We start from the raw sequence: 57502 nt of genomic DNA on the forward strand, positions 1-57502 counted from the left end.
AGTTCGCTCCTCGTGGTGACCGTTGGCGGCCGGCGGATCCGGCCCGCAGCGTGGTGCTGCCTCTGACGGGTGATGGACGGTCGTGCTGACACGACCGATGGCCCTTCACGTCACCACCGGGGGCGAGCCGAAGGGCCACGGTCGGCTCGTAGCGGCGGGTGGACTCGAACCACCGACACAGCGATTATGAGTCGCTTGCTCTACCTCTGAGCTACGCCGCCGTGACGAAGCGTCCGACGGTGCCCGTGGCCGGGAGCCACGTGCACGCGGTCCATACGGGTCCGGGTGGACCCGGAGCCCTGGCGCGGAATCGAACCGCGGACCCCATCCTTACCATGGATGTGCTCTGCCGACTGAGCTACCAGGGCGGGCTTGCGGGGGCGCAGCGTAGCCAGCACCATCCGGCGCGTCGAACCCGACGTGCACGGTCGTGCGTCGAGATGGTGCTGGCTGAAGCTGTACCTGGGTGGAGGGAGCAGGATTCGAACCTGCGAAGGCATAGCCGCTCGGTTTACAGCCGAGATCCTTTGGCCGCTCGGACATCCCTCCGGGTGGCCCGTTGGCGTCACGGGCAGGGACGGAGGGTAGGTTCTGGCGGGTCGGCAGGCAAACCGGACGTGCGTCGATTCAGGGCTCTGCGAGGCGGTACGCCGCCACCTTGGCGCCCAGGCTCAAGGTCGTCCGCGCCGCGACGCCAGCGGTCGGGATGAGCCACCGACCACCGTCGTCGGCGAGCACGTACAGGAGGTCCGAGGCGGCGGCGTCGAAGGGCTTGACGGTGTGGAAGCTCCGGTTGCCGCCGCGGGTGGCCAGCGACACCACGAAGATGCCGTACGGGGACCGGTACGTCGTGGTCTTCACCTGCACGCGGTGCAGGCGCCGGCCGTCGTCGACGACGAGGTCGTAGGGCTGGCTGTCGATCAGCGGGACGCTGACCGCCCACCCCCGACGACCGAAGTACGCGATCGCGTCGGTGACGCCGAGCAGCCCCTGCTCGCGCGGGTTGGCGCGCCAGATCGTGTCCGGCGAGCGGCGGCCGGCCTTGGCCAGGTGCGCCGCCCGGTGTCCCGTCGCCACCTCGCCCGCCGCCACCGCGGCGCCACCACCCGCCGCCACGACGGGCTCGGCCGAGCGCCCATCGGCGAGCGGAAGGGATGGTTGGTCGGGCATGGCGCGCCTCCGGTCGGTCGGCAGTGTGGAGGTGGCCGGCGAGTAGGCTCGCGGCCTGTCCACAGCCACGCCCGGCGACGCGAGGAGACCGCCATGGCCGAGTCCAGCTTCGACATCGAGGCCGGCGTCGACCGACAGGAGGTCGACAACGCCATCAACCAGGCCGCCCGAGAGGTGGCGACCCGCTTCGACTTCAAGGACACCGACACCGTCGTGGAGTGGGCCGGCGAGGAGGGCATCCGGGTCGAGTCCGTCTCCGAGGACCGGACCCGCGCGGCCCTCGAGGTGCTGCGCGACAAGATCGTGAAGCGCAAGGTGTCGCTGAAGGCGTTGGACGTCGCCGACCCGCGCGACGTCGCCGGTGGCCGCAGCCGCATCGACGTCGCGCTCATCAACACGCTGCCCGCCGACCTGGCCAAGACGATCGTCAAGGACATCAAGGCGACCAAGCTGAAGGTCACCCCCACCAACATGGGCGATCACATCCGGGTGGCCGGCAAGAAGCGCGACGACCTGCAGGAGATCCAGGCGATGGTCCGCTCCAAGGACTACGACGCGCCCCTGCGGTTCACCAACTACAAGTAGCCGTCCCGGTCTCGCGCGGCGTGCGACCCGGTACCCCGCTGACGCCGGGCGAACGACGCCTGGCCGTCGCGGCCGTCGTCGCGCTCGCCTGGTACGTGACGTCATGGGCCGTCGGCGGCGTGCTCGAGGACGACTACGACCCGGCCGACCAGGCCATCAGCGAACTGTTCGACCTCGCCGCGTCCACGGCCCCACGGCTCTTGATCAGCTCCGGGTTGCTGGTGAGCGCCCTCGGGCTGATCGGCTTCGGCTGGCTGCTCCACCGGCGCCTGCCAGGCAGCTCGCCACTGGGGCCGGCCGCCGTGGTCGGCTCGGGCATCGCGACCGGCCTGATCCTCGCGTTCCCCTGCACCGCGGGCTGCCCGGGGCTGGGAACGACGTGGACCGACACGGGCCATGGCGTGCTCGCCACGGTCGGCTACGGACTGCTCGTCCTCGCGCCCCTGCTGATCGGGTGGCGCATCCGCCCGGCGCTGCCCGTGCTGGCGAGTTGGTGCTGGGCCCTCGGTGGCGCCGCGCTGGCGGTGTTCCTCGTGAACCAGGCCGGCCTGCTGGGATGGGGCACGGGGATTGCCCAGCGGGTGTTCAACACCACCGCCGACGTCTGGTACGTGGTCGCCGCCGTGTGGCTGCTCCGTGGCCAGCACCTGTCCGCCCACGCCGAGGCGGCCGGGCTCGGCCGTGGCCGCGATCGACCCCCACGACGCCAACGACCCGGAGCCGACCCGTGACCGACTGCATCTTCTGCGCCATCGTCGCCGGCCACGCACCCGCCCGCGTGGTGCACGAGACGCCGCGGACCGTGGCGTTCCTCGACATCAACCCCGCCACGCGCGGGCACACGCTGGTGATCCCGCGCGACCATGCCCGCGACCTGCACGACGTCCACGTCATCCCGCGGTATCCCGACGACGGGCTCGTGCTGCCGTGGGTGCCGACCCCTGGTGACCAGCGGGTCCTGGACGCCGCCGCGGCGGACCTGCGCGGCGCCCTCCGCAGCGCCTGAGCACGCCCTACGTCGCGCGGCCGGGGCGGTCGCTCGGGCGGGGCACGCCGAGGCGCGCTCGGGCCGGTCGCTCGGGGCACGCCGGTGGCGCGGCTGCCACGGCCTCCTACGGTGGCTCCATGCGACGCGAGGTGGAGCACGTACCGCAAGCTGCCGGAGAGCGAGGGCCGTGTGCTGGGCTACGCCGTCGAAGGCCGGCTCGAGCGCGACGACGTCGAGCGGATGCAGGCCGAGATGCGCGTCGCGATGGAACAGCACGGCGACCTGCGACTGTTGGTGCGCATCGACGGCATGGACGACCTGACACCCGAGGCCGTCTGGCAGGACCTCGAGATGACCCCCGACTACCTCCGTCGGGTCGAGCGTCTGGCCGTGGTCGGCGACGAGCGTTGGCACCGCTGGGCGACCACCGCGGCACGCCCGTTCGCCGACGCGGCCCACTTCCCGCCCGAGGAGCAGAACGACGCCTGGGCGTGGGTGCGCGGCGAGGACGCCGACGGCGCCTGACCGCCCGCGGGCGGCTCCTCCGGCGCATCGACGGGTCGCCCGCCTCGCGCCGACGGTGGCGCTCGCCGGGAGCCATACCCTGACCCCACGTGCACGGACGCCGTCCGTGCACGACCGCGCTCCCCCGCCTCCTGCCTGTCGAGGACCCGCCCGTGCCCGAGGGCCACACCATCCACCGGCTCGCCCGGGACCACACCGGCTGGCTGGCCGGTACCGCTGTCGCCGTGTCGTCGCCCCAGGGCCGCTTCGCGCAGGGCGCCGCGCTGCTCGACGGCTCCCGGTTCGTGGGCGCCGAGGCCTACGGCAAGCACCTGTTCCACCACTACGAGGGCGAACGGGTGGTGCACGTCCACCTCGGCCTGTACGGCAAGTTCCACCGGCACGCCGTCCCACCACCGGAGCCACGGCCGACCGTGCGCTACCGCGTCGTGGGCGACGAGGTGTCCCTCGACCTCATCGGCGCCACGCAGTGCCACCTCGTCACGCCCGACGAGGTGGAGGCGATCACGGGACGGCTCGGTCCGGACCCGCTGCGCGACGACGCCGACCCCGACCGGGCCTGGACGGCGCTGCAGCGCCGCCGCATCGGCATCGGGCAGGCCCTGATGGACCAGGCCGTCCTGGCCGGGATCGGCAACGTCTACCGGGCCGAGATCCTCTATGTCCACGGCCTGCACCCGGAGACCCCGGCCAACCGGATCACCCGCGCGCAGTGGGACAGCATGTGGCGGACGCTGCGCGCGTGGTTGCGCAGTGGGGTCGAGGAGCAGCGCATCATCACGGTGGACCCGAAGGAGGTCGGCGTGTCCCGGGCGAAGCTCACCAGTGAGCAGGCCACGTACGTCTACAAGTCGGACCGCTGCCCGCGATGCGACACCGAGGTACGCCGCTGGGACATCGCCGGGCGCTGGGCATATGCCTGCGAGTCGTGCCAGCCTCGTCCACGGCGGCGCGGCGGGTCGACAGCGATACGCCGGACCGCCGCCAGCGACCGGGCCGCGTCGTGAGCGCCGGCGCCCAGCCCGCGCCGGCGGCCCGCGAGGACCGGGCGGTCCTTCGCCGCCTGTTGCTCACCCTGGCGGTGCTGCGGTTCGCGATCCCGATCGCGATGCTGCCGCTCATCCCGGTCATGCTCGGCGAGCGCTTCCTGCTGCTGCTCGCGCTGCGGCCCGGCAAGGAGCTGCTGCTGCTCGGCGGCGGGCGTGCCCGGATCAGCGGCGACCCCGCGATCCTCGAGTTGTGGCTGGCCGCCTTCCCGTTCCTGGTCGCGGCCGTCTGGGTCTTCTTCGCGCTCGGTCGCCTCTACCGCGAGGCGCTGCGCACGGGCGACGGGCCGGCATGGCTGCACCGGGCGGTGCCGGCCGACCGGCTGGCGCTTGCGGACCGGATCCTCGCCAAGCGCGGCCCGGCGATCGCGGTGCTCGGCCGGATCGCGACGATTCCGCCCACCGTGCTGGCGGCGGCCGCCGGGGCGTCGGACGTGCCGGCCCGCCGGTACCTCGCTGCGGACTTCGTGGGTGCGGTGGCCGGGTTCGGCACGGCGGTGGGCGCCGGCTACGTGCTGGGACGGGCCTACGAGGACGGCGGCCCGTGGCTGACCGGTGCCGGCGTGGCGTTCGTGGTGGTCCTCGTGCTGCTGCTCACCCGCTGGATCCAGCGGGAGGCCGAGGCGATGCCGGCGGAGCCGGACACCGGTGCGGCCTCGCCGCAGGGCGACGGCGCGCCCGACGCCTGACGCGACCCGGGCGCCGCGGCCGGGTGTCGGCGCCGGGTCAGCGCCAGCCGTCGGCGAAGGACTGGCCGGGTCCGAGCTGGCCCATCTGGCGCGCCTGCTCCTCCAACGCCGCGATCCGCTCCGGGATCGGCGGGTGCGTGGAGAACAGCTTCATGGCGGCGCGGCCACCGAACGGCGCGGCGATGAACAGGTGCTGCATCGCCGGGTTGGTCTCGGCCTTCGTGCCCCCGGCCCGCAGCAGCCGCGGGTCGTTGGCGCCTCGCTCGAGCTTCGCCAGCGCCCGGGCGAGGGCGAGCGGCTTGCCCGTGAGTTCGGCCCCGGTGTGGTCGGCCAGCGACTCGCGCGAGCGGGTGATCGACGCCTGGATGATCATCGCCACGACCGGTGCGATGATGGAGGCGGCGATGGCCGCGATCGGGTTCATGCCGTTCCGGTCGTTGCCGCCCATGATCGGCAGCCACCGCAGCATCAGGGCGAGGTAGGAGATCGCCGTGCCGATCATGGCGGCGACCGAACCGATCAGGATGTCCCGGTTGTAGACGTGCTGCAGCTCGTGGCCGATGACGCCCTCGAGCTCCTCACGGTCGAGCGCCTGGTACAGCCCCTGGTTGATGCACACCGCCGCGTTCTGCGGATTGCGACCGGTGGCGAAGGCATTCAGCTGCGGCGACGGCGACAGGTACAGCCGCGGCATCGGCTGGTTGGCCTTCTGCGCGAGCCCCCGCACGGTGGCGTACACGTCCGGGAACTGCGCCTCGTCCATGGGCTGCGCCCGCGCCATCTTGATGGCGAGCTTGTCCGAGTAGAAGTAGCTGAAGAAGTTCATGGCGATCGCCACGATCAGCATCAACGTCAGGAAGCCGCCGTTACCCGGGTCGACGAGTGCGCCGATCAGCAGCAGCAGGCCCGACATGGCGGCCAACAGGACGAACGTCTTCGCGCTCTTGAACATCTCACCCGTTCTCGGTACGGAGGGTCCGAGGGCGAGGGTACGAGCGGGGCTCGTCCGGAGCCAGATGTCCGGACAGCGGCCTTACCCGAAACTTACGTCGCCTCGGCTCACATCACGTGAACACCGAGGGGTTCGGGTCCGGCCGGCCGGACGGACGCCGTGGGCGTTGGCGGCTCGAGGCCGCGGACGCCGGCGGCCGGGCCCCGGTGCCCCCCGTGGCCTGCGACGGGCGCGGGAGGAGCCGCGCGGGTCAGCCCGTGGCCAGCAGGCTGGTCAGCGACGAGTAGTCGGTGACCAGGCCCGGCAGCACCCCGAGCACGACGGTGCCGACCATCAGCACCAGCACCACCAGCGAGAGCTGGAAGCCGGGCTGGAGCGCGGGCAGCCCCTCGCGGGCCGGGTCCATCCACATGCCCTTGACGATGCGCAGGTAATAGAAGAACGCGATGACCGAGTTGATCGCGAGGAACACCATCAGCACGATGCCGAACACGGTGACCTCGACGAGCGCCGCCTCGATGATGGCGAACTTCGCCCACAGGCCCACCGTCGGCGGCGCGCCACCGAGGCTCAGCAGGAACACGGTCATCGCCATCGCCATGAGCGGGCTCTTCTGCGCCAGACCGGCGTAGTCGGCCAGGGAGCGCAGGCCGGTGCGACGGTTGACGGCGATGGCGACCCCGAACGCACCGATGTTCATGACGGCGTAGGCAACGAGGTAGAACACGATGGCCGACACCGCGGCGTCGTTGACCTCGGGGGCCCCGGAACGGGCGAGCCCGAACGGGATCAGCATGTAGCCGGCCTGCGCGACCGACGAGTAGGCCAGCAGACGGATGAGGTCGCGCTGCTGCAGGGCGACGAGGTTGCCGATCGTCATCGTCAGGATGGCGAGCACCCCGAGCACCGGCGCCCACACGTCGGCGACCGGCTCGAAGGCGATGAACGCCACGGCCATCAGACCCGCGAACCCGGCGGCCTTGGACGCGACCGCCAGCATGGCCGCGACCGGCATCGGCGAGCCCGCGTAGGTGTCGGGCGCCCAGAAGTGGAACGGCACCGCGGAGATCTTGAACGCGAATCCGACGATCACCAGCATGACCGACGCCAGCAGCAGCGGCGTGAGCTCGGCGTCGCCGCCCATCGCGGCCGCGATGTCGGGCAGGTAGGTGGACCCGGCGAAGCCGTAGACCATCGACATGCCGAAGAGCATGAGCGCGACCGACAGCACGCCGATGAGGAAGAACTTCAGTGCCGCCTCGGAGGAGTACAGGTCGCGCTTGCGCAGCCCGGCCATCACGAACGCCGGAACGGACACGGTCTCCAGCGCGATGAACAGCAGCAGCAGGTCGCGCGAGGACGGCATCAGCAGCATGCCGATGAACGACGTGAGCAGCAGGAAGTAGTACTCGCCCTGGAAGTAGCGGCCCTCGGCGAAGAACCGCCAGCTGATGCCGAGGATGGCGAGCAGGCTGCCGAGGAACAGCAGCTTGAAGACCACGGCGAACTCGTTGACGACGAACATGCCGCCGAAGGTCTCGCGCTGCTCGCCCCACAGCGCGATCGTGAAGCCGATCGCGACCAGCGTGCCGAGCCCCGCGACGGGGTTGACCAGCTGCTTGGCCTCACCACGCAGGGCGAGGTCGGCTGCCAGCACGATCAGCGCCGTGACCGTCAGCGCGATCTCCGGTGCGATCGCGAAGAAGTCGATGGCCATGGTCAGGTTTCCCGTCTCGAAGGTCGTCGTGGCCGGGGGGCCGGCCGCCGGTCGATGCGTCGCGTCAGCCCAGCACCCAGCCCATCAGGTTGCTGACGGCCGCGTCCTGCACGCCGAACACCAGGCGCGGGTACACGCCCAGGGCGAGGATGAGGATCAGCAGCGGGAGCCAGGACACCCACTCCACGCGCATGACGTCCTGCAGCGGCTCGTCGGCCCAGCGGGCCATCGGCCGGCCGAGGTTCACGCGCTGCAGCAGCCACAGGAAGTAGCCGGCGGTGAGCACGGTCCCGATCGCCGCGAAGATGACCAGCACGAGGTAGAGGCCCTGGTAGGTGTCGGCGAGGCCGCCGCCCGGGCTGATCGCGGCCCACATCGCGGTGAACTCGCCCCAGAACCCGGCCAGGCCCGGCAGGCCCAGCGACGCCACCGCGACGTAGGTGAAGAGCACGCCGTAGCGCGGGATCTTGGTGAACATCCCGCCGCCGATCTCGGCGATCTCGCGAGTGTGGTAGCGCTCGTGCAGCGAGCCGGCGAGGAAGAACAGCATGCCGGTGACGATGCCGTGGGCGATGTTGCCGAACAGCGCCGCCTGGATGCCGGACTCGTTCATGGCGGCGATGCCGAGCATGACGAAGCCCATGTGGCCGACGGACGAGAACGCGATCAGGCGCTTCACGTCGGTCTGGGCCAGGCAGCACAGCGACCCGTAGATGATGCCGATGACGGCGAGCACCCCGATGATGGGGGCGAAGCGCATCGCCCCGTCGGGCAGGATCGGCAGGGCGATCCGGATGAAGCCGTAGGTGCCCATCTTCAGCAGGACGCCGGCCAGCAGGACCGAGCCGACCGTCGGCGCCTCCGTGTGCGCGTCGGGCAGCCAGGTGTGGAACGGCCACATCGGGACCTTGATGGCGAAGCCGAGGAAGATCCCGAGGAACGCCCAGGTCTGGAACGTCAGGCCACCGACCCCGCCGGCCGCCGACAGCGCCTGGATGTCCCAGGTGGTCGCGCCGTTCTGGAAGTAGATCGCCAGGAAGGCGACCAGCATGAAGATCGACCCGAACAGCGTGTAGAGGAAGAACTTGACGCTGGCGTAGTCACGGCGCGCGCCACCCCACATCCCGATCATGAAGAACATCGGGACCAGGACCAGTTCCCAGAAGATGAAGAACAGGATCAGGTCGAAGGCGACGAAGGTGCCGGCCATGCCCGTCTGCAACAGCAGCATCAGGGCGAGGAAGGCCTTCGGCTTGCCGGGCGCGGGCAGGATCTTCGTGGTGTAGATCGCGCACAGCAGCGGCAGCAGGTAGGTCAGGAAGAACAGCGGCAGGCTGATGCCGTCCAGCGCGATGTGGAAGTTGGCGTTGATCGCCGAGATCCACGACACGTCGGTCTGGAACTGCAGCTCCCCGGTCGAGCCGAAGTCGAACGCGGCCGTCATCGCGACGACCACCGCGAACGCGACGCCGGTGATGCCCACCGCCGCCCAGCGGATCTCGCGGTCCAGCCGGGCGGGCATCAGCGCCAGCAGTCCCGCCCCGACGAGGGGCAGGAACAGGGCGACGATCAGTGCCCAACCTGCGGTCTGCGGGTCCATCGTGTCGTTCCCTCCTGCTCGCCCTGTGAGGGCGAGAGCGGCCCCGTCTGGTTCGCGGCGCCGTCACCGATTCTTTGCGTTGTCGTGGCCGCGTGCGGCCGAGGAGTTGCTACCTGGCCGCCGCGAACGCGAGCACCAGCACGATCGTTCCGGCGACGATGGCGCCGGCGTAACGCTGCACGTCACCGGACTGCAGGCGCTTCAGACGGTCGCTCCACCAGGCGGCGCTGAACGCCGCCCCGTTGACGCCACCGTCGATCACCTTCTGATCGAGCACCTGGTAGGTCGACTCGGCCGCCCGCTTGGTGAGCGTCCCGGCGCCGGCCACCCAGCCGTCGATGCGGTTGTTGCTGAAGTCCGTCGCCCACGTGGCGAGCTTGTCGCGCACCGGCACCACGACGTAGCGGTAGCCGAACGTGTCGAAGCCGTACTTGGCGACGAGCACCTTCGACAGCGCCCCCATCTTGAAGGTCGGGTCCTCGGCGGGCAGCCCGCGGCCGTAGAGGCGGTACGCGAGCGCGACCGCCGCGAGGAACGCCACGAGGGCCAGCGCGAGCACGTCGAAGTGCCAGCTCGGCGGGCCGTGGAGGATCTCCGGGTGCGCGCCCTCCTCGGCAGCCGCGAGCACGGACGGGCCTGCCGCCAGCACGCCACCGCCCTGCAGCCCGGCCGCCTCGGCGCCGTGGTCCTCCTCGCCCTCGCCGTAGCCGCCGCCCTCGACGAACGGGTAGGTGGCCTCCTCGAGGATCGGCGTGGCCGTCCACGTCTCGAAGTTGTTCTCGGCCGTCCACAGCGGCGAGCCGATCAGGCCCACGGTCAGCGACAGCACCGCGAGGATCACCAGCGGCACCACCATCTGCAGGCCCGACTCGTGCGGCTCGTGGTGGCCGCCGTGGCCGTGGCCGTGGCCGCCACCGTGGCCGTCGTCGTGGCCGACCGCGTGCGAGCCGCCGGCGACACCGTGGGCACCCGCGTTGGCGGCGGCGTCGTGCGAGCCGCCCCCGCCCGCGGCCGGGGCGTGGCCGCCGGCCGCCACGTGGACGGTCTCCTGCTCGTGCGCCTGTACCTCGGCGGCGTCCTCGGCGACACCGTGGCCGACGAGCTCCGGGTCGACGCCGGCGGCCTGGGCGGCCTGGTGCTTCACGTCCGGGTCGCCGTGGGTGTCGTGGCCGCCGCGGAAGTCACCCGTGAAGATGAGGAAGCAGGCGCGGGCCATGTAGAAGGTCGTGACGAACGCCGCCGCCAGGCCCACCCAGAACACCAGGTCACCGGTGACGAACCCGTTGCCCGACCAGATCTGGCCGGACACGAGGATCTCGTCCTTGGAGAAGAACCCGGCGGTCATGGGGAAGCCGGCCAGCGCGAGCGAGCCGACGATGAACGTCCAGTACGTGTGCGGCATGTACTTCCGCATGCCGCCCATGTCGGACATGTTGTTGCTGTGCACGGCGTGGATCAGCGACCCGGAGCCGAGGAACAGCAGCGCCTTGAAGAACCCGTGCGTGAACAGGTGGAAGATGCCGGCCGTGTACCCGCCGACGCCCAGCGCGGCGATCATGTAGCCCAGCTGCGAGACGGTGGAGTAGGCCAGCACCTTCTTGATGTCGTCCTGGACAAGCGCGACGAGGCCACCGAAGAACAGCGTGATGATGCCGACGACGGCGACGATGGTCATCACGACCGCCGACTGGGCGAGCACCGGGTAGAGGCGGGCCAGCAGGAACACCCCGGCCGTCACCATCGTCGCGGCGTGGATCAGGGCGGACACGGGCGTGGGGCCGGCCATGGCGTCCGGGAGCCACACGTGCAGCGGCATCTGGCCGGACTTGGAGATGCAGGCGAGGAAGATCATCAGCATCCCCAGCACGACCGTGCCGGTGGCGAGCTCGCCGGCCGCCGCGGCCTCGTTGAGCTGCAGGATGTTGAAGACCTGCCCGTTCTCCGCGAGCGCGAACATCGGCACGGACAGCACGATCACGCCCACGATCAGGCCGACGTCACCGAACTTCGTGACGAGGAAGGCCTTGTTCGCGGCGTCCTGGTTGGACTTCTCCTCCCAGTAGAAGCCGATCAGCAGGAACGAGCACAGTCCGACGAGCTCCCAACCGATCAGGGCCTGCAGCGTGTTGTTCGCGATCACCAGCACGAGCATGGAGAACGTGAACAGGCTGAGCATCGCGAAGAAGTAGGTGAACCGCGGCTCGTGGGCCATGTACTCCCGCGAGTAGACGTGCACCAGCAGCGAGACGGTCGTGACCAGCACGAACATCATCGCGGTGAGGCCATCGACGAGCATCCCGAGCTCGAGCACGAAACCGCCGCCGAGTGGCGACCACCGGAAGGCGTGCTCGACCGGTTCGATGGTGCCGCTGGTGAAGGTGTGCCAGCCGATCAGCAGCGAGAGCACCAGCGCGATGCCGACGGCGGCGATGCCGAACTCGCTGCCGCGCAGTGGCATCAGCTTGCCGAAGGCGGCCGTGAGCACGGCCGACACCAGCGGCAGGACGACCACCAGCCACGCGTAGTCCAGGAGTGCTTCCACGAGCTTCGCCCCCTACCAGCGCATCAGGTCGACGTCGTCGACGTTGACCGACGCACGGTTGCGGAACATGTTGAAGATGATGGCCAGACCGACGCCGACCTCGGCGGCGGCCACGGCGATGATGAACAGCGCGAACAGCTGGCCGCTGACGAACTCCTCGGCGGGCCAGAGCAGGTTCTGGAAGGCCACGAGGTTGATGTTCACGGCGTTGAGCATCAGCTCGACGCTCATCAGCACCAGGACGGCGTTGCGCCGGGCGATGATTCCGTAGACGCCGACACAGAACAGCAGCGTGGCGAGCAGCAGCGGGCCGATCGGACTCATCGCGACTCGCCTCCGGTCGGGCCACCGGCGCCCGCGTCGCCGGCGCCGAGCTCGGCCGGGGCGGTCCGGGCCCGGTCGTGCTCGGTCGAGGGCGCCTCGCCGAACTCGATGCGGGCCTGGTCGATGGTCTCGCCGGAGTCGCCGGCCTCGCGGCGTGCCAGCAGGATCGCGCCGATCAGTGCCGCCAGCAGCAGCATGGACAGCGCCTCGAACGGCAGCACCCAGCGCGCGAAGATCACGATCCCGATCGCCTCGGTCGCCACCCGCTGCGGCACCACCGCGTCCGCCCCGCCGTAGGCCTGCACGATCAGGACCGCCAACGTGACGAACAGGCCACCGGCGACGGCCAGCCCCAGGCCACGGTTCTGGCTGTCCAGGGCCTCGCGGCCGATCGGGGCGCGCGTGAGCATCAGCCCGAACAGGAACAGCACCGTCACGGCGCCGACGTACACGATCAGCTGCACCAGCGCCAGGAAGTCGGCGTGCAGGACCAGGAAGACCCCGGCGATACCGGCCAGGGTCACGGCCAGGTGCAGCGCGGCGTGGACGAGGTTCTTGGAGGTGACGGTGAGGATCGCCGCGCCGGCGGTCACCAGCCCCACCAGGAGGAAGACCGCGTCATACCCGGTCACGCATCACCTCCGGCATCGAGCTGCTCCTGCTTCTTCTTCTTGACCCAGGCGGCCTTGGCCTTCGCACGGGCGATCCGGTCGGACTTACCCTCGGCGATCAGCCGGTCGTAGGTCTCCTGGTCGATCTCGCCGGCGCCCTCGACGTGGATGTCGCCGAGCTTCTTCTGCGGTTCCGCGGCCGAGGCGGCCTCGGCCTCGGCGGGCTGCGGCGCGTCGGCCGCCGGCCCTGCCGCGCCGGCCGGTTCGGGGGTCGCGTCGGTGGTGTCCGCCGCCGGGGTCGCGACCTCGGAGGCGTCGCCGCCGGACGCGGCCTCGGCACGAAGCCGGGCCTTCTCCTTCTTCACCCACGCCGCCTTGGCCTTGGCCCGCGCCATGCGCTCGGGCTTGCCCTCGGCGATGAGCTGGTCGTAGGTCTCCTGGTCGATCTGGCCGGCCTCGACGTGCACCTCGGCGGGGGCCGGGGCGGGGGCGGCCGCCTCGGCAGGGGCGTCCGCGGGCGCGGCGGCGGCCTCCGAGGCGGCCTGCTCGCGCAGCTTGGCCTTCTGCTTCTTGACGTAGGCGGCCTTGGCCTTCGACCGGGCGATGCGCTCGGACTTGCCCTCGGCGATCAGCTGGTCGTAGGTCTCCTGGTCGATCTCGCCGGCCTCGACCTTGGGCTCGTCGGCCTTGGCCGCGGCAGCCGGGGCGGCGGCCGCCGCCTTGGCCTCGTCGGCCTGCTTCGCGGCCTGCTCGGCGGCCTGGGCGGCCTGCTCGAGCTCGCGCTCGGCCTTGGCGATGGCGTCCGAGACCTCGGCGGGGATCTCCGCACCGGCGTCCAGCGGGGGCGGTGGCGGCACCGTGTCCATCCACTCGCGCAGCTTGCCCTTCTCGTGGAGCAGCCCGCCCATCTGGTACTCGGCGTACTCGAACTCCGGCGACCAGAACAGCGCGTCGAACGGGCACACCTCGACGCAGATGCCGCAGTACATGCACAGCGCGAAGTCGATGGCGAAGCGGTCGAGCACGTTGCGGGTGCGCGCGCGGCCGCCCTCCTTGGCCGGCGGCACCGTCTCCTTGTGGGAGTCGATGTAGATGCACCAGTCGGGGCACTCACGGCTGCACAGCATGCAGACCGTGCAGTTCTCCTCCATCAGCGCGATCACCCCACGGGTGCGCGGCGGCAGGTCCGGCCGGACGTGCGGGTACAGCTGCGTGGACGGCGTCTTGAACAGGTGCTTGAGCGTGACGCCCAGCCCCTTCAGCAGCCCGACGCCCGGCATCGAGGTCGTTGCCATCAGAACACCACCTTGGCGACGGTGACCACCGCGAGGTTGACCAGCGACAGCGGCACCAGCACCAGCCAGGACATGCGCTGCAGCTGGTCCTCGCGCAGACGCGGGTAGGCGACGCGCAGCCAGACCATCACGAACGTCAGCAGCAGGATCTTGCCCAGCGTCACCCCGAGGCCGATCAGGGTGCCGAGCGCCCCACAGTCGAACAGTCCACCCGCGCCCTCGCAGCCGGGGAGCGGCACGCCCGGCAGGATCTGCCAGCCGCCGAGGTAGAGCACCACCATCAGCGCAGACATGGACACCATGCCGGCGTACTCGGTGAGCAGGTACATCGCGAACTTCATGCCCGTGTACTCGGTCATGTAGCCGAACACGAGCTCGGAGTCGGCGATCGGCATGTCGAACGGCGGGCGCGACAGCTCGGCCAGCGCGGCGACGAAGAAGATCCCGAAGCCGAGGATCTGCGGGAAGACGAACCAGAGGTTGACGTTGGTCCCGGCGATCGTGAACGTGGCCTGCGACTCCACGATGCTGACCAGCGAGAGGCTGCCGGCCTGGACCGCGACCGCGATCGCCGCGAGGATCAGCGGCAGCTCGTAGGCGATCAGCTGGGCGGCGGCACGTAGGCCACCGATCAGCGAGAACTTGTTGGCGCTCGCCCAGCCGCCCATCATCACGCCGAGGACGGAGATCGACGTGATGGCCAGGGCGTAGAAGAGGCCGAGCTCGAGGTCCTGCGCCCACAGGCCCGGCGCCAGCGGCAGCACGAAGAAGATCAGCATGGCCGGCACGAGGGCCATGCCCGGCGCGATCGCGAACACCCACCGGTCGGCGGCGCGCGGGATCACGTCCTCCTTCTGGAGGAACTTGATGCCGTCGGCGACCAACTGCAACGACCCGGCCGGACCGGCGAACATCGGCCCGCGGCGGTGCTGCAGGCGGGCCATCGCCTTGTGTTCCATGTAGCCCACGACCAGCGGGACCACGAAGAACAGGCCGAGCACCAGCGCGACCTTCAGCGCCACCGACAGCAGGAAGGTGTCGGTGTCGAGCAGGCCGGCGGTCTGCGCGAGCAGCCCGGCAGACACGGTGGTGAGGGTTTCGCTCATCGGTCGACATCTCCCGCGACCGCGCGCTCGCTCGCTCGGAGACCGGTCGTGGTGGCGTTGGTGTGGGCGATCCGCTCGCTCATCGGTCGGCTTCTCCCGCGACCGCGCTCTCGCTCGCTCGGAGACCGGTCGTGGTGGCGTTGGTGTGGGCGGTCCGCTCGCTCATCGGTCGACGTCCCCGACGACGAAGAAGACGGAGCCGAGCACGCTGATGGCGTCGGGCACCAGCGTCCCCTCCAGCAGGTAGGGCAGCACCTGCACGTTGGAGAACGACGCGGTGCGCATCTTCAACCGCCACGGCGTGCGACCACCGTCGGACTCGAGCCAGTAGCCGAGCGAGCCCAGCGGGTTCTCCACCCGCACGTAGGTCGCGCCCTCGGGGGCCTTGACCATCTTGGGCAGCTTCACGTTCACCGGCCCGGCCGGGATCATGTCGTGGCACTGCTCGATGATGTGGCAGGAGGCCTTCATCCGCGCCAGCAGGCAGTAGAAGCGGTCGAAGCTGTCGCCGTTCTCCCCGACCGGGACCGGTACCTCGACCTGGTCGTACTTGAGGTAGGGCTCGGAGACGCGCACGTCCTCGGGGATGCCGGTCGCCTGCAGGGTCGGGCCGGACACCCCGTACGACAGCGCCACGTCGGTCGACAGCGGCCCGACACCCTTGGTGCGGGCCTGGAAGATCTCGTTGCCGAGCAGCAGGTCGTCGAAGTCCTGCAGCCGCTTCTTCACGTCGGCGACCAGCTCGACCGACTGGTGCAGGAAGCCCTTGGGCAGGTCGATCTTCACCCCGCCCGGCTGGTTGTAGGTGTAGTGCAGCCGGCCGCCCGACGCGGCCTCCAGCAGGTACTGGATCCGCTCGCGCTCGCGGGTGGCGTAGAACATCGGCGTGATCGCGCCGAGCTCGAGCCCGTACGAACCGATGAACAGCAGGTGGTTGAGGATCCGGTTCCACTCCGCGCAGATCATCCGGATCCACTGGGCCCGTTCCGGGACCTCCATCTCCAGCATCCGCTCGACCGTGAGGGCGAGCCCGATCTCGTTGGTCATGCCCGACAGCCAGTCGTGGCGGTTGACCAGGGCGAGGTTCTGGCGGAAGTCACGGTGCTCGGCCAGCTTCTCGAAGCCGCGGTGCATGTAGCCGATCACCGGGTAGGCGGTCTTGACCCGCTCACCGTCCATCTCCAGCACCACGCGCAGCACGCCGTGCGTGGCCGGGTGCGCGGGGCCGACCGACAGCGTCATGTCCGCCGTCGTGAACGCCCCGTCGCCGACGATCTCGAGATTGAGGCTCTCCCCCGGGGCCGACGCCGGATGGATGGTCTCGCGGGCACTCAGGTCGCTGACGCTCATGCGCGCTCCTCCCCGTCCGCCTCGTCGTCACCCGACGCATCGTCGCCCTCGCGCTGGTCGAAGTCGGCGCTCTGCCCCGGCGTGCCCTGGTAGGGGGCGTCCTCGTCGGCGCCCTCGGTGTCGTGCTCGCCGGGCACGGTCTGGTCGGGCGCCACGGGCGTGACCGGGCTGCGGGCCTGGGTGTCCGGGGCCTCGGACGTCTCGCCGGCGTCGGCCGGGTCTCCCTCGCGGCCGGCCGGCTCACCGGGGACGGCCTCGTCGCCCGGCGCGGACGGCTCGTCGGTGCCCCGTGCGCCGGGGACCGGCCCGTCGGTGCCCTCGGCATCCGAGTCGTTGCCCCAGGAGGCGTCGCCCTCGGGCCGCGCCTCGGAGGTCGCGGCCTCGGGGAACTCGTCCTCGCCCGGCGCGACCGCCCCACCGGCGGCCTCGGCCACCTCGGCGTCGGCCTCCCCGGCGTCCGCGGCGGCGGCACGCTCGGCGGCCTTGCGGGCACGGGCCTCGGCGGCCGCCTTGCGCTTGGACTCGGCGCGCACGCGGGCCTCGGACTTGACGTCCTCGTGCTGCTCCTGGGCGTGCTCGGCATCCCCCGCCATCACCGCGCCGCTGTCGGGCGCGAGCTCGGCGTCGGTGCCGAGCGCCTCCTCGATCTCCTCGCCCTCGCGGGTGGCGGGGTCGGCGACGGGCTGCGGGTTGGCGAGCTTGGCCTGCTCGGCCATCGCCTTGTCGAGCTCGTACGGGCCGGGGGCGTCACCGAGCTGCGGCTCGCGCTCGATGACGTTGCCCTCCTCGTCGAGCTCGGCCGGCTCCTTGACCCCGGGCCACGGCTTGACGACCCGCGAGGCGAGCGGGAAGTCCTTGCGCAGCGGCCAGCCCTCGAAGGTCTCGATCGTGAAGATCCGCGGCTCGAGGCTCGGGTGGTCCGGGAACTCGATCCCGAACATGTCCCAGCACTCGCGCTCGTGCCAGTTGGCGCCGCGGTAGACGTCCGTCAAGGACGGGCAGGTCGGTGCCTCGCGCCCGCCCGGGCAGCGGGTACGCAGCGCGACGCGGTTGCCCGTGGACGTCGAGTACAGGATCGCGATGACGTCGAAGCCCTCGTCGCGGGCGTCGACGCCGAACAGGCAATCGAAGAAGTCGTAGGCCAGGACCCGCTCGTCGCGGCAGATCCGTGCGACGTCGGCGAAGTGCTCGTTGGCGACGTGCAGCGTGAACGTGCCGTACTCCACGGTCGTGCCCACGACCGCGGCGTCACCGGCCTTGGCCCGGACGAGCTCGGCCGTCTCCTCTGGCGTGAGCGCCTGATCCCTGCGCGCGAGAACTTCCGACACGGTGTTCCTAGCCCTCCGCGGTCTGGAGCTCGGGCGCGATGTCCGGGCCGTCGTGGCGCACCACGATCGGGTCCCGACGACGCTGGGCCATGCGGTCCTTCAGGCTCTCGCCCTGGATGCGGTTCTGCAGCGCCACGATGCCGTCGAGCAGCGCCTCCGGGCGCGGCGGGCAACCGGGGACGTACACGTCGACCGGCAGGATCTGGTCAACGCCCTTGGTCACCGAGTAGCTGTCCCAGTACGGGCCGCCGCAGTTCGAGCAGCTCCCGAACGAGATGACGTACTTCGGCTCGGGCATCTCCTCGTAGAGACGTCGCAGCGCCGGGGCCATCTTGTCCGTCAGCGTGCCGGAGACCACGAGCAGGTCGGCCTGACGGGGCGCGTGCGCGAACGGGATCACACCGAGACGGATGAAGTCGTGCCGTGACCCGGAGGCCGCGATGAACTCGATGGCGCAGCAGGCGAGGCCGAAGTTGAAGCACCACAGCGAGTACTTGCGGCCCCAGTTGAAGACGTACTTGACGGGCTTCGGAAGCTCGACCTGGTCGACTACTCCCACTTGAGCACCCCCTTCTTCCAGGCGTACATCAGGCCCTCGAGGAGCGTGGCGATGAACAGGAACATCGCGACGAGGGCGTACAACGCCGAGGGGGTCGTGGTCCCGTCGAGGTCACCGATGACCACGGCCCACGGGAACAGGAAGATCGCCTCGACGTCGAAGATGACGAACAGAAACGCGAACACGTAGTAGCGGATGTTCATCTGGGACCACCCGGTCCCGACCGCCTCGACTCCACACTCGTAGGTGGTGAGCTTGAGCGGGCTGGGCACGGCGGGGCGCATCAGCCGGTTGCCCAGCATGATGATCGCGTACAGGACGCACCCGACGATCACGAGGATCGCGAAGGCCCCGTACTGCTCGGTGAAGCTCACCCCGGTCCTCCTCTGAGGGTATCCCCGGCGTACCGGCCGACGTTCCGCCACATGATGGTTCGGTTCCGCTTCCTCGTCACACCCCAGGCCCTGTCGTGCAGGCCCGTCGCGCGAAGGCAGCGACTCCCTGGCGCGCGCGTACTGCCCCTGGCGACCCGGATCGTGCGTGGGCCGCTCGGGGTGGAACGCGCGCCGGCGACCCGTGAGACGGGTCGCGGCCGGGATGCTAGCAACCGCCCGGACACCGACCCAACGGGCGGGTGGCGGCGCACGCTGTCCGCGACGACGGCGGGACGCCTGCCCCACGACGTCACCAGGAGCGCCCGAACCAGACCGCCTCGCCGGTGGTCTCCAGGGGCATGAACCCGAGCCGGCGGTAGAAGGCCTGGGCGCCGAGATTGGACGCCGCGACACCGAGGTGGACACCAGGCGCGCCGGCCGCGGCCACCTCGGCGCAGAAGCGTTCGACCAGGGCGCGGCCGAGCCCCTGCCCCTGCGCTTCGGGCAGCAGGTCGACGTGCAGGTGGGCCGGGTACGCGTCCGTCCACGGGGTGCGCATCACCTCGGGGTGGTGGAGTTGGTGGACCAGCACCTCGTAGCGGCTGCCGGGGCGTGCGACCGGCGCCGGGTGCCGCGCCGCGGCCGTCGGCAGCCACCGCTCGCGCCACTCGGCGACGAAGGCGTCGGTGTCCGCCGTGCCCAGCACGTAGCCGACGGCGCGCCCGCGCCCGCGGTCGTCCGCGACGAAGGCGAAGTGCGGCGCGAGGCGCAGGTACGGCTCGGCGTACACGTCCGGCAGGATGCCGTCGTCGGCCAGCGTGCCCGTGGCGTCCTCGCCGTCGGCACCCGTCCGGATGCAGACGTCGCGGACGTCGGCGAGGTCGTCGAGGCTCGCCGCGCGCACGCGCACGGTCACGGCAGCCGCCAGTCCACCGGGGCGGCGCCCTGCGCGGCCAGCGAGGCGTTGACCCGGCTGAAGGGCCGCGAGCCGAAGAAGCCGCTGCGGGCAGACAGCGGGCTCGGATGCGCCGACTCCACCCGCGGGACCGCGCCGAGGCGCGGCGCCAGCGACCGGGCGTCGCGTCCCCACAGCACCGCGACCAGCGGGCCACCGCGGGCAACCAGTGCGTCGATCACCGCGTCGGTGACCTCCTCCCAACCCTTGCCGCGATGCGACGCCGGCGCGCCGGGCGCCACCGTCAGGCAGCGGTTCAGCAGTAACACGCCCTGCTCCACCCAGGGCGTCAGGTCGCCGTTGCCCGGCTCCGGGTGGCCGAGGTCCTCCCGGTACTCGCGGAAGATGTTGCGCAGCGAGGCCGGCAGCGGCGTGACGTCGGCCGCGACGGAGAAGCACAGCCCGATCGGGTGGCCCGGCGTCGGGTACGGGTCCTGGCCGACCAGCAGCACCTTCACCGCGTCGAACGGCTGCTGGAACGCGGCGAAGACCTGCTCGCCGCGCGGCAGGAAGCGGCGGCCCGCCGCCTGCTCGGCGCGCAGGAAGTCGCCCATGGCCCGGATGCGGTCGTGGACGGGGGCGAGCGCCTCGGCCCAGCCGGGACCGAACACTCGGGACAGCGGCGGTGCGGTCGTCGTCATCGCGGCGCCGGACCCTAGCGCCGGCCCGCCGGCCCCGCGACGGCGCCCCGGTCGCGCGGGGGCGCAAGGGTCGCGGTTGACCGCCGCCCCGCACCCGGCCGGCGCGACCGTTGCCGGCAGACGCGACCGGACGGCGGCTACAGCCAGCCGGCAGAGCCGGGACGGAGGTTCTGGTAGACGTGCTTGGTCTCCGTGTACTCCTCGAAGCCGGCGACGCCGAGCTCGCGGCCGAAGCCGGACTGCTTGTAACCGCCCCACTCGGCCTGTGGGAAGTACGGGTGGAAGTCGTTGATCCACACCGTGCCGCACCGCAGGGCGTTGGCGACGCGCTGGGCACGGGAGACATCGTCGGTCCAGACGGCAGCCGCCAGCCCGTAGATGGTGTCGTTGGCCAGTGCGACCGCCTGCTCCTCGTCGCGGAAGCGCTCGACGGTCAGCACCGGCCCGAAGACCTCCTCCTGCACGATGCGCATCTTGCTCGTGCAGTCGGTGAAGACCGTGGGCAGGTAGTAGAACCCGTCGGCGAGTGCGGGGTCGTCGGGCCGGGACCCGCCGGCGGCGAGGTTGGCGCCCTCCTCGAGCCCGATGGCGACGTAGGACTCCACCTTGTCGCGGTGCTCGGCGGAGATCAGCGGCCCGGAGCGCACGCCGTCGACGAAGCCGTCACCGAGCGTGATCTCCGGCAGCCGGTCGACGATGCGCTGCACCAGCGCGTCGTGGACCTCGTCCTGGACCAGCAGCCGCGCGCCCGCCGAGCAGACCTGCCCGGCGTGCAGGAACACGGCGGTCAGCGCGTGGTCGGCGGCGACGTCGAGGTCCACGTCGGCGAAGACGATGTTCGGGTTCTTCCCGCCGAGCTCCAGCGCGATCTTCTTCACCGTGGCGGCGGCCTCGGCCATGATCCGCCGTCCCGTGGCCACGCCACCGGTGAACGACACGAGGTCGACGGCCGGGTGGCTGGTCAGCGGCTGGCCGACGGCGGCACCGGCACCCAGGACGAGGTTGACGACGCCGGGCGGCAGGTCGAGGTGCTCGTCGATCAGCTCCACGAGGTAGAGGGTCGTGAGCGGCGTCTGCTCGCTCGGCTTGACCACCACGGTGTTGCCGGCGGCCAGCGCGGGCGCGAGCTTCCACGACGCCTGCAGCAGCGGATAGTTCCATGGCGAGATCTGGGTGCAGACCCCGACCGGCTCGCGCTGCACCCGGCTGACGACGTCCGGGGAGGGTGCGTCCACCACGCGGCCGCCGTGCGCGTCGGCAACGCCGGCGTAGTAGTGGAACACCGAGGCGATGTCGTGCATGTCGGTGACGCTGTCGGCCAGCGGCTTGCCGGTGTCCAGCGTCTCGCGGCGGGCGAACTCGTCGAGGTGCTCCACGACCAGGTCGCCGATCGCGCGCACGACCTCGCCGCGCGCCTTGGCGGTCGTGGTCCGCCACGGGCCGGTGTCGAACGCGCGGCGGGCGGCCAGGACGGCCGTGGTCGCGTCGTCGGCGTCGCCCTCGGCCACGGTCGCGATCACGCGCTGGTCGTGCGGGCTGATGACGTCGCGGGTGCCGCCGGCGCCGGCATCGGTCCAGGCGCCGTCGAGATACAGCTTGGTCGTCACGTCGTTCGCTCCTGTGGGGAGGGTCAGCCGCGGGCCTCGGCGATGGCGCGGCGCTCCGGCGACTCCGGTTCGAGCGCCCGCATGGCGACCGGCGGGCTGATGCCGGCCGTCAGCTTGGACACCACCAGGATGGTCGCGAAGCCGGACACCATCGCAAAGGTCCGGAAGGGCCAGAGGACCACACCGTCCTCGATCCAGGGGTAGGGGAGCCACACCGGCAGGCCGAGCGTGGGGTCGCCGCCGCCCAAGCGCAACACCGCGGCGACGACGAAGCCGGCGATCGCACCGGCACGGTTGGCGAAGGGGACGAACAGCGCACAGACCAGCAGCGGGAACACCAGCACGTACACGAAGTCGGAGCCGAGGAACCACAGCGCGTACACACTCTGCACGTTCAGGGCGATCAGCGTGCCGGTCACGCCGAGGATGACGATCATCCGCTTGATGACCTTCTGCACCTGGGCGTCGCTGGCCTGCGGCCGGAAGAGGCGGCGATAGACGTTCCAGCCGCTCATGGTCGATGCGGACAGGATCGAGGAGTCCACCGAGGACATCACGGCCGCCGCGATCGCCCCGAGACCGATGGCGCCGACGATGCCAGGGACGAGGTAGCGCAGCACGTAGGGCAGGGCCAGGGCGGGCGTCTCCAGGTCCGAGGCGCCCGCGGCGGCGAAGTCGGCCTGGTTGGCGACGATGCCGAGCAGGGCGGCCGGCACGGCGATGAAGATGGCGAGCAGGCCGGCACCGATCGACAGCCACCGCGCCGTCTTCGGGTCCTTCGCCGACAGCACACGCTGGAAGTAGACCTGCCAGGCGATGCCGCCGAACACCAGCAGCAGGCCGAAGTCGATCCAGTTCCAGAAGTACGGTCCCCAGTCCGGGTGGTCCCAGGCGCCCGCGGGCGGGAACAGTCCGGCGTAGGTACCCATCGCGTCGCGGTAGCCGTCCATCATCGTGTCGTAGCCGCCGACGGCGCCGAGGCCGAAGGGCAGCACCAGTGCCAGCCCGATCGCGATGATGCCGATCTGGGCCACGTCGGTGTAGGCCACGGACCACATCCCCCCGACGACCGTGTAGGCGATCGCGATCGCCGCCGACAGCAGGATCGCGGGCACGAAGTCGATGCCCAGCAGGGTGCCGAAGGTGGTGCCCAACGCCGTCAGGATCGCGCCGGTCCAGAACAGCTCCGCCGCCAGGGCCGGCAGGAACGACGCGCCGGCGAGGTTCTTGCCGAACCGCACGTCGATGGGGTCGACCATCGTGAAGAACTCGAGCCGGCGCATCTTCGGGGCGAACCAGATCCCGCCGATGATGAGGCTGAGCGCGTAGCCCCACGGCGCCTGCACCCACGCGAGCCCGTCCGAGTAGGCGTACTCCGCGGTGCCGTTGACGTAGCCACCGTCGACCCAGGTCGCCGTCATGGTGAAGACGGCGATCGTCAACGGCAGCCCGCGGCCGGCGACCATCGTGTCGGCCAGCGACTCGGTCTGCCGTGACGCCACGAACGCGCCGAGGTAGTAGAAGACGCCGTAGAAGACGAACATCGACACGACGCCGCCCCATTGCACGTCGGCGTCGGTCACGGCGATGTAGACGGCGCCGACCGCGACGATCACGGCGAACGTGCCGAGCTTCGCCATCGGGTTGTCGCGCACGACGGGCGGTGCGGACTCGTCGGCTCCTGGCTTGGTCGTGCTCATGCGATCCTCGCGCGGACGGGCCGCGGGCACGGCCAGGGCACGACTGGGCACCCGACCACGCGCGGCGGCGGTGGTTCGATGCGCCGAACCCCCGAACACCGGCGCGCCGCGGAGGCAAGCGGCCACCGTCCCGGCACGGTCCGAGGACCCCTGTCCGAACGGCAACCGGGTCGGCGACTGTACGCCTGACCGACCAGGGCGCGGCGGCGGACGCGCCCGGTGTGCCCGCCCCGCCGGCGGTGTCAGCCCACCCGGTCGAGCGAGTACTCGGCCAGGCGGGTGAGCGCGGTCACGACCGGCCGTTCGCCGAACATCCTGAGCTCGTCGACCGCCGCGGTCACGTAGCGCGCGGCGTGCTCGCGCGAGCGGGCGAGGCTGTCGCCGGCCCGCAGCAGCTCCAGCGCACGCTCGACGTCGGCGTCGTCCAGCTCACCGTCGAGCAGCGCGGCCAGCTCGCCGTCGGGGTCCTGCGCCAACGCGTGCAGCACCGGCAGGGTGCGCACGCCCTCCTTGAGGTCCGTGCCCGGCGTCTTGCCCGACTCCTCGCTCTCGGAGGCGACGTCGAGGATGTCGTCGGACAGCTGGAAGGCCATACCGACGTTCCAGCCGTAGCGGGCCGCCGCCTCGACCTGCGCCTCGGATGCACCCGACAGCAGCGCCCCGTACCGGCAGGAGGTCTCGATCAGCGACGCCGTCTTGCCGGAGATCACCTCGAGGTAGTGCTCGAGGGTCGGCTCGAGCTGGGGCACGTCGGGCATCGCCCCGAGCGACCCCTGGACCTCGCGGATCTGGCCCTCGCACAGGCGTGCCAAGGTGCGGGCCATGATGCGGGTCACGTCGACGCCGAGGTCGGCCGACAGGTCCGAGGCGCGCGCGAACAGGTAGTCGCCCGTGAGGATCGCGACGGTGTTGTCCCAGCGCGAGTTGGCCGACGGCGTCCCGCGCCGGGCAGGCGCCTCGTCGATGACGTCGTCGTGGTACAGCGTCGCGAGGTGCACCAGCTCGACGATCACGCCGGCGTCGACCAGCGAGCGCAGCGTGCCGTTGGCGCTCGGGCGTGTGACCGGCGTGTTGGGGCCGAGGTAGCCGGTCAGCGCGACCATCAGCGGACGGAACCGCTTGCCGCCGGCGCTGATGAGGTAGCGGGCGACCTCGTCCACGAACGCGTTGTTGGACGACACCTGGTCGTGCAGGCGCTGCTCGACACCGTCGAGGACCTGCGCGACCGGCAGTCCGTGGGCCTCGAGCTCGTCGAGGACCGGGGCAGGGATCGACAGCCGCGCGGCGCGCGGCGGCTGTCCGGAGCGGGCCTCGGTCGTCACCGCACCACGGCCGCGGCGTTCTCGGCCAGCTGCAGCAGCAGCTGGGGCTGGATGCCGAGGAACAGCACGAGCGTCGCGGCGACCGACACGCCGGCCGACAGCCCGGTGGTCACGATCGGCAGCCCGCGGCCCTCCTCGACGTCCTCGAGGAACATCATGCCGGCCAGGCGCAGGTAGAAGAACGCCGCGATCACGCTGCTGATCACGCCGACCACGACCAGCCAGGCGTGCCCGGAGGCCACGCCGGCCTCGAAGACGACCAGCTTGCCGACGAAGCCGGCGGTGGCGGGCACGCCGGCCAGCGACAGCAGGCACAGGGTGAAGATGCCGGCCAGCATCGGGGAGCTCTTGCCGAGCCCGCGCAGGTCGACCAGCGTCACCTCGCCGCGACGGACGCGCTCGATGGCCAGCACGCAGCCGAAGGCACCCAGCGTCGCGACCGCGTAGGTCAGCAGGTACCACAGCGTGGCCGACAGCCCGGCGTCGGAGTTGGCGACCACGCCGATGGTGGCGTAGCCGGCGTGCGTGATGGACGAGTAGGCCAGCATGCGCTTGACGTCGCGCTGGACGATGGCGACCCAGGCGCCGTAGAGCATGGACAGCGCGGCCAGCACCGACAGCACCGGCACCCACAGCTGCTCGAGCGCCGGGAAGGCGACGAGGTACAGCCGCAGGAGCGCCGCGAAGCCGGCGGCCTTCACCGCGGCGGCCATGAACGCGGTCACGTTGGTCGGGGCGCCCTGGTAGACGTCGGGCGTCCAGAGGTGGAACGGCGCGAGCGCGACCTTGAAGCCGACCCCGACGGTGACCAGCGCGAGGCCGAGGACGCCGACCACCGACGGCGTGGTGACCAGGCCGAGGCCGGCACCGATCTCCGCCAGGTTCACCGATCCGGTCGCGACGTAGAGCAGCGCCATGCCGTAGAGCAGGATCGCCGAGGCGACCGAGCCCAGGATGAAGTACTTCAGCGACGACTCCTGCGAGCGCCGGTCGCGCCGCGCCAGGCCGGTCAGCACGTACAGGGCCATCGACAGGACCTCGAGGCTGACGAACAGCGTGATGAGGTCGTTGGCGGTGCCGAGGAAGGCCATGCCGGCGACGCACAGCAGCATCAGCGGCTCGACCTCGGCGCGGCCGATCTGGCGGTCGCGCAGGTAGCCGTAGCCGATCGGGATCACCAGCAGCGCGGACAGATAGACCGTGATGCGGGTGAAGAAGCCGATGCCGTCGTTGGCCAGCGCCCCCTGCAGGGCCTCCTGGGGTGCGATCAGGCCGCCCTGCGGCGCGAGGACCTCGGCGTACTGCCAGAAGGTGAGCACCAGGGCGCCCAGCAGCGCCAGCGCCGAGCCCCAGGCCTGCGTCAGCGACGGGCGGAGCGGGAAGGCGAGCACGAGCGCGGGCAGGGCGGCGCCGAGCGCGATGGTCACGGCACCGGGCAGGACGAAGCCCTGCGTGACCAGCCACACGCCAGCGGCGGCGGTGGGGACGGCGGCGAGGACGGCGACCAGCAGGCGTTGCGAACCGGCGACGGCCAGCAGCAGGAGGACCAGCGCGGCGCAGCTGACGGCCAGCTCCGGCGCGAAGCTGGACCAGGCGACCTGCGGCCCGTCGATGGCGGCTTGGGCGAGGAACACGGGCACGCTCCTACGGCTGGGTGTCGACCTCGGACCCGGGGTCCGAGGTGTCGGCGGCGGCGGGCTCGACGGCCGGTGCGTCGGCGACGCCGACCTCGGTCAGCACCCGGTCGACCGACGGCTCGACGAGGTCGAACAGCGGCCGCGGGAACAGCCCGATGGCGACGATCAGCACGACGATCGGGGCGAGCACGCCGATCTCGCGCGGCTTCAGGTCGGTCGTGTGCTCGTTGTCGGCGCCCTCGAGCGGGCCGTGGAACATCCGCTGGTAGGCCCACAGCAGGTACAGGGCCGCGAGCACCGCACCGAAGGCGGCCAGCACGGCGGCCCAGCGCGACGCCTGGAAGGTGCCGAGCAGGATCGGGAACTCGCCGACGAAGCCGTTGAGCCCCGGCAGTGCCAGCGACGACATCGACACCAGCAGCCAGAAGCCGGCCATGACCGGCACCCGCTTGGCCAGGCCACCGAACGCGGCGATCTGACGGGTGTGGCGGCGCTCGTAGAGGAAGCCGATCAGCAGGAACAGCGCGCCGGTCGACAGCCCGTGGTTGACCATCTGCACCACCGAGGCGGTGGTCGCCGTCGCGTTCAACGCGAACGTGCCCAGCACGACGAAGCCCATGTGGGCGACCGACGAGTAGGCGATCAGCCGCTTGATGTCCTTCTGCATCAGTGCGACGACCGAGCCGTACAGGATCCCGACGACGGCGAGGACGAGCAGGGCCGGCGCCCAGGTCATCGTCGCCTCGGGGAACAGCGGCAGCGAGTAGCGGATCAGCCCGAACGTGCCCATCTTCAGCAGCACGCCGGCCAGGAAGACCGAACCGCCGGTCGGCGCCTCGGTGTGTGCGTCCGGCAGCCACGTGTGGACCGGGAACACCGGCACCTTGATGGCGAAGGCGAGCAGGAACGCGGCGAACAGCCAGTTCTGCTCGGTGGTGGACAGCTCGATCGCGCGGATCGCCTCGTAGTCGAACGACCCCGTCTGCGAGAACAGGTACAGGATCGCCACCAGCATGAGCAGCCCGCCCAGCGTGGTGTAGAGGAAGAACTTCACCGCGGCGTACCGGCGCTTGGCACCGCCCCAGATGCCGATGATGAAGTACATCGGGATGAGCGTGAACTCGAAGAAGACCGCGAACAGCAGCAGGTCGGTGGCGGCGAACACGCCGAGCACCGCGGTCTCCAACGCCAGGAACGCGACGACGTAGCCCTTGAGGTTCTCCTTCACGCTGTCGAACGACGCGATCAGGATCAAGGGCACCAGGAACGTGGTCAGCAGGATGAGCGCGAGGCTGACCCCGTCGACGGCCAGTGCGAAGTCCGCCCCCAGCGCCGGGATCCAGCTCATGCGCTCCTCGAGCTGCAGCGCCGGGTTGGCCAGGTCGAAGTCGACGAGGATCAGCAGCGACGCGACGAACGTCGCCGTCGAGGCCACGAGACCGACGATCCGCACCACGCGCGGGTCGTCCGCGACGAAGGCGAGGACCAGCGCGCCCAGCAGTGGCAGCGCGACGGTCAGGGTGATCGGACCGATTTCCATCGCCTACCTCACCGAGTACACGAGGAACCCGACCAGGACCAGCGTCCCCAGCACGAAGCTGGCGACGTAGCCGCGGACGAGTCCCGTCTGGGCGCGGCGCGTGACCCGCCCGAGGGCGAGCGACGCGGTGCCGGAGCCGTTGACGACACCGTCGACGATGCGCGTGTCCACCCACACCATGGCGTCGGCGAGCCGGCCACCGATGCGCACGAACACGAGCGAGTAGATCTCGTCGACGTAGAACTTGCGCTCGAGCACCTCGGCGGCCAGGCCGCGGATCGGCTCGAGCATGCGGCCGCGGGACAGGTCACCGCGGACGTAGACCAGGAAGGCGAGCCCGATGCCGATCGCGCCGGCGACGACCGCCGCGCCGATCAGACCCAGCTCCGGGATCGGGCCGGCCGCCTCGTAGCCCAGCCCACCGGTGTCCCCGACGACCGGGGAGAGGAAGCGGTACAGCGGACCGACGTGGACGGGGTTCAGCAGCGAGCCCGCGACGGTCAGCACGGCCAGCACGATCAGCGGCATCGTCATCGACGCCGGCGACTCGTGCGGGTGGACGTCGTGGCCGAAGCGGGGCTTGCCGAGGAAGATCAGGAAGAACCACCGCGACATGTAGAACGCGGTCAGCACGGCGCCGAGCAGGCCCAGCAGCCAGATCCCGAAGTAGCCGTGCATGTAGGCCTCGGTCAGGATCTGGTCCTTGGAGAAGAAGCCCGACAGCGGCGGGACGCCCGCGATCGCCGCCGTGGCCACCGCGGAGGTCACGAAGGTGATGGGCATCGCCTTGCGCAGCCCGCCCATGCCCCAGACGTCGGTGCGGTTGGCCATGGCGTGCATGACCGAGCCGGCGGCGAGGAACAGCAGCCCCTTGAAGAAGGCGTGTGTGACGAGGTGGAAGATGCCCTCGGCGAACGCGCCGACGCCGACCCCGACGAACATGTAGCCCAGCTGCGAGACGGTCGAGTAGGCCAGGATCTTCTTGATGTCGTCCTGCCGCAGGGCGATGAGCGCACCGAGCAGGACGGTCGCCACGCCGATGTAGGCGATGACCTCCATGCCGGTCAGCGACTGCACCAGCACCGGCGACAGCCGCACCGTCAGGTAGACGCCGGCGGTGACCATGGTGGCCGCGTGGATCAGCGCCGACACCGGGGTCGGGCCAGCCATCGCGTCCGGGAGCCACACGTACAGCGGGATCTGCGCCGACTTCGCGGCCGCACCACCCAGGAACAGCAGCACCAGTGCCAGGGCCGTGCCGCTGGCCAGCGTCTCCGCGTTGTCGATGATGCCGAGGAAGTCGAGCGTGCCGAACACCGAGAAGGCGAGGAACATCCCGATCATGAACGAGACGTCGCCGACGCGGTTGGTGATGAACGCCTTCTTGGCGGCGGACGCGTACTCGGCCTTCTCGAACCAGAACCCGATCAGCAGGTAGCTGGACAGACCGACCAGCTCCCAACCGACGAACAGCGTCACCAGATTGGCGCCCAGCACCAGCACCAGCATGGAGAACAGGAACAGGTTGAGGTAGGCGAAGAACCGCTCGAACCGCGCGTCGCCGTGCATGTAGCCCAGCGAGTAGATGTGGATGAGCAGGCCGACCCCGGTCACCACCAGCAGCATCACCACGGTGAGCTGGTCGATGAAGAGGTCGTAGCCGACCTCGAAGGCTCCGGCCTGGATGAACGTGCCCAGCGGGCGGACGTAGGTCGCCGGATCGGCGAACACCTGCGCCGCCACGCCGACCGAGAGCAGGAAGCTGACGGCCGCGGCACCGATGGCCACGAAGGCGGCGCTCTCGCGCAGGACGCGGGTCAGCGCCAGCACGGCGACGAAACCGAGCAGCGGCACGACCGGGATCAGCCACGACAGCCCGATCAGGCCGGTCGTGGCCTCGACGACGTCGTTGGCGACGGCGCTGTGTTCCTCGGCTGCGAGCAGCAGCGTCACGTTCGACACGTCAGTACCTCAACAGCTGGGGGACGTCGACGTCGACCGTGCCGCGGCGGAAGAAGAGGTTCACGATCAGCGCGAGACCGACCACCACCTCCGCGGCGGCGACGACGATGACGAAGAAGACGAACACCTGCCCGTCCGGGCCACCCCACATGCGGGCGGCCGCGGCCAGGGTCAGGTTGACGGCGTTGAGCATGAGCTCGATGCACATGAACAGCACGATGGCGTTGCGCCGCACGAGCACGCCCACGAGTCCGACGCAGAACAGCAGCGCCGACAGGGCGAAGTAGTAGCCGATCTCCACGACTCAGCCCTCCCGGTCGTCGCGCAGGCGTGGGGTGCCCGACGCTTCCTGCTCGCCGTGGACGTCCTGCTCGCGCTGCAGCTCGCCAGCGTGCACGTCGACACCTTCCTCGCCGGTGTCGATCTGGTCGCCCGCGGCCAGCACGTCGGCGTCGGAGACGGGGCCCGGACGCTGTGCGTCCGCGGCCACCTCGATGTCGTCGGGTGCGAGGTCGCGGCGGCGGGCCATCAGCACGGCGCCGATCGTCGCGACCGTCAGCAGCAGGGCCGACAGCTCGAACGGCAGCGTGTAGCGGGTGAACATCTGGCGGCCGAGGAAGGCCACGCCGGCCTCGTCGCCCTCGTCCTTCGCCCCGGCCAGGCCGACGCACGGCACCCCGTCGCCGGTGGCACCGACCCCGGCGGCCGCGGTCCCGCCCTCGGGCGGGCAGATCGACGCGTCACCGGTGTAGGGACCGACGAAGCCGAACAGCAGCGCGCCGGCGAGCAGCGCCCCACCGGCCACGGCCAGCACCCGGGACCGCAGGTCCGTGGCCAGCAGCAGGTCGTCGCGGTCGACACCCAGCAGCATGATCACGAACAGGAACAGCACCATGATGGCGCCGGCGTAGACCAGGACCTGGATGATCGACAGGAACGGCGACTCCAGGCTCAGGTAGAGCCCCGCGACCGCCAGCAGGTTGACGACCAGCATCAGGGCGCCATGGACGATGTTGCGCATCGTCACGACGCCGATGGCCGCCCCCAGCGCGATCACCGCGAAGATCCAGAACAGCACGACCTCGGCCGTACTGCCTCCAGCGGCCGCGCCGTCGGCGGCCTGGGCGAGCAGGGACATCTAACGCTCCCCCCATCGGTCGGTGTTGCCCGTGGCGGGCGAGGTGGCACCGCCGCGGCGCGACGGCTTGGTGGTGTTGGCGCCGCTGACGATCGCCGAGTCGACCGGTTCCTCGTCGGTGTCCGGCAACGATCCGGACGGGATGACCTGCCCGGCCCGCGCGGACGGCGCGTTGGATGCCGGCTGGAAGCGGCCCCCGTGGAGGTTTGGCGGCGTGACGGCCAGGCCACCGTAGTAGTTGAAGCCGCGCCGGCGCACCTCACGGTCCGTCTGCGGGGTGGGTTCGGCCCCCGGCGGGACCGGGACGAGCAGCTCGTCCTTGGTCCAGATCAGGCCGCGCCGCGTGTCGGCGGAGAACTCGTAGTCGTGCGTCATGGTCAGCGCCCGGGTCGGGCAGGCCTCGATGCACAACCCGCAGAGGATGCAGCGGTTGTAGTTGATCTGGTAGTCGTCGGCGAAGCGCTCACCCGGCGAGTAACGGGCCTCGAGGGTGTTGTCCGCGCCCTGGACGTAGATGGCGTCCGCCGGGCAGGCCCAGGCGCACAGCTCGCAGCCGATGCACTTCTCCAGGCCGTCGGCGTACCGGTTGAGCTGGTGCCGACCGTGGAAGCGCGGCGTGACCGGCCGCGGCTGCTCCGGGTACTGGGCCGTCTCCGGCGTACGCACCATGGCCCGCAACGGCACGAGGAACCCGCGCCCCCAGGCCGTCTTGGTCAGGAACAGCCACAGCAGGACGACGAGCGCCACGAAGAACAGCAGGGTGACGAGGGGGGCGGGCATCAGCCGTTCCTCCCGGTGGTCGAGGACGCGGTGGGGGTGGTCGGCGACTCGGGCGTCGACACGTCGCGCGAACGGTCCGACGGCGGGCGCTCGTCCTCCTCCTTGGGACGGACGAGCAGCAGCACCGCGATGATGGCCACGGCGCCGGCGCCGAGCGCGATGCGGACCTGCGGGGCGACCCCGCCCTGCTCGGCCAGCAGCACGAACACCGCCGTGACCATGGTCCACAGCAGCGCGATCGGGATGAGCACCTTCCACCCGAGCGCCATGAGCCGGTCGTAGCGGTACCGCGGCAGCGCGCCGCGCAGCAGGATGAAGAAGAACACGAAGAACAGCGTCTTCAGCGAGAACCAGACGAAGCCGAGCAGGCCGGCCGCGGTGCCCTCCAGCCCGAAGGTCGGGCCGCTCGGGCCACCGAAGAACAGCGTGACCATGATCGCGGACTGGGTGATCGCGCCCATGAACTCCGCGATCATGAACAGCCCGAAGCGCATCGAGGAGTACTCGGTGACGAACCCGCCGACCAGCTCGCCCTCGGCCTCGGCGAGGTCGAAGGGCGTGCGCCCGGCCTCGGCGACCATCCCGACCATGAACACCACGAAGGCCGGGAACAGCGGCACCACGAACCAACCGGGCATGCCGGGGATCAACCCGTCGCCCGCCTGGGCGTTGACGATGTCGCTGACCCGCAGCGAGCCGGCGTAGATGAAGACGCTGGCGACCGCGAGGCCCTGGGCGATCTCGTAGCTGATCATCTGGGCGCTCGAGCGCACGCCACCGATCAGCGGGTAGGGCGAGGTCGAGGACCAGCCGGCCAGGAACAGCCCGTAGACGTGGATCGAGCCGATCGCCAGCACCCACAGCACGCCCACACCCAGGTCGGCGACCTGCAGCGGGAACGTGTAGCCGCCGATCTCCAGCGGCTGGCTGATCGGGATCACCGCCACCGACGTCAGGGCCGCCACCACACCGATCAGCGGGGCGAGCCGGAACAGCGGCCGGTTCACCATGCCCGGGGTGACGTCCTCCTTGAACAGCATCTTGATGGCGTCGACCAGGAACTGGCCGATCCCCAGCGGGCCGACGCGGTTCGGCCCGAGCCGTGACTGCATCCGACCGAGGATGCGGCGCTCACCCCACGTCAGCAGCGCGGTGCCGACCAGGAAGAACAGGAAGACCGCGAGCACCCGGATGAGGTGTGCCCACAGCGGCAGGTCCTGCGAGGTCTCGATCATGCGACGTCCCCGGCGGGCTCGAGGGCGGACACGGTCACCGGTCCCGTCCCGTCCGTGCCGAGCAGCACGGCGGCGGGATCGTCGGTGGAGTTGGCGGGCACGACGGCGGCCCCGGGCACGACGTCGGTGCCGACGCGGGCGACCAGCCGCAGCGTGTGACCCGCACCCGACAGCTCGACCTCGTCACCGTCCGCGATGCCCAGACGCTGCGCATCCGCGACGTTGAGGTCCACGACGGGCGTACGGGCCGTCGCGAGCAGGTCGCTCGCCCCCGTCAGCATGCTGCCACGATCCAACAGCAAGGGACGCACGACGAGGCGCAATTCTGACGGGTCCCCTGCTCCTGCCGACGGGTCCCCAATCTCGCTCGCTGCGCTCGCTCGTTGCCCCCCCTCGGGCGCTGCGGCACCGGCCTCCCCCTCGGGCGCGGCGGCACCAACGGGTCCGGTCTCCGCGGCCGTGAAGGCGCTGGCGTCGGGGAAGGGGTGGGGCTGGGGGCGCTTGCCGAGGGTGGCCAGCTCGTTGCGCAGTTGGTCCAGGTCGCTGAAGCCCAGGTCCTCGCCGAGCAGCGCGGCGAGCTGGACCACGATCTCCCAGTCCTCCTGGACCAGGGCCGGGCCGTCGACGACCTTGGCGAACCGCTGGGTGCGGCCCTCCCAGTTCGTGTAGCTGCCGAAGCGCTCCTGCGTCCCGGCGGCAGGCAGCACGACGTCGGCGTACTGGCTGACGGTCTCGGTCGCGGCCAGGTCCTGCGCCACGACCAGCTTCACCTTGGCCAGGGCCTGCTTCGCCAGCTCGGGCGAGGCACAGTCGCGGGCCAGGTCGACGCCGATGAGGTGCAGCACGTCGATCTTTCCGGCCGCCGCGTCGGTGAGCAGCTGGTGCAGGTCGCGGCCACGCTCGGCGGGCAGTGGGGTCCCCCACAGCTGCTCGAGCTCGGCGCGGTCGGCCGCGTCGTCCAGACGCCGGCCACCCGGCAGGATCCCGGCGGCCAGACCCGCCTCCAGCGAGCCGCGGGCGTTGGCACGGCGAGGCGCGTAGGCGGCCTTGCCGCCGACGGCCGCTGCCAGCGCGGCACCGGCGGTCAGCGAGCCGCCACCGGCCCGCTCGCCCACCAGCACGACCGGCGCCCCGTCGCTGCGAAGCGCGTCGACGACGTCCTGCGTGCCCGCGCCCGCCGTGGCACCCCCGACACCGTCGAGGAGGTCGCGGAGGGCGGCGGCCTCCTCGCCGGGCGCGGTCGCGACGCGGCGCCAGGCGAGGTCGGCCAGCGAGCCGAGGTGCGGCCCGACGACCACGATGCGGGCCTTGTGGGCACGCCACGCCTTGCGGATGCGCAGGTGGAGGATCGGGACCTCCTCCTCGGGGTCGAGGCCGGCGACGACGATGACGGGAGCGTCCTCGACGTCGCGGTACTGCGCCGTGTCGGCCCCGATCAGCGCGGTCAGCTCCTCGGCCTCGTCCGGCGCGGCGAACCGGGTGCGGTGGTCGAGGTCGTCGCTGTGCAGGACGGTGCGCACGTACTTCGACACCGCGTACGCGTCCTCGTCGGCCAGGCGCGAGCCCGTCACGACGGCGACCCGGCCCGGACCAGCGTCACGGGCCTCCTGGATGGCGCCGGTCACGCGCAGCAGCACGTCCGACCACGACGCCTTCTCCAGCCCGTCGGCACCGCGCAGCTTCGGCTCGGTGATCCGCAGGTCGCTGGTCAGGTGCGCGTAGCCGAACCGGCCCTTGTCGCAGTTCCAGGACTCGTTGACCGCCATGTTGGTACGCGCGAGCTGGCGCTGGATGACGCCGCGGCGCGACTGCACCGTCAGCGTGCAGCCGGCCGAGCAGTGGTCGCAGACCGACGGCGTAGTGACCACGTCGAACGGGCGCGCCTTGAAACGGTAGTCCGCCGAGGTGAGCGCACCGACGGGGCAGATCTGGATGACGTTGCCGGAGAAGTAGCTCTCGTAGGGCTCGTCCTCGTAGATCGCGACCTGCTCCAGCGCGCCGCGCTCGAACAACTCGATGAACGGGTCGCCCGACACCTGCTCGGAGAAGCGGGTGCAGCGGGCACACAGCACGCAGCGTTCGCGGTCGAGCAGGATCTGCGGACTGACCGCGACGGGCTTCTGGTAGCGGCGCTTCTGGTCGACGAACCTCGACACGTTGGCGCCGTGGGTGAGCGCCTGGTCCTGCAGCGGGCACTCGCCGCCCTTGTCGCACATCGGGCAGTCGAGCGGGTGGTTGATCAGCAGGAACTCGAGGGTGCCCTCCTGCGCCTTCTTCGCCATGTCCGACGTCAGGTGGGTCTTGACCACCATGTCGGAGGCGACCGGCATGGTGCACGACATGACGGGCTTGCGCTGACCCTCGACCTCGACGACGCACTGGCGGCAGGCACCGACCGGGTCGAGCAGCGGGTGGTCGCAGAAGCGCGGGACGATCGTGCCCAACTGCTCGGCGGCGCGGATGATGAGCGTGCCCTTGGGCACGCTCACCTCCTGGCCGTCGATCGTCAGGGTGACCAGGTCCTGGTTCTCGGAAGCACTCATTCGCGTCAAGCCTGTCCGGCGACGGTCTTGTCCGTCGCGCCGGTCGTGGCGGCCGTGCTGCGCGCCGGCATCGCGGGGATCTCGGCCGCACCGGTCTCTGGGGCGTAGCCGACCCCGCCGCGGGCGTCGAGTACGGCGATGTCGCGACGCGGCTCGGTGACGCCCAGCGGGCAGCGGGCCTCGCGGACGTGCGCCTCGAACTCGTCGCGGAAGTACTGCAGCCCCGAGGTGATCGACGAGGTCATGCCGTCACCGAGCGCGCAGAAGCTGCGGCCGAGGATGTTGTCGCAGATGTCCTGCAGCAGGTCGAGGTCCTCCATGCGGCCGCTGCCGGTCTCGATGCGCCGCAGCACCTGCGACAACCAGTAGCCACCCTCGCGGCAGGGCGTGCACTTGCCGCAGGACTCGTGCTCGTAGAACTCGGTGAACCGCAGGACCGTGTCGACCACACAGGTCTGCTCGGAGTAGATCATCAGGGCGCCGGTGCCCAGCATGGACCCGGCCTCCATGATGTCCTCGTAGGTGTAGGGCACGTCGGCCTTGGACGCCGGCAGCATCGGCGTCGAGGAGCCACCGGGGCAGAAGAACTTCAGCTCGCGACCTTCGAGCATCCCGCCGCAGGCCTCGATCATCTCCGACACCGGCGTGCCGAGCGCGAACTCGTAGTTGCCCGGCTCGTTCAGCTCGCCGGAGATGCACATCAGCTTCGGCCCGGGGCTCTTCTCCGTCCCCCACTGGCGGTACCAGTCCACGCCGTGGCGCAGGATGAACGGCACCGAGGAGATCGACTCGACGTTGTTCACCGTCGTCGGGCAGCCGTACAGCCCGTGGGTCGCCGGGAACGGCGGACGCAGCCGCGGCTGGCCGCGACGGCCCTCGAGCGAGTCGAGCAGCGCGGTCTCCTCGCCGCAGATGTAGGCGCCGGCACCGCGGTGCAGCGTGAGGTCGAAGCGCTTGCCCGAACCCATCACGTCCGCGCCGAGGTAGCCCTTCTCGTAGGCCTGGCGGATCGCCTTGGCCAGCTGGCGGCCGGCGTAGGCGAACTCGCCGCGCAGGTAGATGTAGCCCTGCACGGAGTTGAGCGCCAGGCCGCCGACCACCATGCCCTCGACGAGCTGGTGCGGGTCACGCTCCATGATCTCGCGGTCCTTGAACGTGCCCGGCTCGCCCTCGTCGGCGTTGCAGACGATGTAGACCGGCTTGCCCGTGTCCTGGGCGACGAAGGACCACTTCATGCCGGTCGGGAAACCGGCGCCGCCACGGCCGCGGACACCGGCCTGCTTGACGACGTCGATGATCTCCGAGGGCTGCATCTCCAGCGCCTTGCGCAGGCCGACGTAGCCGCCGTGCTGCTCGTACACCTCGATGTCGTCGGCGCCCTCGATGCCGTAGCGCTCGGTCAGGGCGACGCAGGGTCCGGTGGTGCCCATGTCAGCCCTCCTCTCGCGTGTCGTCGTCGGTCCGCCGCTCGCCCCCGTAGGAGCGCAGGTCGCGGTCACCCTGCCCGGTGGGCTGGCCGCCCTCGACGCCGGGCTCGCTGTCGGGGGCACGGTCCGTCGGCGGGTCCGCGGGCGTCTCCGCCCCCTTCTCGCCCGCCATCGAGTCGCTGGGTTCCTGCTCGGAGCCGGCCGCGGCGCGGTCGCGCTCGGCCTCGGCGGGCTTGGACGAACCGCCCGCCGCGCTGACCGACGGCTGCTCCTGGGCGGAGGGCGTGTCGGGTGTCGGCGAGAGCACCTGCTCGGCGAGCTCGCTGGCCGCCCCGGTCTGCTGCTCGGCGAGGTCCTCGATCTTCGAGGCGGTGGTCGGGTCCATCTCGGCGGCGTGGTCCTCGGGCCGCCCGGTCGGCTCGCCGCCGAGCTTGGCCTGGTTGCGGAACGCCTGGCCGCCGTGCCCGAACGGGTCGCCGCCCGGGTGCGTGACGGGCAGGTCGGTCTCGCCGGTCCGGTAGGCCGGCGGCACCTCGGCGGTGGCCTGCAGGCGCGCCGCCTCGACCAGGTAGGCGTCGGTGCCGTCCTCGATGCCCGACAGCTGGCGCTCGACACCCCGGAACCTGTCCGGCACCTCGTTGGACCAGTTGGACACCGGCGGGTCCCCGGCCTTGGCCTTGTCGAACAGTTCCATCGCCTGCTCGTGGCTGACTGGGCCGTACATCTCGTAGTTGATCTGCACGACCGGGGCCGCGTCGCAGATGCCGAGGCACTCCGCGTGCTCGACCGTGACGCCGGCCCCCTCGTCGGTGTGGTGCGCACCGCCGCAGCGCTCGACGTAGGCCTCGTAGATGTCCTGGGCACCCGCGATCTTGCAGGTCGGGTTGGTGCAGACGCTCAGCAGGTAGTCACCCACCGGCTGGCGCTTGAACATGGTGTAGAACGTCGCCACGGCCCCGACCTCGGCCTTCGTCAGGCCGAGGACCTGCGAGCACAGGGCGATGCCGTCCTCGCTGACGAAGCCCTCGTCGGACTGGACCAGGTGCAGCATCGGCAGCAGGGCGGAGCGCGCGACGGGGTAGCGCATGGCCAACGCTCGCGCTTCCTCGCGCGTGGTCTCGGAGATGGGCACGGGTGCGTGCTCCTCGGGGTGAAGGCGGTGCGGTGGGTGGCGAGGCGTTACCGGTCGACGCCACCCATGATCGGGTCGAGGCTGGCGACGACCACGATCACGTCGGAGATCGCGTGGCCGCGGCTCATGTCGTCCATCGCTTGGAGGCCCACGAAGGACGGGTCGCGCAGGTGGACGCGGTAGGGCTTGTTCGTGCCGTTGGAGGTCAACGCGCAGCCGAGCTCGCCACGCGGCGACTCCACGGTCGTGTAGACCTGGCCGGCGGGCACGGTGAAGCCCTGGGTGACGAGCTTGAAGTGGTTGATCAACGACTCCATCGACTCGCCCATGATGTGGCGGATGTACTCCGGGTCGTTGCCGATGCCGTCGGGCCCGAGCGCCTGCTGGGAGGGCCAGCGGATCTTCTTGTCGGCGACCATGACCTCGCCGCCGGGCAGCGTGTCCAGCGCCTGACGGATGATCCGCAGCGACTGACGCATCTCCTCGACGCGGACCAGGTAGCGGGCGAACGAGTCGCCTGCGGTCTCCGTCGGGACCTCGAAGTCGTACTGGTCGTAGCCGGCGTAGGGCGAGGCCTTGCGCAGGTCGTGCGGCACGCCGGCGGCGCGCAGCAGGGGCCCGGTCACCCCGAACGCCAGGGCGTCCTCGGCGGTGAGGACGCCGATGCCGCGCAGCCGGTCGTTGAAGATCGGGTTGCGGGTTAGCAGGTCCTCGAGCTCACCGATCTTGCCCGGCAGGTACTCGAGCAACGACTCGCAGCGCTCGACGAAGTCCTCGGTCACGTCCTGGGCGAGCCCGCCGGGGCGGAAGTAGGCGTGGTTCATCCGCAGCCCGGACTGCGACTCGAACAGGTCGAGGATGTGCTCGCGGGCGCCGAACCCGTTGGTCATGACGGTCGTGGCGCCGAGCTCCATCCCGCCGGTCGCCAGCCAGACGAGGTGGCTGGAGATGCGGTTGAACTCGGACAGGATCACGCGCACGGCGTCGGCACGCTCGGGCACCTGGACGTCGAGGAGCTTCTCCACGCCCATGCAGTAGACCCACTCGTTGAAGAGCGGGGCGACGTAGTCCATGCGCGTCACGAACGTCGAGCCCTGCACCCAGGTGCGGTACTCCGCGTTCTTCTCGATGCCGGTGTGCAGGTAGCCGATGATGGGCGCGACCCGCAGGACGGTCTCGCCGTCGAGTTCCAGCACGAGGCGCAGCACGCCGTGCGTCGACGGGTGCTGCGGCCCCATGTTGACGGTGAGGGTGTCGTCCTCGATCGCGTCGACGACGGTCTCCCAGTCCGCCCCCTCGACGAACAGCTCGTTGGGGTCGTCGACGCGGGTGCCCGCGGCCGGCATCTCGCGGTCGCCGGGCTCCGTGGAGACGTTGCCGGTCTGTGGGTCCTGGTCGAGACTCATTCGACCACCTCGCGGAGGTTGCGCTCGTGCGGCGGCGGGATGAACTTGTCGTTCTCGTAGTCGATCTCGACGCCGCCCAGCGGGTAGTCCTTGCGCTGGGGGTGTCCGAGCCAGTCGTCGGGCATGAGGATGCGGATCAGGTTCGGGTGGCCGGTGAACTCCACCCCGAACATGTCGTAGACCTCGCGCTCGTGGAAGTTCGCGGTCGGGTAGATCGAGGTGACCGACGGCAGGCGGGCGGCGTCGTCGGGGGTGCCGACCGAGAGGCGCAGCCAGTGGTTGCGGCGCACCGAGCGCAGGACGTAGTCGACCTCGATGACGCCCTGCTCGCGCGACACGCGGTACTCGGGCCAGCCCGTGGTCGAGATCTGGCGCTCGATGACGTGGTCACCGGCGGGCCAGTGCACGCCGGAGAGGTCCGACAGCAGCTCGCAGGCGAGTTCCTCGTCGTCGCGGCAGAAGGTCATCACCTCGACGAGCTGGTCCGGCTCGACGAAGATCGTGAGCTCGCCGCGGTGCTCGTCGACGCGCAGTCCGGGGAAGCGGGCGAGCACCCGCTCGCGGAGCTGGTCGTTGGTGAGCGACGCACCAGCGGTGCCGTGACCGGGCGCCGGCAGCGTCGTGCCCAGCCGGCCGGTCATCTCCGGGCCGGGCATGCCGTCGGGGTCGTAGGCGGTGCTGCCGCTCATGAGCGCGCCGCCTTGTCCGCGAACTCCTCGCCGCGGACCTTGGCGTGCAGCTTGAGGATCCCGTCCATCAGCATCTCCGGACGTGGCGGGCAGCCGGGCACGTACATGTCGACCGGCACGACGTGGTCGACGCCCTGCACCAGCGCGTAGTTGTTGAACATGCCGCCCGAGGTCGCGCAGACCCCCATCGAGATGACCCACTTGGGGTCCGACATCTGGTCGTAGATGCGGCGCAGCACGGGGGCCATCTTGTTCGACAACCGGCCGGCGACGATCATCAGGTCGGCCTGGCGCGGCGAGGCGCGGAACACCTCCATGCCGAAGCGCGCCATGTCGTGGCGGGGCCCGCCGGCGCTCATCATCTCGATCGCGCAGCAGGCCAGCCCGAAGGTGGCCGGCCACATCGAGGTCGAGCGGCCGTAGTTGACGAACTTCTCCAGGTTCGTCAGCAGGACGCCGTTGGGGAGCTTGCTCTCTAGTCCCATTCCAGGCCTCCACGGCCGAGTTCGTACACGAAGGCCACACCCAGGATCACCACGAAGATCCCCATCTGGGCCAGGCCGAACCAGCCGAGCTCGCGGAAGACGACCGCCCAGGGGTAGAGGAACACCGCCTCGACGTCGAAGATCAGGAAGAGCATCGCCACCATGTAGAACTTGACGGTGAAGCGCGTGCCCTTGATCTTCGCCAGCGGTTCGTTGCCCGACTCGTAGGCGCCGAGCTTTGTGGGGTTGGGCGCCTTGGGGCCGATGTAGGCACTGGTGATCGCGCCGCCGGCCGCGAAGAGCATCGCCAGCCCGAACAGCAGCAGGATCGGGAAGTAGTCGGAGAGCACGTCAGTGCCTTTCGGCGTTCGGCCCGACCGCGATCGGGCGAAGGCAGCACGGCGGGGGAGGCGCAGCCCCGGAAACGGCCGTCACGGTAGGGCCGTGCGGACGAACGCCGCAAGGCGCGTGCCGGTCAGCCGTCCGGGGCCGCTGTCCAGTCGGGCAGGGCGTGGCGCCGTGCCGCCGGCAGAGCGTGCGCAGCGGGCTCATGCCGCCGGCGCCAGACGCTGGAGGGTGTTGATGATGACGTCCTTGGTGTCGGCCGGCCGCGCGTCTGTCAGGTGCGCCATGAGCTTGAACACCAGCTCCATGAGCGGCCGGTACGGCATCCCGTACTCCGTGCACACGTGCATGACGGCCGGGTGCCCGACCAGCTCGGCGAACACCTTGCCGAGCGTGTAGTAGCCGCCCCAGCGCCGGCGCAGCTCGGCGTCGTAGGCGTCGAGGTCGGCGGTCCGCTTGGTGGTCAGCGCTCCGTCGACCACCTCGGCGGCGAGGCGGGCGGCCTCCATCGCGTAGGAGATGCCCTCGCCATTGAAGGGGTTGACCATGCCGCCGCTGTCCCCGACGAGCAGGACGCCGCGCTGGTGCAGCGGGGTGCGGTTGAACCCCATCGGGATGGGCCCGGACCGGATGCGGTCGGTCCGGTTGTCCTCGGTCGTCTCCCACTCGTCGGCCAGCCCACCGGCCCAGGACGTCAGCAGCTTGCGGTAGCTGACGGCCTGGAAGTCCTTCGAGGTCGACAGCAGGCCGAGCCCGACGTTGAGCGTCCCGTCGTCGAGCGGGAAGATCCACCCGTAACCCGACAGCAGGTCGCCCTCGGCGTCGCGCAGGTCGAGGAACGAGCTGATCCACGGATCGTCGGCGCGCGAGGAGCGGTAGTAGGTGCGCGCCGCGACGGCCATGGGCCGGTCCTCGCGGCGTCGCACACCGAGAGCGCGGGCGAGGCTGCCGCTGGCGCCGTCCGCGGCGATGACGACGGGTGCCCGGACGATGCCCTCCCGCCCATCGGCGTCGCGCCAGGTCACGCCGCTGACGCGGGACTCGCTGGGGTCACGCCAGACCGGCCCGGTGACGGTGACGCCCTCGTGCAGGCGGGCGCCGCGGCGCTGGGCGAGGCGGGCGACGGCCTCGTCGAAGACCTTGCGGGTCGCGGTCGCACCCCAGCCGGGCCAGTCGTCGAGGTCGGGCCACGGCAGTTCCATGACGGTGTGGCCGCCGTGGATGCGCAGGCCCTTCTGGGTCGCCCAGCCCTCGATGCGGCCGTTGGCCTCGTCGACCATGCCGAGCTCCAGCAGCTCCTTCACGACCCGCGGGGTCAGCCCGTCGCCGCAGACCTTGTCGCGCGGGAAGGCGTCCTTCTCCAGGAGCACCACGTCCCGACCACGGGCGACGAGGTGGGCCGCGACGGCGGCACCGCCCGGGCCGGCGCCCGCGACGACCACGTCCGCGTGCGTGACGGGGGCCAGCGCGTCGCTCGTCCCGGCGACGACGGCCGGGGCGTTGGCGTCGCGTGCCATGGTCGACTCCTCGCGCGCGGGGTCAGCGGGGTGGGACGGCGGGTGCGCTCGGCGGGGGACGCCGCGGCGGACCGGTGCCAGCGGTGCACCACGGGTTCGCGGCCGACCGTGCCGTGTCCCGCTCCAGCGGGCTGCGCGGCGGGCCGACCGCCCGGCAGACGCTGCTCGTGAACGCCTTCACAAGCGCTCCCACAGTCTAGCCACTCACGCCGAGGCCGTGGGACGCCGGTTTCGCGGCGACGCGATGGGCGGCCGGGCGTGGCGGGCCCGGGCGCGGCCGACGCTACGGCCGGCCGTGCATGGTGCCGACGAGCGCAGCCAGGTCGTCCACCGACACCCGCGCCACCGGTCGCGGCGGATCGGGAACGGTGGCCGTGCCGTGCTGATCGAGCGCGATCCGCAGCGTGGCCGGCGCGGCGCTGCCATCGGCGTCGAGTTGCACCTCGACGTCGGTGACGCGGGCGTCTTCGACCGTGATCCGTCCGGTGGCCTCGTCGGGGACGTCGTGACCGAGCACCGGCGAGCCGAGGTGCGCCGCCACCGCCGCCCGCAGCGCCGCCAGGTCCACGCGGACCGTGTAGCGGCGCGCCGCCCCGTCGACGTCGACCTCGACCACCGCCGCGGCGGCGTCCCAGGCGTCCGCGAGTTCGGCGGCGTCGCCGGCCCGGCCGTGGTGGTCGTCAAGACCTTCCAGAGCGATCCAGTCGCCCCCGTAGCCGGCCAGCAGCGCGGCGCGCTCCTCGCCGGTCACACCCTTGGCGTCGAGCAGCGGCCCGATGACGGCCTCAGGATCCGCGCCCTCCGGGATGCCGAGCACGTCGGCCAGTCCGACACGCACCAGCGGGTCGCGCCCGGGGGCGGCGTGGATCTCGAACAGTGGCGGGGTGCCGTCCACCTCGACGGCCGCCGCGACCTCGCCGTCGCCCGCGCGCGTGCCGGTGAGGCGGGCGTCGCGCAGCAGTCCGGCCACCTCGGCGGGGGCGGGCGCGCCGTCCAGGCCGTCGACCCATACCTCGAACGCGAAGGCGTCGTCGAGCGTGGCCGCGACGGCCTCCGCCAGCGCCTCCTGCGGGTCGCTCTGCGCCGTGACGGCTTCGCCGCGCAGGTCCGCCGTCCCGCCGCAGGCGGTCACCACGATGGTGAGCACCATCGCCGTCAGGGCCGCCCGCATGCGTCTCATGGTGTCCGGAACCCCCGGTGCACTGCCACGATGCCACCGGCCAGGTCCTTCACCTGCACCTGCTGGTAGCCGGCCGCGGTGATCCAGTCGGCGATCGTGCGCCGGTCCGGCCACGCCAGGATCGAGTCGGCGAGGTAGCGGTAGGCCGCCGGTGACGACGAGACGACCTTCGCCATCGCCGGCAGCAGGCCGACGAGGTAGCGGCGGTACACCTCGCGGAACGGCGGCCAGGTCGGGTTGGCGAACTCGCACACGACGACGCGGCCGCCCGGACGGGTGACGCGGGCGAACTCGCCCAGCGCCCGCTCGGGATCGGGCACGTTGCGGAGCCCGAACGAGATCGTCACGGCGTCGAAGGTCGCGTCGGGGAAGGGCAGCGCCTGCGCGTCGCCGTTGACCCAGGTGACGTGGTCGTGCCCGCGGCGGGCACCCTCGGCCAGCATGTTGAACGACAGGTCCAGCGCGGTGACGTGACGGGCACCGCGGGCGACCAGCTCCACGGCGACGTTGCCGGGACCGGCGGCGACGTCCAGCACGTGCGCGGCCAACGGCTGGGCGGCGTCGGCGGTCACCCGGCGCCAGTGCGCGTCCTGGCCCAGCGAGAGCGCGGCGTTGGCCAGGTCGTAGCGCGGCGCCACCTCGTCGAACATCGCCTGGACGAGCGCGGCGTCCTTGCCCTCGCGGCCGGCGGCGGGCAGCACCCCCTCCCCCGCCGGGGACGGGCGCGTTCCGTCGTGGGTCGAGGTCAACGGCGGGCCTTGTCGGGCGGGCCGGGCGGCGCCGGCGTGACGGTGGCGCGGTGCGTCCCCCGAGGCTACTGCACGACCCGTCGGTCCACGTCTCGGCGGCGGTGGCGCGTGCGGGGCTCGCGTAGCCTGCGGACGGCGGGCCGCCCACCACCGGCGGTCCGAACTCCCTTCTCGTCCTCCTCCCGTCCCCGACCGCCGAGCGACCGATGTCCTCCCCCGCCGAGCGTGACCTGGACGCTCCCGACGCCGCCCTCGCGCAGGCCGTCGAGCGCCCGCCGGCGTCACTGGCGGCCGACGACGACCTCGAGGCCCCGTACGACCTCGACGACCTGGCGGCCGAGGTCGGCGCCGGGCGTGCGCTGCTGGACGCCGTCGCCCGGACCGGGCTGCTGCTGCCGCACCACGTGGACGAGCAGGGTGTGGCGCGCTACTCGGCGGCGGACGTGGCCGCGGTCCGGGCGGGACTGACCCTCCTGGAGGCGGGGTTGCCGCTGGGCGAACTGCTGGATCTGGCCCGCCGCACGGACACGGCGGTGCGCGAGGTCGCCGGGGCCGCCGTCGACGCGTTCCTGCGCTTCGTCCGCGACCCGGTGCGTGGCACGGCGGCCAGCGAGGACGAGGCCGCAGCGCGGCTGGTCACCGCGTACCAGCAGATGCTGCCGGCCACGGAGCGGCTGGTGGCGCACCACCTGCGCCGCCGGGTGCTGTCGGAGGCCGCCCAGCGAATTCCCGGCGCGATGGCCGAGGCCGGCGGCGCGGAGGCCGGCAGTGGGGAGGCCGGCGACGCGGAGTCCGGCGGTGCGGAGCCCGGCGACGCGGAGTCCGGCGGTGCGGAGGCCGAGGGCGCGTGAAGCTCCGGGTCCGCACCGCTGCGCTGGATGACCAGCGTCCCCTGCTCGGCCTGCTCCCGCGGGCCGCGGACGGCACGGGCCCGGCCGACGCGGTCGCCTGGGTGCGGACCACCACGCGCCGCGACGGCCCCGCCGACGAGGGGTTGGTCGGGTGGGGCACCGCCGTGCGTGTGGCTCCCGGTGCGGGCGCGGACCGTTTCGCCGCCGCCGAACGGGCGCTGCACCACCTCGACGTCGAGGTGGACGACGAGGTCGGCGCGTTCGGCACGGGACTGGTGGGGTTCGGCTCGTTCGCCTTCACCGACGCGGGCGCCGGCTCGGTCCTGGTCGTGCCGCGGGTGGTGGTCGGGCGCCGCGACGGGCGCACGTGGCTGACGACCGTCGAGGGGGTCGACGGCCAGCCGTCCGCGTTTCTGCCCTCGCTGCCGCCGCCCGGCGCCCGGCTGGCGGAGCCGGCCCGCGACCGGGCGCGATTCGCCGGTTCCTCGAAACCGGACCTGTACTGGCTCGAGGCCGTCGCCGCGGCGATCGAGCGGATCCGGGCCGGCGCCGCGGACAAGGTCGTACTGGCCCGCGACCACGCGGTGTGGTCGCAGGAGCCGTTCGACGCCGCGGACCTGGCCCGGCGGCTGAGCGGGCGATTCCCCAGCTGCCACACGTTCGTGGTCGACGGGCTGGTCGGCGCGACGCCGGAGCTTTTGCTGTCGCGGCGCGGCTGCGAGGTGTTCTCCCGGGTGCTGGCGGGCACGACCGGCCGCAGCGACGACGAGGCCGAGGACGCCGCCCTGGGCGCCGCGCTGCTGGCCTCGGCCAAGGACCAGGAGGAGCACCGGTTCGCGGCCGAGTCCGTTCGCGACGTGCTGGCGCCGCTGACGACCGGCCTCGTGCACGACGACACCCCGCGGTTGCTGCGGCTGGACAACGTCCAGCACCTGGCGACGGCGTTCACCGGGCGGCTGTCGTCGGCTCGCACCGCGCTGGAGGTGGTCGCGGCGTTGCACCCGACGGCGGCGGTCGGGGGCACGCCGCGCGACCGGGCGGTCGGGATGATCGCGGAGCTGGAGGGCATGGACCGTGGCCGCTACGCCGCCCCGGTCGGGTGGACCGACCTCGCCGGCGACGGCGAGTGGGGCATCGCCCTGCGCTGCGCCCAGCTCGACGGCGCACGCGCCCGCCTGTTCGCCGGGGTCGGCGTGGTGGCGGCGTCGTTGCCGGAGGCCGAGCTCGAGGAGACCCGCCTCAAGCTGCTGGCCATGCAGGCGGCCCTCGGTGAGGACCCCATCGCCTGACACCGCTTGCCGCGTCGCCGGGCAGGCCGCGCGCCCGCGAGTCGGAATGCGCATGCGTGCATCCTGGCGCGCACGGGGTGCGGATGCGGGTGCACGCATCGGGGCGGCGGCGCGACGCCGCGGAGCAGGTGGGTCGCGGGGTCGCCAGCCCGGGTCAGGCCAGTTCGTCGAGGGCGGCGGCCACCTCGCGGCTGATGCGGCGGTGCAACGCCAGGTTCTGCTCGCGGTCGGTGCGCACGTGGACGAGGTGGATGCCGCCGGCCTCGCGGGCGGCGTCGACGGCCGGCAGGAGCTCGGCGGCGGTCGTCACCGGCTGGTGGCCGAGGTGGTGCAGCCGGGCCAGGTCGGCGAGGTCGCGCCCGTGCGGGGTGCCGAACACCCGCTCGAACGAGCCGGAGAAGGCGTGCTGCGGCAGGAACGAGAAGATGCCGCCGCCGTCGTTGTCGACGACGACGATCGGCAGGTCGACCCGTTCCACGTCCGGCGCGAGCAGGAAGCCGTTGGCGTCGTGCAGCAGCGACAGGTCGCCCGACAGCGCCACGGTCGGCCGCTCCCCCGACAGCGCCACCCCCAGCGCCGTCGACACGAACCCGTCGATCCCGGAGGCGCCGCGGTTGGCCACGACCCGCAGGTGCTCGCGCGGGGCCAGGAACTGGTCGAGGTCGCGGACGGGCATCGAGGACGCGACGACCAGCGTGGTGCCGTCGGGCAGGCCGGCGCCGAGGTCACGGGCGACGCGCGGCTCGGTCGGCCGGTCGTCGGCGTCGAGCACCTCGTCGATCACCTTGCGGACCCGGCGGTCGGCGCTGCGCCATCGGTCCATCCAGTCCGAGCCGGCCGGGACGGCGAGGTGGTCTCGGAGGGCCGCGACCGTGAGCTCCACGTCGGCGACGAGTAGTTCGCCGATGGCCCGGTCCGGGTCCTGCCAGGCACCGTCGGGGTCGATCAGCAGCTGCGGCACGTCCGGGCCCAGCAGTGCGGCGAGGTTGCGGGACAGCCCCGTCCGGCCGATGCGCAGGACCAGCTCCGGGCGGTGCGCGCGGGCGAAGCCGGCGTGGCCGAGCAGATGGTGCGCGGTGCCAACGACCTGTTCACCGCTGCGCAGGTTCGAGGTCGGCTCCGCGACGACGGGCCAGCCGGCGGCCCGGGCCAGGTCCAGGGCCGGGCCGGCGTGCGCGGTCGTCTGCCCGGCGACGACCAGGCCACGCTCGGTGCCGGCGATGCGGGCGCCCAGCGACGCGAGCTCGGCGGCCGGGGCGTGGCGCGGCGCCCGGTCGACGACCACCCACGGACGGCGGCCGGCCCGGCCCTCCAGCGGCTGGCGGAACGGTACGTCGGCGGCGGCGCGGCCGTCGTCGGTCAGCGGCACGGTCGGTTCACGGAACGGCAGGTTGACGTGCACGGGGCCGGCCGGGCCGGACAGCCCCCCGGCCTCGGCCAGGGCACGGCAGACGGTGGCTCGCCAGTAGGCGACGGCTCCCGGGCGGTCCTCTGGCACGCCCACCTCGACGAACCAGCGCACCTGCCGGCCGAAGATGCCGAGCTGGTCGATGGCCTGGTTCGCGCCGGTCTGGCGCAGTTCCGGCGGCCGGTCGGCGGTCAGCAGGACCAGCGGCACGTGACCGGTGTCGGCCTCGACCAGTGCCGGGTGCAGGTTGGCGACGGCGGAGCCGCTGGTCACCACGACCGGTGCGGGCCGGCCCGTGGCGCGGGCGAGGCCGACGGCGAGGAAGCCGGCCGAGCGCTCGTCGATCTGCACGTGCAGGCGGACGCGCGGGTCGTCGTGCAGCGCCATCGCCAGGGCGGTCGAGCGCGACCCGGGCGCCAGCACGGCGTCGGTGACGCCACCACGGGCCAACTCGTCGACGAGCACGAGCGCCAGGGCGTGCGACGGGTTGGCGCCGGCGTCCATCATCGGCTGCCTTCGCCGCCGGCGGTGTCGCCGGCCTGGTGCGCGTCGTCGGCCTGCTGGGCGGCGGCCAGGTGGGTGGCGGCGGCCTGGAGCCGGTCGAGGAGGTCCATCGTCAGCTCCGGGTCGGGTGCGGCCTGGTCCAGCATCGCCGGGTCGGGAGCGACCCGCCGCACCGGCAGGGTGCCGTCCTGCGGCAGCAGCGGCCGGTCCGTGACGTCGGCCGCCAGCAGGCTGCCCGTGCCCAGCCCGCAGGCGTAGGGCAGTTCGGGCAGCGCCGCGGCCAGCGCGACCCCGGCGGCCAGGCCGACCGACGTCTCCAGCGCCGACGACACGACGGTCGGCAACCCGGCCGCGTCGATCACCTCCAGCGCGCGGTGCACGCCGCCCAGCGGCTGCACCTTGACCACCAGCACGTCGGCGGCGTCCAGGCCGGCGATCCGCAGCGGGTCCTCGGCCGTGCGCACCGACTCGTCGGCCGCCAGCGGCACGTCCACCCGACGCCGCAGCTCGCGCAGCTCGTCGAGGGTCGCGCACGGCTGCTCGACGTACTCCAGCCCGCCCGCCGCACGATCCAGCCTCGTCACCGCGAGCACGGCCGACTCGACGTCCCAGGCGCCGTTCGCGTCGACGCGCACCCGACCGTCCGGGCCCAGTGCGTCGCGGACCGCCGACACGCGTGCGAGGTCGTCGGCGAGGTCCTGGCCGGTCTCTGCCACCTTCACCTTGGCGGTCCGGCAGCCGCTGGCGGCCACCAACGCGAACGCCCGCTCCGGGTCCACGGCCGGCACGGTGGTGTTGACCGGCACGCGGTCGCGGACCGGCGTCGGGAAGGGGACGGTGGCCGCCTCCTGCGCCGCCGCGAGCCACCTCGACGTGTAGGCGGGCCCGTAGTCCGGGAAGGGCGAGAACTCGCCCCAGCCCGCGGGGCCCTGCAGCAGCACACCCGCACGCGTGGTGACGCGGCGGAACCGCAGCCGCATCGGCACGACGAACGGGCGCAGCAGGCCGATCTCGTTCATGCCAGCCCCGCCGCGGTCGGGGTGAGGCCGGTGGCGTTGGCCAGGGCGGCGGCGAACAGCACGGCGTAGGCGAGCTGCCCCTTGGCGGTGGCCTCCAGCGCCTGGATCAGCCGCGGCCCCGACGTCGCCGGGTGGCGGACGGTGGCGACGCCCGGCCACAGCACCACGACGCTCAGCAGCGGCGCGAGCAGCCAGCCGTCCGAGGTGACGACCGCCAGCACCGGCAGCAGCAGGAAGGCGACCGCGACCAGGGCGACGTACAGCCGGCGGGTGCCGGCATCACCCAACCGGACGGCGAGCGTCACCTTGCCCGCCTCACGGTCGGTCGGGATGTCGCGCAGGTTGTTGACCACGAGCAGCGCGGTCGCGAGGCAGCCCATCGGGATCGCCGCCAGCACGGCGATCAGGGTGATGGTCTCGTCCTGCGCGTACGCGGAGCCGACCGTCGCGACCAGCCCGAAGAAGACGAACACGAACAGCTCACCGAGCCCGGCGGACGCGTAGGGCCGCGGTCCGCCGCTGTAGCCCAGTGCGGCCAGCATCCCCGCCGCACCCACCAGCAGCAGCTCCCAGCCCGCCAGCGCCGCCAGCGCCAGACCCGCGACGGCCGCGATCAGCAGGGACGCGGCGATGGCGCGCTTCATGTCGCCGGGCGCGATCAGGCCGCTGGCCACGGCCCGGCGGGGGCCGACACGCGCCTCGGTGTCGACGCCGCGCACGCCGTCGAAGTAGTCGTTGGCGTAGTTGACCGCGACCTGCAGCGCGAGAGCCACGAGCAGCGCGAGCACGAACCGCACGAACGACACGTCGGTCAGCGGCGTGGCCGCGGCGGCGGTCCCGACGAGCACCGGCGCGACGGCCGCCGGCAGCGTCCGCGGTCGTGCCGCCTCGAGGTAGGGGTTCATCAGTAGTGGTACGGGAAGCCGGACCAGTCGGGATCGCGCTTCTCCAGGAACGCGTCGCGTCCCTCCTGCGCCTCGTCGGTCATGTAGATCAGGCGGGTCGCCTCGCCGGCGAACACCTGCTGACCGACCAACCCGTCGTCGGTGAGGTTCATCGCGAACTTGAACATGCGGGTGGCGGTGGGCGACTTGCCGTTGATCTTCGCCGCCCACGCGAGCGCGGCGTCCTCCAGCCGGTCGTGGTCGACGACGAGGTTCACCATCCCCATGCGGTGGGCGTCCTCGGCGGAGTACTCGTCGCCGAGCAGGAAGATCTCGCGGGCGAACTTCTGCCCGACCTGCTTGGCGAGGTAGGCCGACCCGAACCCGCCGTCGACCGAGGCGACGTCGAGGTCGGTCTGCTTGAACCGGGCGTGCTGCCGGCTGGCGATCGTGAGGTCCGCCACCACGTGCAGGGAGTGCCCGCCGCCGGCGGCCCAGCCGGGCACCACGCAGACGACCGCTTTGGGCATGAAGCGGATCAGCCGCTGCACCTCGAGGATGTGCAGCCGGCCGGCACGCGCCGGATCGATGGTCTCTGCGGTCTCGCCCTCCGCGTAGCGGTAGCCGTCGCGGCCGCGGATGCGCTGGTCACCACCGGAGCAGAACGCCCAGCCGCCGTCCCGGGGCGAGGGCCCGTTGCCCGTCAGCAGCACGCAACCGACGTCGGGCGTCATGCGGGCGTGGTCGAGCGCGCGGTACAGCTCGTCCACGGTGTGCGGCCGGAAGGCGTTGCGGACCTCGGGCCGGTCGAACGCGATGCGCACCGTGCCGCGGTCGACCACCGTCCCGCCGGCGTCGGGGCCGACCTCGCGGTGGTAGGTGATGTCGGTGAAGTCGAACCCGTCGACGACACGCCAGCGGCTGGGATCGAAGGTTTCGGAGACCACGCTTCTGGTTCGCCTCTCTGGCCGGAGCACTCCGGCTCTACGCTAACACCGACGCGGAACCGCTCCGCGTGTCGCTGCCCCGCCGCGCCGCCACCCCTGCGACGCCGGCCACGTCCCGCCGCGACGTCCTCCCCTGGAGGTTCGAGGTGCCCGCTCGCCTGGTCGCCCTCCGGCTGCCGCCGGAGCGATTCCTCGACGAACTCGACCGCGTGTGGTCCGACGGCGACGCCGTGCTGCCGCTGTCCACGACCGCGCCGGCGGCGACGCTGCAGCGCACGCTGCGGGCGTTGCGGCCCGCGTTGCTGCGCCGCCTGGACGACGCCGGCGACCTCGTCGACGAGCCGCTCGCCGACGCGCCACCGATCGCGGATGGCACCGCGCTGGTGGTGGCGACGTCGGGCTCGACGGGCCAGCCGAAGGGCGTCGTGCTGCCCCACGAGGTCCTGCAGGCCTCGACGGCCGCCAGCACCGCGCGCCTGGGCTGCGAGCCCGGGGAACGGTGGCTGCTGGCGCTGCCGATCCATCACGTTGCCGGTATCCAAATCGTGCTGCGCTCGCGGGCGCTGGGAACGGAGCCCGACGTCACGCCGCCGGGCGGCGACGACCTCGGCGACAGCGAGGCACAGCACGTCTCGCTGGTGCCGACCCAGCTCACCCGGCTGTTGGAGGCCGGTGTCGACCTGAGCCGGTTCCGCACCGTGCTGCTCGGCGGTGCCCGGCCGGAGCCGGCGCTGCTCGACGCCGCGCGCGAGGCGGGCGTCCCTGTCGTGGTGTCGTACGGCATGACGGAGACGGCGGGCGGGTGCGTCTACGACGGCCGGCCGCTCGACGGCGTCGAGGTGGACGTCACCGGCGACGGCGACGGTCGCATCCGGGTGCGCGGTCCCCTGCTCGCGACCGGGTACCGGACCCGCCGCGGCACCCAGCCGCTGGTCGACGAGGACGGCTGGTTCGTCACCGGCGACCACGGCCGCCTGCGCCAGGACGGCACGTTGGAGGTCTTTGGCCGCGTCGACGACGTGATCGTCTCCGGCGGGATCAACGTGCCGGCGCCGACCGTCGCCTCGGCGCTGCGCACCCATCCCCAGGTCCTGGACGTCGCCGTCGCCGGCCGCCCCGACCCCGAATGGGGCGAGGCGGTCGTGGCCGTGATCGTGCCCCGGGACCCCGACGCGCCCCCGACGCTGGACGAACTGCGCGAGCACGTGCGGCGCGAGTACCCGGCCTCCTATGCGCCCCGGGACCTGGTGGTCGTGGCGGCCCTGCCCCGCGACGCGATGGGCAAGCTGCCGCGCGCGGCGGTCAAGCTGCTGGCCGAGTGAGCGCACCGGGCGGCCGGCGGCGCCGGATCGTCGGCTCGCGCGTCGGGCGGGTCGCGCATCGGGCGGGTCGCGCATCGGGCGGGTCGCGCGCCGCGTCCCGCCCGTGCCCGGTCGGCATCCGGTCCACACCGGTCAGGTGCCCAGCTCCAGCACCATGACCGGGTCGCTGGTCGGCTGCGGCGAGCCGCCTTCCGGCTCCACCGTCACACCGATCGCGGCCGCCTCGGTGAAGTCGCCGGTCACCACCCGCGACACCCGGCCGCGGTCGTCGACGTCGAACACGCCCGCGGGCGTGGCACCGGCCGCGTCGATGACCCACAGTTCATACGTGTGCTCGTGCGGCGCCGGCGCCATGCCGTCGACCAGCAGGACCGCCTCACCACGGCTGGGCGAGAGCACGACCCGGCCGACCGAGCCGTCGGGCCCCTGCGTCTCCACCCACCGCGCGTCGGGGGCGGCCAGGATCTCCTCGTAGCGGACCTGCTGGTCCTGGAGCGAGTCGACGCGTCCGTACAGGTCGTTGACGAGCACCCCGACACCGATGCCCAGCACGACCAGCACGGCCGCCGCCGGGACCAGCAGGCGGCCCCACCACGGACGTCCGGTCGCCGTGCCGGTGCTGCCCGCACCATCGCCGGCACGTGGCCGCGGCGCCTCCTGGCGGGTGCGGTCGATCTCGTCCAGCACCCTGACCTTCAGGTCCGGCGGTGGCGGTTCGGCCGCGGCGCCGCCGAGGCGGGCGGCCGTGGCCAGCAGTTCGGCGACCTCCTGTGCGCAGGCGTCGCAGGCCTCGAGGTGCTGCTCGAAGAAGCGGCGCTCGTCGTCGTCGAGCGCGTCGGCGGCATAGGCGCCGGTCAGGGTGTGGATGTCAGCGGTCACGAAGCCACCCCCATCGCGTCGCGCAGTCGGATGAGGCCGTCGCGCATGCGGGTCTTGATGGTGCCGAGCGGCGTGTCGAGCAGCTCGGCCACCTCGCGGTAGGTGTAGCCCTTGTAGTAGGCGAGCTCCACGGCCTCGCGCTGCAGATCGGTCAGCGTGGCCAGCGCGGCGCGCACCTGCTCGTGCTCGAACGCCACCTCGACCTCCTCGGAGACCGCGTCGTACTCGCGCTGCTGCTGGCCCTGCCCGACCCGGTGCGTGCGGTCGCGGCTGGCCTGTTCCGACCGGACGCGGTCGATCGCCCGGCGGTGCGCCATCGTCAGGATCCAGGTGTGGGCGCTGCCCCGGTCGGGGTCGAAGCGGGCCGCGGTGCGCCACACCTCGACGAGCACCTCCTGGGCGACCTCCTCAGACTGTGCCGGGTCGCGAACCACCCGTCGCACGATGCCGTACACGAGTCCCGCGATGCGGTCGTACAGCGCGGCGTACGCGGCCTGGTCACCCCGCGCGACGTCGAGGAGCAGGTCGTCGTCGGTCGGCGCCGGCATGGTGGGCACGACGGGTCGCAGGCGGCGCTGGTCGCGCCGTGCGCCCTCGTGGGGAGGGTCGTCGCTCACCGTAGACCTCGCTCGTGTCACGCTGCCCCGGTCACGGTCCGGACGGGGCGTGCGAGACGAGTTCGGCGTGCAGGCTCCTACGGGTTGCCCCGTGCCTGTGGGTCACCACGGGGTCGTGCGACGTGCGCAGCCGAGGTTCGGTGCAGGTTCGCGTGCGGCGGTCGCGCGTCAGGACAGCCCGGCGTACGAGTGCAGCCCGACGAAGACGAGGTTGACGGCGTAGTAGGTGAACATCAGCACCGCGAACGCGCCGATCCCGATCCAGGCGGCGCCGCGGCCACGGGTGCCCCGCGTGGCGCGGGCGTGCAGGTAGGCCGCGTAGGCGATCCACGTCAGGAACGACGCGGTCTCCTTGGGGTCCCAGCCCCAGAAGCGGCCCCAGCTCTGCTCGGCCCACATGGCGCCGGCGATGACCCCGAAGGTCCAGGCGAAGAAGCCGAGGGCGATCGTGCGGTAGGCCAGCCCGTCGAGCGTGGACGCCTGCGGCAGGAACGGCACGAACCAGCGCGCGATGAGGGCGACGGCGACGAGCGTGAGGTTGACGGTCAGCGCCCGGGTCAGACCCTCGGACAGCGTGGTCGTAGGCGTCGCCACGAACACCCAGGAGACCGTCGAGGTGCCGAGGAAGGTGCCGACCGCCAGCTTCAGCGGCGAGATCGCGGTGCGCATGGCGCGGCGCTCGGCCTCCACGGGCAGCGACGTGGACCCGTGGTCCTCGTCGGGGGCGACGCGCCCGCTCAGCGCCTCGTCGGGGTTCCTGGCGCCGCTGTCCAGGTCGTCGCCCGGCACGCCTGGCGCAAGGTCCTTGATGTGGGCGGCGCCCACGGTGGACCGACCGGTGGGCACGGCGCGTGCGGCGGCCAGGCCCCGCTCGGCGGTGTCGCGCAGCAGATGCAGGCCGTTGAACAGGAACCCGACGGTGAAGATGCCGGCGGCGGTGACGATGACGCTGACGTGGAAGGTCCGCCACCAGGTGTCGAGGATCGGCATGAGGGGGCCGGGGTCGGCGTAGGTCAGCATGGCGGAGCTGACGACGACGGCCGCACCGAGCATCACGAAGCCGACCAGTTCGGGCTTCTTGCGCACGATCGTCAGGTAGATCAGCCCGGCCAGCGCGCCGGTGAGCGCCATCGCCGAGGTGAACTCGAACATGTTGCCCAGCGGCAGGCGGTCCTGTGCCAGGCCACGCACGATCTCGTGGGCGACGTGGGCAGCGACGGCGGTCCAGGCCAGCGCGATCCCGAGCCGCTGCAGCTTGGCGCCGGCGGGTGCCCCGCTGCGCGTGGTCGCCAGACCGGCCCGCGTCGTCAGCGAGTACAGGCACACGATCGCCGCGCTGACGTACAGCAGCAGCGTCACGGGGCTGTAGAGCAGCCGTGAGAGCTCGGCGAGCTGGTCCTGGCTCATGTCATCTCCTCGGAGACCGCGTCCGGCCCTCGTCCCCCACCGGGGCCTGGCTCGACACCGACCGGCGCTGGCGTCGCGCCGTCGGCGGGGTACGGCGTCGCGTCGAGTTGGCGGGCCAGCCGCTCGACCAGCGCCGCATGCTCGTCGTCGAAGGTCTGGGGACGCTGGAACGCGCGTCCGGCGACGGTCACGATGGTACGTCCGTCGCTGGCGTCACGCTCCGCCACCACCCACAGGCGGCGCCGGTAGGCGTACAGCGCCGGCCACAGGCCGGCCAGCAGCAGCCCGCTGGCCAGCAGCAGGTACGGGATCTGCGGGCGGGCGCTGACCTGGAAGCCGACCCAGCGGCGCAGCTCGACGAACCGGACCACGACCCCGTCGCCCATGTCCACCTCGGCGCCGGGGCGCAGCCAGGCCCCGCCGGCGGACTCGAGCTCGGACGTGTCCAGCTCGTTGATCGTCTGCGCCGTGCGGCCGAGCTGCAGGTCGCCGCGGAACATCTGGAACAGCAGCAGCGGGTCGTCGGCGAACGGCGCGCCGGTCGGGACCGGCTCGCCGGCCTCGTTGTCCGGCGCGTACGGATAGAAGAACACCGACAGGCCGACGTCCGGGTCGGCGGCGGGGGCCTTCACCGCGGCCCGGAAGTGCCCGCCGTCGGTGGCCGTGGCGGTCAGGAAGTTCTCGTAGACCAGCTCGCCGTCCACCTCGACCTGCACGAACGGCGCGTAGCCCCAGTCCAGCTGGTGGATCTTCATCCCGTCGACGACCAGCGGGCGGTTGCCCTCGATGACGGTCTGCTCGACGCTGCCGTCGCCGTGGGTCACCTCGACGTCCGAGCGGAACAGCGTGGGCTGGCCGGCGCCGGGGGCCAGCGGGTCGCGGACCCAGTCGACGTGGAACTGCTCGAGGTCGAGGATCCAGCCGCTGTGGCTGGCCTCGGACCACCAGCGGCCCGGCCCGTAGGTCCAGTAGGACACCGGCGTGTCGGCGAAGCGCTCGCCCTCGACCACGGCGCGTTGGCCCTCGAAGCTCAGCAGCTGGCCGAACACGATCGCCGCGAGCAGGACGTAGAAGCTGAGGTGGAACAGCAGGCTGCCGCCCTCGCGCGACCAGAGGCCCTTCTCCGCCGCGACCTGCGGGGGCGGACCGGCCGCGACGACGCCGTCGGCGCCGCGGGCCTCCTCGACGCGCACGCGCCACCGGGAGCCGCGCAACAGGTCGGCGGCGCTGCGGTGCGCCTCGTCGACCTCGCGGGTCGTCGACAGGCGCGCGACGACCTCCTGGCGGCCGGCGTTGCGGGTCAGCGGCGGGCGGCTGTGGCGCACCAGGCGGACCCAGGCGCGGATGCGTGGGATCAGGCAGGCGGTGAGGCTGAGGAACAGCAGCAGCAACAGGGCGAGGAACGCCGGCGAGCCGTAGACGTCGTAGCCGCCGATCAGGTCGATCAGCCCGGACACCGCCGTGCCGGGGCCCTCGGTGCCGGCACGCCAAGCGTCCACCGTGGCCGGGACGTTCGGTTCTTGCGGGACGATCGTGGCGATCAGCGTCTCCACGCCCAGCAGACCCAGCAGGTACAGGGCCGTGCGCATCCGCACCAGCCAGCGCCAGCCCATGACCACGGAGG

At 72.0% G+C, this 57502-nt stretch carries 51 protein-coding genes, 3 tRNA genes and 1 pseudogene (1 of these 55 cut by a window edge); 9 read left to right on the plus strand and 46 right to left on the minus strand.

Translation table 11 applies throughout. The annotated features are described in order from the left end of the window. Window positions 1-149 precede the first annotated feature (149 nt). From ACERM0_RS21020 to ACERM0_RS21035, 4 genes are all read right to left on the minus strand, one after another. Window positions 150-221 (minus strand) — tRNA-Met (locus ACERM0_RS21020). Between the two features lie 74 nt (window positions 222-295). Then, window positions 296-368, minus strand: a tRNA-Thr gene (locus tag ACERM0_RS21025). Window positions 369-467: 99 nt separating this feature from the next. Beyond that, window positions 468-549 (minus strand) — tRNA-Tyr (locus tag ACERM0_RS21030). Between the two features lie 78 nt (window positions 550-627). Continuing rightward, window positions 628-1170, minus strand: a complete 543-nt coding sequence (locus ACERM0_RS21035; protein ID WP_373680604.1) for a group I intron-associated PD-(D/E)XK endonuclease — start codon at window positions 1168-1170, stop codon at window positions 628-630. A gap of 93 nt (window positions 1171-1263) precedes the next feature. Between ACERM0_RS21035 and ACERM0_RS21040 the strand changes: the two genes are divergently transcribed. From ACERM0_RS21040 to ACERM0_RS21065, 6 genes are all read left to right on the plus strand, one after another. Then, on the plus strand, window positions 1264-1755 hold the full coding sequence (locus ACERM0_RS21040) for a YajQ family cyclic di-GMP-binding protein (RefSeq protein WP_373680605.1): 492 nt from the start codon (window positions 1264-1266) through the stop codon (window positions 1753-1755). 20 nt (window positions 1756-1775) lie between these two features. Beyond that, window positions 1776-2486: a DUF998 domain-containing protein gene (locus ACERM0_RS21045; RefSeq protein WP_373680606.1), complete on the plus strand. Its 711-nt coding sequence runs from the start codon at window positions 1776-1778 to the stop codon at window positions 2484-2486. Continuing rightward, window positions 2483-2761, plus strand: a complete 279-nt coding sequence (locus ACERM0_RS21050) for an HIT family protein (RefSeq protein WP_373680607.1) — start codon at window positions 2483-2485, stop codon at window positions 2759-2761. Before ACERM0_RS21045 ends, ACERM0_RS21050 begins: the two co-directional genes overlap by 4 nt. Before the next feature lie 171 nt (window positions 2762-2932). Beyond that, window positions 2933-3268 carry an STAS/SEC14 domain-containing protein gene (locus tag ACERM0_RS21055; protein WP_373680608.1) on the plus strand — a complete coding sequence of 112 codons (336 nt, stop codon included), beginning with the start codon at window positions 2933-2935 and terminating at the stop codon, window positions 3266-3268. Between the two features lie 152 nt (window positions 3269-3420). After that, window positions 3421-4275 (plus strand): Fpg/Nei family DNA glycosylase, encoded by an 855-nt coding sequence (locus tag ACERM0_RS21060; protein WP_373680609.1) that lies wholly within the window; start codon window positions 3421-3423, stop codon window positions 4273-4275. Continuing rightward, complete coding sequence (locus ACERM0_RS21065) at window positions 4272-5003, plus strand: DedA family protein (protein ID WP_373680610.1); 732 nt, start codon at window positions 4272-4274, stop codon at window positions 5001-5003. Before ACERM0_RS21060 ends, ACERM0_RS21065 begins: the two co-directional genes overlap by 4 nt. Window positions 5004-5040: 37 nt before the next feature. Here the strand turns inward: ACERM0_RS21065 and ACERM0_RS21070 are convergent, their stop codons facing one another. The 34 genes and pseudogenes from ACERM0_RS21070 to ACERM0_RS21235 all read right to left on the minus strand — a co-directional run bounded on the left by ACERM0_RS21070 (window position 5041) and on the right by ACERM0_RS21235 (window position 44703). Beyond that, window positions 5041-5955 (minus strand): M48 family metalloprotease, encoded by a 915-nt coding sequence (locus tag ACERM0_RS21070; protein ID WP_373680611.1) that lies wholly within the window; start codon window positions 5953-5955, stop codon window positions 5041-5043. A 250-nt stretch (window positions 5956-6205) separates the two neighbouring features. Then, window positions 6206-7672: an NADH-quinone oxidoreductase subunit N gene (locus tag ACERM0_RS21075; RefSeq protein WP_373680612.1), complete on the minus strand. Its 1467-nt coding sequence runs from the start codon at window positions 7670-7672 to the stop codon at window positions 6206-6208. Between the two features lie 64 nt (window positions 7673-7736). Then, window positions 7737-9272 carry a NuoM family protein gene (locus ACERM0_RS21080; protein ID WP_373680613.1) on the minus strand — a complete coding sequence of 512 codons (1536 nt, stop codon included), beginning with the start codon at window positions 9270-9272 and terminating at the stop codon, window positions 7737-7739. A 109-nt stretch (window positions 9273-9381) separates the two neighbouring features. Beyond that, the gene (gene nuoL, locus ACERM0_RS21085) at window positions 9382-11814 is read right to left on the minus strand and encodes an NADH-quinone oxidoreductase subunit L (protein ID WP_373680614.1); all 2433 of its coding nucleotides are present in this window, start codon (window positions 11812-11814) and stop codon (window positions 9382-9384) included. Window positions 11815-11826: 12 nt separating this feature from the next. Further along, window positions 11827-12138: an NADH-quinone oxidoreductase subunit NuoK gene (gene nuoK / locus ACERM0_RS21090; protein ID WP_373680615.1), complete on the minus strand. Its 312-nt coding sequence runs from the start codon at window positions 12136-12138 to the stop codon at window positions 11827-11829. After that, window positions 12135-12770, minus strand: coding sequence for an NADH-quinone oxidoreductase subunit J (locus ACERM0_RS21095; RefSeq protein ID WP_373680616.1), 636 nt, complete (start codon window positions 12768-12770; stop codon window positions 12135-12137). Before ACERM0_RS21095 ends, nuoK (ACERM0_RS21090) begins: the two co-directional genes overlap by 4 nt. Further along, the gene (locus ACERM0_RS21100; protein ID WP_373680617.1) at window positions 12767-14044 is read right to left on the minus strand and encodes an NADH-quinone oxidoreductase subunit I; all 1278 of its coding nucleotides are present in this window, start codon (window positions 14042-14044) and stop codon (window positions 12767-12769) included. Before ACERM0_RS21100 ends, ACERM0_RS21095 begins: the two co-directional genes overlap by 4 nt. After that, window positions 14044-15150 carry an NADH-quinone oxidoreductase subunit NuoH gene (nuoH, locus tag ACERM0_RS21105; RefSeq protein ID WP_373680618.1) on the minus strand — a complete coding sequence of 369 codons (1107 nt, stop codon included), beginning with the start codon at window positions 15148-15150 and terminating at the stop codon, window positions 14044-14046. The genes ACERM0_RS21100 and nuoH overlap by 1 nt, the downstream gene beginning before the upstream one ends. Before the next feature lie 162 nt (window positions 15151-15312). Beyond that, a complete protein-coding gene (locus tag ACERM0_RS21110) occupies window positions 15313-16500 on the minus strand; it encodes an NADH-quinone oxidoreductase subunit D (protein WP_373680619.1) in 1188 nt (395 codons plus the stop codon). Continuing rightward, window positions 16497-17828 (minus strand): NADH-quinone oxidoreductase subunit C, encoded by a 1332-nt coding sequence (locus ACERM0_RS21115; RefSeq protein ID WP_373680620.1) that lies wholly within the window; start codon window positions 17826-17828, stop codon window positions 16497-16499. The genes ACERM0_RS21110 and ACERM0_RS21115 overlap by 4 nt, the downstream gene beginning before the upstream one ends. A gap of 7 nt (window positions 17829-17835) precedes the next feature. Further along, window positions 17836-18408 (minus strand): NADH-quinone oxidoreductase subunit B, encoded by a 573-nt coding sequence (locus ACERM0_RS21120; RefSeq protein WP_373680652.1) that lies wholly within the window; start codon window positions 18406-18408, stop codon window positions 17836-17838. Then, a complete protein-coding gene (locus ACERM0_RS21125) occupies window positions 18378-18761 on the minus strand; it encodes an NADH-quinone oxidoreductase subunit A (protein ID WP_373680621.1) in 384 nt (127 codons plus the stop codon). Before ACERM0_RS21125 ends, ACERM0_RS21120 begins: the two co-directional genes overlap by 31 nt. A gap of 310 nt (window positions 18762-19071) precedes the next feature. Beyond that, on the minus strand, window positions 19072-19677 hold the full coding sequence (locus tag ACERM0_RS21130; RefSeq protein ID WP_373680622.1) for a GNAT family N-acetyltransferase: 606 nt from the start codon (window positions 19675-19677) through the stop codon (window positions 19072-19074). Further along, on the minus strand, window positions 19674-20357 hold the full coding sequence (locus ACERM0_RS21135; RefSeq protein WP_373680623.1) for a uracil-DNA glycosylase: 684 nt from the start codon (window positions 20355-20357) through the stop codon (window positions 19674-19676). Before ACERM0_RS21135 ends, ACERM0_RS21130 begins: the two co-directional genes overlap by 4 nt. Before the next feature lie 137 nt (window positions 20358-20494). Beyond that, complete coding sequence (locus tag ACERM0_RS21140; RefSeq protein WP_373680624.1) at window positions 20495-21964, minus strand: aldehyde dehydrogenase family protein; 1470 nt, start codon at window positions 21962-21964, stop codon at window positions 20495-20497. A gap of 23 nt (window positions 21965-21987) precedes the next feature. Beyond that, on the minus strand, window positions 21988-23664 hold the full coding sequence (locus tag ACERM0_RS21145; RefSeq protein WP_373680625.1) for a sodium:solute symporter family protein: 1677 nt from the start codon (window positions 23662-23664) through the stop codon (window positions 21988-21990). Window positions 23665-23906: 242 nt separating this feature from the next. After that, the gene (locus tag ACERM0_RS21150) at window positions 23907-24986 is read right to left on the minus strand and encodes a polyprenyl synthetase family protein (RefSeq protein ID WP_373680626.1); all 1080 of its coding nucleotides are present in this window, start codon (window positions 24984-24986) and stop codon (window positions 23907-23909) included. After that, a complete protein-coding gene (locus tag ACERM0_RS21155; protein WP_373680627.1) occupies window positions 24983-26620 on the minus strand; it encodes an NADH-quinone oxidoreductase subunit N in 1638 nt (545 codons plus the stop codon). The genes ACERM0_RS21150 and ACERM0_RS21155 overlap by 4 nt, the downstream gene beginning before the upstream one ends. A 10-nt stretch (window positions 26621-26630) precedes the next feature. Further along, window positions 26631-28163 carry an NADH-quinone oxidoreductase subunit M gene (locus ACERM0_RS21160; protein ID WP_373680628.1) on the minus strand — a complete coding sequence of 511 codons (1533 nt, stop codon included), beginning with the start codon at window positions 28161-28163 and terminating at the stop codon, window positions 26631-26633. A 3-nt stretch (window positions 28164-28166) separates the two neighbouring features. Continuing rightward, window positions 28167-30125, minus strand: coding sequence for an NADH-quinone oxidoreductase subunit L (nuoL, locus tag ACERM0_RS21165; protein ID WP_373680629.1), 1959 nt, complete (start codon window positions 30123-30125; stop codon window positions 28167-28169). 1 nt (window position 30126) lies between these two features. Beyond that, complete coding sequence (gene nuoK, locus ACERM0_RS21170; RefSeq protein WP_373669497.1) at window positions 30127-30426, minus strand: NADH-quinone oxidoreductase subunit NuoK; 300 nt, start codon at window positions 30424-30426, stop codon at window positions 30127-30129. Window positions 30427-30429: 3 nt separating this feature from the next. After that, a complete protein-coding gene (locus tag ACERM0_RS21175) occupies window positions 30430-31263 on the minus strand; it encodes an NADH-quinone oxidoreductase subunit J (RefSeq protein WP_373680630.1) in 834 nt (277 codons plus the stop codon). Window positions 31264-31473: 210 nt separating this feature from the next. Then, window positions 31474-31932 (minus strand): annotated as a pseudogene (nuoI, locus tag ACERM0_RS21180) (NADH-quinone oxidoreductase subunit NuoI); the annotation flags it as partial. Between the two features lie 110 nt (window positions 31933-32042). Beyond that, window positions 32043-33278, minus strand: a complete 1236-nt coding sequence (locus ACERM0_RS21185; RefSeq protein ID WP_373680631.1) for an NADH-quinone oxidoreductase subunit H — start codon at window positions 33276-33278, stop codon at window positions 32043-32045. Next, window positions 33275-35821 carry an NADH-quinone oxidoreductase subunit G gene (locus ACERM0_RS21190; RefSeq protein WP_373680632.1) on the minus strand — a complete coding sequence of 849 codons (2547 nt, stop codon included), beginning with the start codon at window positions 35819-35821 and terminating at the stop codon, window positions 33275-33277. Before ACERM0_RS21190 ends, ACERM0_RS21185 begins: the two co-directional genes overlap by 4 nt. Window positions 35822-35826: 5 nt before the next feature. Continuing rightward, window positions 35827-37251 carry an NADH-quinone oxidoreductase subunit NuoF gene (gene nuoF / locus ACERM0_RS21195; protein ID WP_373680633.1) on the minus strand — a complete coding sequence of 475 codons (1425 nt, stop codon included), beginning with the start codon at window positions 37249-37251 and terminating at the stop codon, window positions 35827-35829. Between the two features lies 1 nt (window position 37252). Further along, window positions 37253-38380, minus strand: coding sequence for an NAD(P)H-dependent oxidoreductase subunit E (locus ACERM0_RS21200; RefSeq protein ID WP_373680634.1), 1128 nt, complete (start codon window positions 38378-38380; stop codon window positions 37253-37255). Between the two features lie 47 nt (window positions 38381-38427). Continuing rightward, window positions 38428-39726: an NADH-quinone oxidoreductase subunit D gene (locus ACERM0_RS21205; protein ID WP_373680653.1), complete on the minus strand. Its 1299-nt coding sequence runs from the start codon at window positions 39724-39726 to the stop codon at window positions 38428-38430. A gap of 56 nt (window positions 39727-39782) precedes the next feature. Then, window positions 39783-40475 (minus strand): NADH-quinone oxidoreductase subunit C, encoded by a 693-nt coding sequence (locus ACERM0_RS21210; RefSeq protein ID WP_373680635.1) that lies wholly within the window; start codon window positions 40473-40475, stop codon window positions 39783-39785. Further along, window positions 40472-40960 carry an NADH-quinone oxidoreductase subunit B family protein gene (locus tag ACERM0_RS21215; protein ID WP_373669505.1) on the minus strand — a complete coding sequence of 163 codons (489 nt, stop codon included), beginning with the start codon at window positions 40958-40960 and terminating at the stop codon, window positions 40472-40474. Before ACERM0_RS21215 ends, ACERM0_RS21210 begins: the two co-directional genes overlap by 4 nt. Further along, window positions 40951-41310, minus strand: coding sequence for an NADH-quinone oxidoreductase subunit A (locus tag ACERM0_RS21220; RefSeq protein ID WP_373680636.1), 360 nt, complete (start codon window positions 41308-41310; stop codon window positions 40951-40953). Before ACERM0_RS21220 ends, ACERM0_RS21215 begins: the two co-directional genes overlap by 10 nt. Window positions 41311-41508: 198 nt before the next feature. After that, window positions 41509-42822, minus strand: a complete 1314-nt coding sequence (locus tag ACERM0_RS21225) for a geranylgeranyl reductase family protein (RefSeq protein WP_373680637.1) — start codon at window positions 42820-42822, stop codon at window positions 41509-41511. 283 nt (window positions 42823-43105) lie between these two features. Then, the gene (locus ACERM0_RS21230; RefSeq protein ID WP_373680638.1) at window positions 43106-43993 is read right to left on the minus strand and encodes a hypothetical protein; all 888 of its coding nucleotides are present in this window, start codon (window positions 43991-43993) and stop codon (window positions 43106-43108) included. 5 nt (window positions 43994-43998) lie between these two features. Further along, complete coding sequence (locus ACERM0_RS21235) at window positions 43999-44703, minus strand: class I SAM-dependent methyltransferase (RefSeq protein ID WP_373680639.1); 705 nt, start codon at window positions 44701-44703, stop codon at window positions 43999-44001. 254 nt (window positions 44704-44957) lie between these two features. Between ACERM0_RS21235 and ACERM0_RS21240 the strand changes: the two genes are divergently transcribed. Further along, a complete protein-coding gene (locus ACERM0_RS21240; protein ID WP_373680640.1) occupies window positions 44958-45602 on the plus strand; it encodes a hypothetical protein in 645 nt (214 codons plus the stop codon). Next, on the plus strand, window positions 45599-46891 hold the full coding sequence (locus tag ACERM0_RS21245; RefSeq protein ID WP_373680641.1) for an isochorismate synthase MenF: 1293 nt from the start codon (window positions 45599-45601) through the stop codon (window positions 46889-46891). The genes ACERM0_RS21240 and ACERM0_RS21245 overlap by 4 nt, the downstream gene beginning before the upstream one ends. Before the next feature lie 154 nt (window positions 46892-47045). On the opposite strand, the gene menD is transcribed toward ACERM0_RS21245, so the two are convergent. From menD to ACERM0_RS21265, 4 genes are read right to left on the minus strand one after another with little or no spacing between them, the layout of a single operon-like run. After that, complete coding sequence (gene menD / locus ACERM0_RS21250) at window positions 47046-48806, minus strand: 2-succinyl-5-enolpyruvyl-6-hydroxy-3-cyclohexene-1-carboxylic-acid synthase (protein WP_373680642.1); 1761 nt, start codon at window positions 48804-48806, stop codon at window positions 47046-47048. Next, window positions 48803-49822 carry an o-succinylbenzoate synthase gene (locus ACERM0_RS21255; RefSeq protein ID WP_373680643.1) on the minus strand — a complete coding sequence of 340 codons (1020 nt, stop codon included), beginning with the start codon at window positions 49820-49822 and terminating at the stop codon, window positions 48803-48805. Before ACERM0_RS21255 ends, menD begins: the two co-directional genes overlap by 4 nt. Continuing rightward, a complete protein-coding gene (locus ACERM0_RS21260) occupies window positions 49819-50727 on the minus strand; it encodes a 1,4-dihydroxy-2-naphthoate polyprenyltransferase (protein WP_373680644.1) in 909 nt (302 codons plus the stop codon). The genes ACERM0_RS21255 and ACERM0_RS21260 overlap by 4 nt, the downstream gene beginning before the upstream one ends. Beyond that, on the minus strand, window positions 50727-51653 hold the full coding sequence (locus ACERM0_RS21265; protein ID WP_373680645.1) for a 1,4-dihydroxy-2-naphthoyl-CoA synthase: 927 nt from the start codon (window positions 51651-51653) through the stop codon (window positions 50727-50729). The genes ACERM0_RS21260 and ACERM0_RS21265 overlap by 1 nt, the downstream gene beginning before the upstream one ends. 146 nt (window positions 51654-51799) lie before the next feature. Between ACERM0_RS21265 and ACERM0_RS21270 the strand changes: the two genes are divergently transcribed. Continuing rightward, window positions 51800-52975 carry an AMP-binding protein gene (locus tag ACERM0_RS21270; protein WP_373680646.1) on the plus strand — a complete coding sequence of 392 codons (1176 nt, stop codon included), beginning with the start codon at window positions 51800-51802 and terminating at the stop codon, window positions 52973-52975. A 132-nt stretch (window positions 52976-53107) separates the two neighbouring features. On the opposite strand, the gene ACERM0_RS21275 is transcribed toward ACERM0_RS21270, so the two are convergent. The 4 genes from ACERM0_RS21275 to ACERM0_RS21290 form a co-directional block, all read right to left on the minus strand. Next, entirely contained in the window at window positions 53108-53854 is a 747-nt protein-coding gene (locus ACERM0_RS21275) for an anti-sigma factor domain-containing protein (protein ID WP_373680647.1), read from the minus strand. After that, window positions 53851-54402, minus strand: a complete 552-nt coding sequence (gene sigK, locus ACERM0_RS21280) for an ECF RNA polymerase sigma factor SigK (protein ID WP_373680654.1) — start codon at window positions 54400-54402, stop codon at window positions 53851-53853. The genes ACERM0_RS21275 and sigK overlap by 4 nt, the downstream gene beginning before the upstream one ends. A 237-nt stretch (window positions 54403-54639) precedes the next feature. Then, on the minus strand, window positions 54640-55878 hold the full coding sequence (ccsA, locus tag ACERM0_RS21285) for a cytochrome c biogenesis protein CcsA (RefSeq protein WP_373680648.1): 1239 nt from the start codon (window positions 55876-55878) through the stop codon (window positions 54640-54642). Then, window positions 55875-57502 carry the 3' portion of a cytochrome c biogenesis protein ResB gene (locus tag ACERM0_RS21290; RefSeq protein ID WP_373680649.1) on the minus strand. 94 nt of this gene lie beyond the right edge of the window, so only the last 1628 of its 1722 coding nucleotides appear in the window; its start codon lies off the right edge, out of view — the gene reads right to left on this strand; its stop codon occupies window positions 55875-55877. The genes ccsA and ACERM0_RS21290 overlap by 4 nt, the downstream gene beginning before the upstream one ends.

The organism is Egicoccus sp. AB-alg2 (genome assembly GCF_041821065.1).
Classification (GTDB): Bacteria; Actinomycetota; Nitriliruptoria; order Nitriliruptorales; family Nitriliruptoraceae; genus Egicoccus.

What these genes read in the sequence shown, in the direction of transcription:
- ACERM0_RS21260 (WP_373680644.1), bottom strand. Translation starts at nt 50,727, where the DNA reads ATGAACCCCTACCTCGAGGCGGCACGACCGCGGACGCTGCCGGCGGCC.
- ACERM0_RS21190 (WP_373680632.1), bottom strand. Translation starts at nt 35,821, where the DNA reads ATGAGTGCTTCCGAGAACCAGGACCTGGTCACCCTGACGATCGACGGC.
- ACERM0_RS21215 (WP_373669505.1), bottom strand. Translation starts at nt 40,960, where the DNA reads ATGGGACTAGAGAGCAAGCTCCCCAACGGCGTCCTGCTGACGAACCTG.
- ACERM0_RS21110 (WP_373680619.1), bottom strand. Translation starts at nt 16,500, where the DNA reads ATGAGCGTCAGCGACCTGAGTGCCCGCGAGACCATCCATCCGGCGTCG.
- ACERM0_RS21035 (WP_373680604.1), bottom strand. Translation starts at nt 1,170, where the DNA reads ATGCCCGACCAACCATCCCTTCCGCTCGCCGATGGGCGCTCGGCCGAG.
- ACERM0_RS21145 (WP_373680625.1), bottom strand. Translation starts at nt 23,664, where the DNA reads ATGAGCACGACCAAGCCAGGAGCCGACGAGTCCGCACCGCCCGTCGTG.
- ACERM0_RS21135 (WP_373680623.1), bottom strand. Translation starts at nt 20,357, where the DNA reads ATGACGACGACCGCACCGCCGCTGTCCCGAGTGTTCGGTCCCGGCTGG.
- ACERM0_RS21185 (WP_373680631.1), bottom strand. Translation starts at nt 33,278, where the DNA reads ATGATCGAGACCTCGCAGGACCTGCCGCTGTGGGCACACCTCATCCGG.
- ACERM0_RS21175 (WP_373680630.1), bottom strand. Translation starts at nt 31,263, where the DNA reads ATGTCCCTGCTCGCCCAGGCCGCCGACGGCGCGGCCGCTGGAGGCAGT.
- ACERM0_RS21080 (WP_373680613.1), bottom strand. Translation starts at nt 9,272, where the DNA reads ATGGACCCGCAGACCGCAGGTTGGGCACTGATCGTCGCCCTGTTCCTG.
- nuoK (WP_373680615.1), bottom strand. Translation starts at nt 12,138, where the DNA reads ATGAGTCCGATCGGCCCGCTGCTGCTCGCCACGCTGCTGTTCTGTGTC.
- ACERM0_RS21240 (WP_373680640.1), top strand. Translation starts at nt 44,958, where the DNA reads ATGTCCTCCCCCGCCGAGCGTGACCTGGACGCTCCCGACGCCGCCCTC.
- ACERM0_RS21255 (WP_373680643.1), bottom strand. Translation starts at nt 49,822, where the DNA reads ATGAACGAGATCGGCCTGCTGCGCCCGTTCGTCGTGCCGATGCGGCTG.
- ACERM0_RS21040 (WP_373680605.1), top strand. Translation starts at nt 1,264, where the DNA reads ATGGCCGAGTCCAGCTTCGACATCGAGGCCGGCGTCGACCGACAGGAG.
- nuoH (WP_373680618.1), bottom strand. Translation starts at nt 15,150, where the DNA reads ATGAGCGAAACCCTCACCACCGTGTCTGCCGGGCTGCTCGCGCAGACC.
- ACERM0_RS21160 (WP_373680628.1), bottom strand. Translation starts at nt 28,163, where the DNA reads ATGGAAATCGGTCCGATCACCCTGACCGTCGCGCTGCCACTGCTGGGC.
- ccsA (WP_373680648.1), bottom strand. Translation starts at nt 55,878, where the DNA reads ATGAGCCAGGACCAGCTCGCCGAGCTCTCACGGCTGCTCTACAGCCCC.
- sigK (WP_373680654.1), bottom strand. Translation starts at nt 54,402, where the DNA reads ATGCCGGCGCCGACCGACGACGACCTGCTCCTCGACGTCGCGCGGGGT.
- ACERM0_RS21100 (WP_373680617.1), bottom strand. Translation starts at nt 14,044, where the DNA reads ATGGCAACGACCTCGATGCCGGGCGTCGGGCTGCTGAAGGGGCTGGGC.
- ACERM0_RS21070 (WP_373680611.1), bottom strand. Translation starts at nt 5,955, where the DNA reads ATGTTCAAGAGCGCGAAGACGTTCGTCCTGTTGGCCGCCATGTCGGGC.
- nuoF (WP_373680633.1), bottom strand. Translation starts at nt 37,251, where the DNA reads ATGGGCACCACCGGACCCTGCGTCGCCCTGACCGAGCGCTACGGCATC.
- ACERM0_RS21225 (WP_373680637.1), bottom strand. Translation starts at nt 42,822, where the DNA reads ATGGCACGCGACGCCAACGCCCCGGCCGTCGTCGCCGGGACGAGCGAC.
- menD (WP_373680642.1), bottom strand. Translation starts at nt 48,806, where the DNA reads ATGATGGACGCCGGCGCCAACCCGTCGCACGCCCTGGCGCTCGTGCTC.
- ACERM0_RS21230 (WP_373680638.1), bottom strand. Translation starts at nt 43,993, where the DNA reads ATGCGGGCGGCCCTGACGGCGATGGTGCTCACCATCGTGGTGACCGCC.
- ACERM0_RS21210 (WP_373680635.1), bottom strand. Translation starts at nt 40,475, where the DNA reads ATGAGCGGCAGCACCGCCTACGACCCCGACGGCATGCCCGGCCCGGAG.
- ACERM0_RS21205 (WP_373680653.1), bottom strand. Translation starts at nt 39,726, where the DNA reads ATGCCGGCCGCGGGCACCCGCGTCGACGACCCCAACGAGCTGTTCGTC.
- ACERM0_RS21075 (WP_373680612.1), bottom strand. Translation starts at nt 7,672, where the DNA reads ATGGCCATCGACTTCTTCGCGATCGCACCGGAGATCGCGCTGACGGTC.